Source organism: Halomonas sp. E19 (genome assembly GCF_052439355.1).
GTDB lineage: Bacteria > Pseudomonadota > Gammaproteobacteria > Pseudomonadales > Halomonadaceae > Halomonas.
Map to the genome: position 1 here is coordinate 1 of NZ_JBNFWU010000002.1, position 53,125 is coordinate 53,125.

The 53,125-nt window shown below is 64.3% G+C and carries 60 protein-coding genes and 6 pseudogenes (1 of these 66 cut by a window edge); 45 read left to right on the forward strand and 21 right to left on the reverse strand.

The window, feature by feature from the left end; genetic code table 11:
• Positions 1 to 204: 204 nt before the first annotated feature.
• Positions 205 to 729 carry a porin family protein gene (locus ACUDAL_RS19160; RefSeq protein WP_444679457.1) on the reverse strand — a complete coding sequence of 175 codons (525 nt, stop codon included), beginning with the start codon at positions 727 to 729 and terminating at the stop codon, positions 205 to 207.
• 282 nt (positions 730 to 1,011) lie between these two features.
• Between ACUDAL_RS19160 and ACUDAL_RS19165 the strand changes: the two genes are divergently transcribed.
• Entirely contained in the window at positions 1,012 to 1,287 is a 276-nt protein-coding gene (locus ACUDAL_RS19165) for an HU family DNA-binding protein (protein ID WP_444679458.1), read from the forward strand.
• 596 nt (positions 1,288 to 1,883) lie between these two features.
• Here the strand turns inward: ACUDAL_RS19165 and ACUDAL_RS19170 are convergent.
• The gene (locus ACUDAL_RS19170; protein ID WP_444679459.1) at positions 1,884 to 2,951 is read right to left on the reverse strand and encodes a replication protein RepA; all 1,068 of its coding nucleotides are present in this window, start codon (positions 2,949 to 2,951) and stop codon (positions 1,884 to 1,886) included.
• A 361-nt stretch (positions 2,952 to 3,312) separates the two neighbouring features.
• Between ACUDAL_RS19170 and ssb the strand changes: the two genes are divergently transcribed.
• From ssb to ACUDAL_RS19195, 5 genes are all read left to right on the forward strand, one after another.
• Entirely contained in the window at positions 3,313 to 3,924 is a 612-nt protein-coding gene (gene ssb, locus ACUDAL_RS19175) for a single-stranded DNA-binding protein (protein WP_444679460.1), read from the forward strand.
• Between the two features lie 107 nt (positions 3,925 to 4,031).
• Positions 4,032 to 4,340 (forward strand): hypothetical protein, encoded by a 309-nt coding sequence (locus ACUDAL_RS19180; RefSeq protein WP_444679461.1) that lies wholly within the window; start codon positions 4,032 to 4,034, stop codon positions 4,338 to 4,340.
• 264 nt (positions 4,341 to 4,604) lie between these two features.
• The gene (locus ACUDAL_RS19185) at positions 4,605 to 6,512 is read left to right on the forward strand and encodes a hypothetical protein (RefSeq protein WP_444679462.1); all 1,908 of its coding nucleotides are present in this window, start codon (positions 4,605 to 4,607) and stop codon (positions 6,510 to 6,512) included.
• A gap of 49 nt (positions 6,513 to 6,561) precedes the next feature.
• Positions 6,562 to 7,446 (forward strand): hypothetical protein, encoded by an 885-nt coding sequence (locus tag ACUDAL_RS19190; RefSeq protein ID WP_444679463.1) that lies wholly within the window; start codon positions 6,562 to 6,564, stop codon positions 7,444 to 7,446.
• A gap of 16 nt (positions 7,447 to 7,462) precedes the next feature.
• The gene (locus ACUDAL_RS19195; RefSeq protein WP_444679464.1) at positions 7,463 to 7,666 is read left to right on the forward strand and encodes a hypothetical protein; all 204 of its coding nucleotides are present in this window, start codon (positions 7,463 to 7,465) and stop codon (positions 7,664 to 7,666) included.
• A gap of 553 nt (positions 7,667 to 8,219) precedes the next feature.
• Here the strand turns inward: ACUDAL_RS19195 and ACUDAL_RS19200 are convergent.
• The gene (locus tag ACUDAL_RS19200; protein ID WP_444679465.1) at positions 8,220 to 8,372 is read right to left on the reverse strand and encodes a hypothetical protein; all 153 of its coding nucleotides are present in this window, start codon (positions 8,370 to 8,372) and stop codon (positions 8,220 to 8,222) included.
• A 1,455-nt stretch (positions 8,373 to 9,827) separates the two neighbouring features.
• Between ACUDAL_RS19200 and ACUDAL_RS19205 the strand changes: the two genes are divergently transcribed.
• The 15 genes from ACUDAL_RS19205 (at position 9,828) to ACUDAL_RS19275 (ending at position 20,190) form a co-directional block, all read left to right on the forward strand.
• Positions 9,828 to 10,568 (forward strand): hypothetical protein, encoded by a 741-nt coding sequence (locus ACUDAL_RS19205; RefSeq protein WP_444679466.1) that lies wholly within the window; start codon positions 9,828 to 9,830, stop codon positions 10,566 to 10,568.
• A 173-nt stretch (positions 10,569 to 10,741) separates the two neighbouring features.
• Entirely contained in the window at positions 10,742 to 11,803 is a 1,062-nt protein-coding gene (locus ACUDAL_RS19210) for a helix-hairpin-helix domain-containing protein (RefSeq protein ID WP_444679467.1), read from the forward strand.
• Between the two features lie 102 nt (positions 11,804 to 11,905).
• Entirely contained in the window at positions 11,906 to 12,601 is a 696-nt protein-coding gene (locus tag ACUDAL_RS19215; protein ID WP_444679468.1) for a hypothetical protein, read from the forward strand.
• Positions 12,602 to 12,647: 46 nt separating this feature from the next.
• Positions 12,648 to 13,046 carry a hypothetical protein gene (locus ACUDAL_RS19220; protein WP_444679469.1) on the forward strand — a complete coding sequence of 133 codons (399 nt, stop codon included), beginning with the start codon at positions 12,648 to 12,650 and terminating at the stop codon, positions 13,044 to 13,046.
• A gap of 179 nt (positions 13,047 to 13,225) precedes the next feature.
• Entirely contained in the window at positions 13,226 to 13,708 is a 483-nt protein-coding gene (locus ACUDAL_RS19225; RefSeq protein WP_444679470.1) for a hypothetical protein, read from the forward strand.
• Positions 13,705 to 14,355, forward strand: coding sequence for a hypothetical protein (locus tag ACUDAL_RS19230; RefSeq protein WP_444679471.1), 651 nt, complete (start codon positions 13,705 to 13,707; stop codon positions 14,353 to 14,355). The genes ACUDAL_RS19225 and ACUDAL_RS19230 overlap by 4 nt, the downstream gene beginning before the upstream one ends.
• The gene (locus ACUDAL_RS19235) at positions 14,352 to 15,212 is read left to right on the forward strand and encodes a BRCT domain-containing protein (RefSeq protein ID WP_444679472.1); all 861 of its coding nucleotides are present in this window, start codon (positions 14,352 to 14,354) and stop codon (positions 15,210 to 15,212) included. Before ACUDAL_RS19230 ends, ACUDAL_RS19235 begins: the two co-directional genes overlap by 4 nt.
• Before the next feature lie 96 nt (positions 15,213 to 15,308).
• Positions 15,309 to 15,719, forward strand: coding sequence for a hypothetical protein (locus tag ACUDAL_RS19240; RefSeq protein WP_444679473.1), 411 nt, complete (start codon positions 15,309 to 15,311; stop codon positions 15,717 to 15,719).
• A gap of 4 nt (positions 15,720 to 15,723) precedes the next feature.
• On the forward strand, positions 15,724 to 16,236 hold the full coding sequence (locus tag ACUDAL_RS19245; protein WP_444679474.1) for a hypothetical protein: 513 nt from the start codon (positions 15,724 to 15,726) through the stop codon (positions 16,234 to 16,236).
• Positions 16,237 to 16,398: 162 nt separating this feature from the next.
• A complete protein-coding gene (locus ACUDAL_RS19250; protein WP_444679475.1) occupies positions 16,399 to 16,539 on the forward strand; it encodes a hypothetical protein in 141 nt (46 codons plus the stop codon).
• On the forward strand, positions 16,536 to 17,369 hold the full coding sequence (locus ACUDAL_RS19255) for a hypothetical protein (RefSeq protein ID WP_444679476.1): 834 nt from the start codon (positions 16,536 to 16,538) through the stop codon (positions 17,367 to 17,369). Before ACUDAL_RS19250 ends, ACUDAL_RS19255 begins: the two co-directional genes overlap by 4 nt.
• A gap of 105 nt (positions 17,370 to 17,474) precedes the next feature.
• On the forward strand, positions 17,475 to 17,738 hold the full coding sequence (locus tag ACUDAL_RS19260) for a hypothetical protein (RefSeq protein ID WP_421417824.1): 264 nt from the start codon (positions 17,475 to 17,477) through the stop codon (positions 17,736 to 17,738).
• A 60-nt stretch (positions 17,739 to 17,798) separates the two neighbouring features.
• Entirely contained in the window at positions 17,799 to 18,881 is a 1,083-nt protein-coding gene (gene recA, locus ACUDAL_RS19265) for a recombinase RecA (RefSeq protein ID WP_444679477.1), read from the forward strand.
• A 275-nt stretch (positions 18,882 to 19,156) separates the two neighbouring features.
• On the forward strand, positions 19,157 to 19,681 hold the full coding sequence (locus ACUDAL_RS19270; RefSeq protein ID WP_444679478.1) for a hypothetical protein: 525 nt from the start codon (positions 19,157 to 19,159) through the stop codon (positions 19,679 to 19,681).
• A complete protein-coding gene (locus tag ACUDAL_RS19275) occupies positions 19,669 to 20,190 on the forward strand; it encodes a hypothetical protein (protein WP_444679479.1) in 522 nt (173 codons plus the stop codon). The genes ACUDAL_RS19270 and ACUDAL_RS19275 overlap by 13 nt, the downstream gene beginning before the upstream one ends.
• A gap of 79 nt (positions 20,191 to 20,269) precedes the next feature.
• Here ACUDAL_RS19275 and ACUDAL_RS19280 read toward each other — a convergent pair whose 3' ends face one another.
• On the reverse strand, positions 20,270 to 22,528 hold the full coding sequence (locus ACUDAL_RS19280) for a hypothetical protein (protein WP_444679480.1): 2,259 nt from the start codon (positions 22,526 to 22,528) through the stop codon (positions 20,270 to 20,272).
• Positions 22,529 to 22,799: 271 nt separating this feature from the next.
• On the opposite strand from ACUDAL_RS19280, the gene ACUDAL_RS19285 reads away from it, so the two are divergent.
• The 6 genes from ACUDAL_RS19285 (at position 22,800) to ACUDAL_RS19310 (ending at position 28,098) form a co-directional block, all read left to right on the forward strand.
• Complete coding sequence (locus ACUDAL_RS19285; RefSeq protein ID WP_444679481.1) at positions 22,800 to 23,159, forward strand: hypothetical protein; 360 nt, start codon at positions 22,800 to 22,802, stop codon at positions 23,157 to 23,159.
• A 103-nt stretch (positions 23,160 to 23,262) separates the two neighbouring features.
• Positions 23,263 to 23,469, forward strand: coding sequence for a hypothetical protein (locus ACUDAL_RS19290; RefSeq protein WP_444679482.1), 207 nt, complete (start codon positions 23,263 to 23,265; stop codon positions 23,467 to 23,469).
• Between the two features lie 99 nt (positions 23,470 to 23,568).
• A complete protein-coding gene (locus tag ACUDAL_RS19295) occupies positions 23,569 to 24,969 on the forward strand; it encodes a PhoH family protein (RefSeq protein WP_444679483.1) in 1,401 nt (466 codons plus the stop codon).
• A gap of 365 nt (positions 24,970 to 25,334) precedes the next feature.
• Positions 25,335 to 26,627, forward strand: coding sequence for a hypothetical protein (locus tag ACUDAL_RS19300; protein WP_444679484.1), 1,293 nt, complete (start codon positions 25,335 to 25,337; stop codon positions 26,625 to 26,627).
• A gap of 133 nt (positions 26,628 to 26,760) precedes the next feature.
• Entirely contained in the window at positions 26,761 to 27,225 is a 465-nt protein-coding gene (locus tag ACUDAL_RS19305; RefSeq protein ID WP_444679485.1) for an RDD family protein, read from the forward strand.
• A gap of 324 nt (positions 27,226 to 27,549) precedes the next feature.
• Entirely contained in the window at positions 27,550 to 28,098 is a 549-nt protein-coding gene (locus ACUDAL_RS19310) for a hypothetical protein (protein WP_444679486.1), read from the forward strand.
• Positions 28,099 to 28,181: 83 nt separating this feature from the next.
• On the opposite strand, the gene ACUDAL_RS19315 is transcribed toward ACUDAL_RS19310, so the two are convergent.
• The 10 genes and pseudogenes from ACUDAL_RS19315 to ACUDAL_RS19360 all read right to left on the reverse strand — a co-directional run.
• The gene (locus ACUDAL_RS19315) at positions 28,182 to 29,027 is read right to left on the reverse strand and encodes an ATP-binding domain-containing protein (RefSeq protein WP_444679487.1); all 846 of its coding nucleotides are present in this window, start codon (positions 29,025 to 29,027) and stop codon (positions 28,182 to 28,184) included.
• A gap of 73 nt (positions 29,028 to 29,100) precedes the next feature.
• The gene (locus ACUDAL_RS19320; RefSeq protein WP_444679699.1) at positions 29,101 to 29,718 is read right to left on the reverse strand and encodes an AAA family ATPase; all 618 of its coding nucleotides are present in this window, start codon (positions 29,716 to 29,718) and stop codon (positions 29,101 to 29,103) included.
• Complete coding sequence (locus ACUDAL_RS19325; RefSeq protein WP_444679488.1) at positions 29,613 to 30,239, reverse strand: hypothetical protein; 627 nt, start codon at positions 30,237 to 30,239, stop codon at positions 29,613 to 29,615. Before ACUDAL_RS19325 ends, ACUDAL_RS19320 begins: the two co-directional genes overlap by 106 nt.
• Entirely contained in the window at positions 30,239 to 31,297 is a 1,059-nt protein-coding gene (locus ACUDAL_RS19330; protein ID WP_444679489.1) for a PD-(D/E)XK nuclease family protein, read from the reverse strand. Before ACUDAL_RS19330 ends, ACUDAL_RS19325 begins: the two co-directional genes overlap by 1 nt.
• On the reverse strand, positions 31,294 to 33,930 hold the full coding sequence (gene recB, locus ACUDAL_RS19335) for an exodeoxyribonuclease V subunit beta (RefSeq protein WP_444679490.1): 2,637 nt from the start codon (positions 33,928 to 33,930) through the stop codon (positions 31,294 to 31,296). The genes ACUDAL_RS19330 and recB overlap by 4 nt, the downstream gene beginning before the upstream one ends.
• Positions 33,914 to 35,205: pseudogene (locus ACUDAL_RS19340) on the reverse strand (hypothetical protein). The gene recB and the pseudogene ACUDAL_RS19340 overlap by 17 nt, the downstream one beginning before the upstream one ends.
• 109 nt (positions 35,206 to 35,314) lie before the next feature.
• Entirely contained in the window at positions 35,315 to 36,637 is a 1,323-nt protein-coding gene (locus ACUDAL_RS19345) for an exodeoxyribonuclease V subunit gamma (RefSeq protein ID WP_444679491.1), read from the reverse strand.
• A pseudogene (locus tag ACUDAL_RS19350) lies at positions 36,604 to 36,696 on the reverse strand (exodeoxyribonuclease V subunit gamma); the annotation flags it as partial. The pseudogene ACUDAL_RS19350 and the gene ACUDAL_RS19345, both read right to left, overlap by 34 nt.
• Before the next feature lie 98 nt (positions 36,697 to 36,794).
• A pseudogene (locus ACUDAL_RS19355) lies at positions 36,795 to 37,235 on the reverse strand (exodeoxyribonuclease V subunit gamma); the annotation flags it as partial.
• Positions 37,236 to 37,276: 41 nt separating this feature from the next.
• Positions 37,277 to 37,411: pseudogene (locus ACUDAL_RS19360) on the reverse strand (exodeoxyribonuclease V subunit gamma); the annotation flags it as partial.
• Between the two features lie 159 nt (positions 37,412 to 37,570).
• Here ACUDAL_RS19360 and ACUDAL_RS19365 point away from each other — a divergent pair.
• Both ACUDAL_RS19365 and ACUDAL_RS19370 read left to right on the forward strand, forming a co-directional pair.
• Positions 37,571 to 38,221 (forward strand): SOS response-associated peptidase, encoded by a 651-nt coding sequence (locus tag ACUDAL_RS19365; protein WP_444679492.1) that lies wholly within the window; start codon positions 37,571 to 37,573, stop codon positions 38,219 to 38,221.
• Between the two features lie 179 nt (positions 38,222 to 38,400).
• Positions 38,401 to 38,679 (forward strand): hypothetical protein, encoded by a 279-nt coding sequence (locus ACUDAL_RS19370; protein WP_444679493.1) that lies wholly within the window; start codon positions 38,401 to 38,403, stop codon positions 38,677 to 38,679.
• Here ACUDAL_RS19370 and ACUDAL_RS19375 read toward each other — a convergent pair.
• Positions 38,676 to 38,993, reverse strand: coding sequence for an ArsR/SmtB family transcription factor (locus ACUDAL_RS19375; protein ID WP_444679494.1), 318 nt, complete (start codon positions 38,991 to 38,993; stop codon positions 38,676 to 38,678). The genes ACUDAL_RS19370 and ACUDAL_RS19375 overlap by 4 nt on opposite strands.
• 218 nt (positions 38,994 to 39,211) lie before the next feature.
• Between ACUDAL_RS19375 and ACUDAL_RS19380 the strand changes: the two genes are divergently transcribed.
• The 11 genes from ACUDAL_RS19380 (at position 39,212) to ACUDAL_RS19430 (ending at position 47,305) form a co-directional block, all read left to right on the forward strand.
• A complete protein-coding gene (locus ACUDAL_RS19380; protein WP_444679495.1) occupies positions 39,212 to 40,312 on the forward strand; it encodes a hypothetical protein in 1,101 nt (366 codons plus the stop codon).
• 4 nt (positions 40,313 to 40,316) lie between these two features.
• On the forward strand, positions 40,317 to 40,442 hold the full coding sequence (locus ACUDAL_RS19385; protein ID WP_444679496.1) for a hypothetical protein: 126 nt from the start codon (positions 40,317 to 40,319) through the stop codon (positions 40,440 to 40,442).
• Positions 40,439 to 40,780: a hypothetical protein gene (locus ACUDAL_RS19390; RefSeq protein WP_444679497.1), complete on the forward strand. Its 342-nt coding sequence runs from the start codon at positions 40,439 to 40,441 to the stop codon at positions 40,778 to 40,780. Before ACUDAL_RS19385 ends, ACUDAL_RS19390 begins: the two co-directional genes overlap by 4 nt.
• A 137-nt stretch (positions 40,781 to 40,917) precedes the next feature.
• Entirely contained in the window at positions 40,918 to 41,118 is a 201-nt protein-coding gene (locus ACUDAL_RS19395; RefSeq protein WP_444679498.1) for a hypothetical protein, read from the forward strand.
• Between the two features lie 194 nt (positions 41,119 to 41,312).
• On the forward strand, positions 41,313 to 41,894 hold the full coding sequence (locus ACUDAL_RS19400) for a KorB domain-containing protein (RefSeq protein ID WP_444679499.1): 582 nt from the start codon (positions 41,313 to 41,315) through the stop codon (positions 41,892 to 41,894).
• A gap of 2 nt (positions 41,895 to 41,896) precedes the next feature.
• The gene (locus tag ACUDAL_RS19405; RefSeq protein WP_444679500.1) at positions 41,897 to 42,760 is read left to right on the forward strand and encodes a DUF4942 domain-containing protein; all 864 of its coding nucleotides are present in this window, start codon (positions 41,897 to 41,899) and stop codon (positions 42,758 to 42,760) included.
• Entirely contained in the window at positions 42,760 to 44,376 is a 1,617-nt protein-coding gene (locus ACUDAL_RS19410) for a DUF4942 domain-containing protein (protein WP_444679501.1), read from the forward strand. Before ACUDAL_RS19405 ends, ACUDAL_RS19410 begins: the two co-directional genes overlap by 1 nt.
• The gene (locus ACUDAL_RS19415) at positions 44,373 to 44,855 is read left to right on the forward strand and encodes a hypothetical protein (protein ID WP_444679502.1); all 483 of its coding nucleotides are present in this window, start codon (positions 44,373 to 44,375) and stop codon (positions 44,853 to 44,855) included. Before ACUDAL_RS19410 ends, ACUDAL_RS19415 begins: the two co-directional genes overlap by 4 nt.
• Positions 44,852 to 45,562, forward strand: coding sequence for a hypothetical protein (locus tag ACUDAL_RS19420; RefSeq protein WP_444679503.1), 711 nt, complete (start codon positions 44,852 to 44,854; stop codon positions 45,560 to 45,562). Before ACUDAL_RS19415 ends, ACUDAL_RS19420 begins: the two co-directional genes overlap by 4 nt.
• Before the next feature lie 10 nt (positions 45,563 to 45,572).
• Complete coding sequence (locus tag ACUDAL_RS19425; RefSeq protein ID WP_444679504.1) at positions 45,573 to 45,776, forward strand: hypothetical protein; 204 nt, start codon at positions 45,573 to 45,575, stop codon at positions 45,774 to 45,776.
• Positions 45,777 to 45,949: 173 nt separating this feature from the next.
• The gene (locus ACUDAL_RS19430; protein ID WP_444679505.1) at positions 45,950 to 47,305 is read left to right on the forward strand and encodes a hypothetical protein; all 1,356 of its coding nucleotides are present in this window, start codon (positions 45,950 to 45,952) and stop codon (positions 47,303 to 47,305) included.
• A 15-nt stretch (positions 47,306 to 47,320) separates the two neighbouring features.
• Here ACUDAL_RS19430 and ACUDAL_RS19435 read toward each other — a convergent pair whose 3' ends face one another.
• From ACUDAL_RS19435 to ACUDAL_RS19455, 5 genes and pseudogenes are all read right to left on the reverse strand, one after another.
• Entirely contained in the window at positions 47,321 to 47,590 is a 270-nt protein-coding gene (locus ACUDAL_RS19435) for a DUF4113 domain-containing protein (RefSeq protein WP_444679506.1), read from the reverse strand.
• Positions 47,567 to 47,778, reverse strand: a pseudogene (locus tag ACUDAL_RS19440) (DinB/UmuC family translesion DNA polymerase); the annotation flags it as partial. The gene ACUDAL_RS19435 and the pseudogene ACUDAL_RS19440, both read right to left, overlap by 24 nt.
• A gap of 5 nt (positions 47,779 to 47,783) precedes the next feature.
• Positions 47,784 to 48,374: pseudogene (locus tag ACUDAL_RS19445) on the reverse strand (Y-family DNA polymerase); the annotation flags it as partial.
• The gene (locus ACUDAL_RS19450) at positions 48,280 to 48,606 is read right to left on the reverse strand and encodes a Y-family DNA polymerase (RefSeq protein ID WP_444679507.1); all 327 of its coding nucleotides are present in this window, start codon (positions 48,604 to 48,606) and stop codon (positions 48,280 to 48,282) included. The gene ACUDAL_RS19450 and the pseudogene ACUDAL_RS19445, both read right to left, overlap by 95 nt.
• Positions 48,603 to 48,965, reverse strand: coding sequence for a LexA family protein (locus ACUDAL_RS19455; protein ID WP_444679700.1), 363 nt, complete (start codon positions 48,963 to 48,965; stop codon positions 48,603 to 48,605). Before ACUDAL_RS19455 ends, ACUDAL_RS19450 begins: the two co-directional genes overlap by 4 nt.
• A gap of 282 nt (positions 48,966 to 49,247) precedes the next feature.
• On the opposite strand from ACUDAL_RS19455, the gene ACUDAL_RS19460 reads away from it, so the two are divergent.
• The 5 genes from ACUDAL_RS19460 (at position 49,248) to ACUDAL_RS19480 (ending at position 52,893) form a co-directional block, all read left to right on the forward strand.
• A complete protein-coding gene (locus ACUDAL_RS19460; protein ID WP_444679508.1) occupies positions 49,248 to 49,952 on the forward strand; it encodes a ParA family protein in 705 nt (234 codons plus the stop codon).
• Between the two features lie 228 nt (positions 49,953 to 50,180).
• Positions 50,181 to 50,816 (forward strand): ParB/RepB/Spo0J family partition protein, encoded by a 636-nt coding sequence (locus tag ACUDAL_RS19465; RefSeq protein WP_444679701.1) that lies wholly within the window; start codon positions 50,181 to 50,183, stop codon positions 50,814 to 50,816.
• A 311-nt stretch (positions 50,817 to 51,127) separates the two neighbouring features.
• A complete protein-coding gene (locus ACUDAL_RS19470) occupies positions 51,128 to 51,265 on the forward strand; it encodes a hypothetical protein (protein ID WP_444679509.1) in 138 nt (45 codons plus the stop codon).
• A complete protein-coding gene (locus ACUDAL_RS19475) occupies positions 51,266 to 51,613 on the forward strand; it encodes a helix-turn-helix domain-containing protein (RefSeq protein WP_444679510.1) in 348 nt (115 codons plus the stop codon).
• Between the two features lie 494 nt (positions 51,614 to 52,107).
• Entirely contained in the window at positions 52,108 to 52,893 is a 786-nt protein-coding gene (locus ACUDAL_RS19480) for a hypothetical protein (protein ID WP_444679511.1), read from the forward strand.
• Between the two features lie 54 nt (positions 52,894 to 52,947).
• Here ACUDAL_RS19480 and sppA read toward each other — a convergent pair whose 3' ends face one another.
• Positions 52,948 to 53,125, reverse strand: partial view of a signal peptide peptidase SppA gene (sppA, locus tag ACUDAL_RS19485; protein ID WP_444679512.1) — the final stretch only. It continues 761 nt past the right edge of the window; the window shows 178 of its 939 coding nt (coding positions 762-939); the start codon falls outside the window, past its right edge — the gene reads right to left on this strand; its stop codon occupies positions 52,948 to 52,950.

Below are 53,125 nucleotides of genomic sequence, written 5' to 3' on the forward strand. Positions count from 1 at the left end.
ATGGCGGGAGTGACGAAGGCGCCGGCGATGGTGGCGGTCAGTGTGGTACAGAGCAGAGTCTTCTTCACGTGGTGTTCCCTTACTGTGGTTGGGGTGGTGCGAGCCTTGCCGCTCGCTTGCTTGAGTCATGCTACGGATTTCTCGAAATACGCAAGGGGCCTCTGGCGGGCCTGATGATCGCGGTGTCGGATCGTGACAGCGACCCTAGAAGCGATACACGACACCCAGGCCTGTGGCTTCGAGGGACGCATCTGGAGTGTCGAGATAGCGCATGTGATCGAGGCGTATGGCCCACTTGCCGCCGGTGTCGGCATCGAGCTCGATACCTACGCCCCAGGAGAAGCCTGACTCCTTGAGTGAGCGACCCCCTTGGCTGATCTCGACCTGGGCCGCACCAGCAAGGGCATAGGCACGAATATGGCGCGTGACGGGGTGTACGGCCTTGGCGTAAACGCCTACTGCGCTGTCTAGGGTCACGGATTGACCCTGGCGTGTATCGCTGCCCAGCCCGCCTGCACGGATCTCGCCGCCAAACCTTGAGTTGAGATGGGTGCCCAGCGATACGCGTCCGCCGACAGCCTCGGCTGAGCCGCTGGGACCTTGATCCAGAGCCCAATGGATAGCGTCGGCAGCGAGATAGCCCACCATCTGGGCATAAACGGGTGAAGCAGTAAGGCTTGCCGTGACGAGCGCGGCAATCAGCAATGAGGGGGTACGGAAACGGAGCATGCCTGAGGGTCCTTGTTTGGCACCGTGGTGACGCTGATCGGTACGATACGCGTTGACCGCCGCAACACCGGTGCCGGGAAGGACCCTTCAAGGGCACGTCGAGACATCGGTTCTTGGATTCGCCACTGGATATACTGGCCAGGCGCTGACGCGGGGTGCGTTCATCAGCGGCAACAACCAGGGAGGCCTGCGTGCGTAATGGAATAGCTATCTTCGCCATTGCAGGTTCTCGTCGGATGACGTAAAAGCAACATTGCACATTGTTGATATAGAGGTAATACCATGAAGCGTAAGAGTGACCTTGTTACAGCACTTGCCGATAAGACGGGCCTTAGCAAGACGGATGTCGCATCCGTCATTGACACACTTCCCGAGATCGTAGTTGACGGTTTGAAAGATGAGGAAGAGTGTATTCTTCCGGGCCTTGGCAAGTTCAAGATTGGTCATCGATCTGAGAGAGAAGGTCGTAATCCTCAAACGGGTGACAAGGTCACTATCCCCGCACAGAACACGGTCAAGTTCGCCGCTGGGAAAACCCTTAAAGACGCAATCAAGTAAGTCGTACGACAAACACCACTCTATATTCTGTCGCTTAAACCTCGGGTAACCCCGGGGTTTTTTAATGCTTGGGGGCCACCCCGTAACCCGGCACACAACACACCGCTTCACAGGTCCTTGACGAGATCGGCTCGTGGCCCGCGCAGCGGGGCAGAGGCGATTGAGGCATGGGCCCGTCAACGAGCGAAGCGAGGCGACAGTCGCCGGCTGAGCCCAGGTTTCTTCCCTGCCTCCCTCGTCTGGTTATTCCCAGATGGGTGTCATGCCCTACAGGAAAACCCCTTTTGATTTACAGGTCATGGATGTAAAGGGCCGCTAGAGGAAAGCCTAGAGGGTGCTACAGGTTTAGGGGGGTGGTGATTCTTCGTGGTGGTGATCGTGATTCTTCGTGCCTGGTGATCGTGATTCTTCGTGGTGGTGATCGTGATTCTTCGTGCCTGGTGATCGTGATTCTTCGTGATAGTGATCGTGATTCTTCGTGACTAAGTGTCTGTATCAACAGGGATATCCACAGAATGCGCCACGTTGCATGCGCTCATGAAAAAGGCCACCCCCGTTGGGGATGGCCTTAGGTCCAGCGGACGTGGTCGGGCCTGCTAGCCGCGGTAGGGTATCGGTGGTGGGGATGACCGCAGGGCGACACCGGTTTTGACGACGCTCACCCGGGCTTTGGGATACACCGCCAGCACCTTCTTCAGCGCCACCTTGAAGTCACGCTTGAAGTTCCTGGCGCCATGCTCGCCATGATAGTCATGCCCGAACTGCGCTCGCAGAGAGGCCCAGTGCAATAGCACGCTCTTGCCACTCACCCGGTGCAGGCGCTCGGCCAGCATGGCGTAGAGGTCCAGCGCGAGAGCCGATCCCTTCAACGCGTGCAGGGCCCGCAGGTCCAGGGGGACGGCGTGTTGCGTAAGGCTGTCATAGTAGCGCTGGGTGAAGGCGATCTTTTCCGGCCACAGGTCTCGGCCGGCCCCCTTGCCACTCGGGCGCGTCCAGGCCTCGAACTCATCGATCAGGTCGCCTTTCACGGTGTAGGCCGTATCCCCCACGCTGTATCCCATGGTGATGCGGCATGCGGCCAGCGCCTGCACCTGACGCTTGAACATCGTGTAGGGGCCCCGGTCACCGCCGGCCGGCTCGAATCCCAGCGTCCTCAGGAAAGCCGATGCACTCGGGCCGACATCCACGATGGGAGAGCGTTGTCGCAGGGCCTGGGTGTTCAGGTGTGCCAACACGAGACGTGGCATCGCCCCGTAGGGTACGGGGTGTTCGACCCACCCCTCCCCGTCGAAGAGCGACCCTGCCTGGATATGAATCCCGACGCCGTCGCAGACACGTTGGAACGACGTGCCCTCGATCGCCCGGCGGGGCAGCCCTACCTGGCAGAGGATCGTGTGCATGAAGGCCAGGTCGTTCCCTTGTGGACCATGCATCGCGATGCGCTCGCTGGCCGCTAGCAACGCTTGGTGTGACGGCCTGGGGGGCTCGCCCTCCATGACGTCAGAGGAGGGAGTGGTGCGGTCAGAAGCCGCATCTTCCCGTAGCTGTCCGGCCTCCACGAGCTGGTTCACCACCTCCTGGGCCATCACTGGGTCAAGCCCCTTGTCGATCAGCTGCTGGAGGTAGGCCTCCCTGGTTGGCTTGTCGCGATTGTCTTGTGCCACCTGCTACCCCTGTTCTCGTGTATCGGCTCTCACAGTCCCGCGCATGCTATGCCCATTGCCGGGGCGTGGCGGTGTGCCGAGATGCCCTTGATGGGCACGTCGAGAGGGGGCATGCCATGCCGCTGTTGTTATTCTGCTTCGCAGTGGGGAAGGACGGCAGTGGTCCAATGGGGACTACCGCCCAGCGGAAACTCCGGGCATTGTCACATGGGAACACCATGTGATTATGGCGACCCAAATACCGTTTCCCAGGGCATTGCGTCTTCCTTGTTTGGTTATACAGTGAACTCACGTCAACAGCGACGCCAACGCCAAGCACTCATTACGTCAAGCCAAGCAGATACGCCAAGAGGAAGAAACAATGAGCAGATCCAAGAATCTTGTAATCCTGATCGGCAACCTGGGCAATGACCCCGAGTCCCGCAATCTGCCAAGTGGGGGAATGGTAACCAACGTTCGACTTGCCACCACTGATACTTGGAAGGATCGCCAAACGGGTCAAATGCAAGAACGCACTGAGTGGCATACTCTGGTGTTCTTCAACAAGCTTGCTGAAATCGCGGGCAATTACCTTTCGAAAGGCTCGAAGATTTATGTCGAGGGCCGACTTCAAACTCGCAAGTGGCAAGGTCAAGACGGCCAGGATCGCTATTCCACCGAAATCGTCTGTAGTGACCTGCAGATGCTCGACGGTAACCCCAACCGTACTCACCCTAACGCACCGTCGCCCAGTGCCGGCCAGCATGCTGGGCATGGCCAACCGCAGCAGGGGCAGGGCGGCGGGCACCAAGGGTATGGCGCCCCGTCGCCGCGCCAGGGCTACGGACAGGGTCCCCACCAGCCGCCCATGGGCCACCAGGGTGGCGGCTATGGGCACGCACAACCCGGGCATCAGCCCACCATCTCGGATGGTTTCGGGGCTCCCGATGATGAGATCCCGTTCGCGCCCATTCACCCCATGATGGGTGGCTGATCAGTTGCCACTGACCGCCACCATGTTTCCGGGTGGCGGTCGCCTCATCGCCAAGGACTACCGTAATACCGTATACAGTAACTACATGATCCCCTCGGGAGGCTCAGATGGAGATTAGCTATCAGGCAACGGATCACGACCTCACGGTCCTGAGGGGTCAGATACCCATCCGTGAGTTGCCATCCCTGATGAAACGCCATGGCAAGGACGCCATCGTCGATACCTGGTTGGCTCGGGCGCTGAAGGCCACCATGGTGATTGGCTCGCCGGAAGCCTGCGCCAGGAAGCGTGAAGCGCTCGGCCTGAGTCAGCTCCCTAGGGGGATGTCGCCGCCATGTCTCTGGATCAGCAGGTTGACGCCTGGCGTCGGCGTGGTGATGTGGGCGCATCATCGGAAGCCCTGGCCAATGTGCTGATGGGCATGGCTCACGCCCCCGAGGAACCGGCATACCCCCGTGACGCCGGTGATTTTCAGCGCTGCGCCTTGTTGCTGGTCTGGGCCCTGGGCTCCGTGAGCGCCTTCCGTCGATCGCTACCCGTTCCACCCCTGGCGTGCCATCGTTGAGCACTGGGATGAGCTCGAGATGCTTCTCGCCCTCGGCGATAGCGGGCACCGAAAGATCAACGAGCGCCTGTCGGAGCTGCTGTCCTAGACCGTTGGGGTTGGCCGAGGAGGTCATGTGAAACTCACGCCCGAGCAGGCTCGCATCATTGAAATGGCGACCGAGGCCATGTCCGAGGAACAGGCGGAGTTGGAAGGCGGCCGGTTGATCAACGCCCCGGGTGTCGCCGGGGCCGGCAAGTCGATCATCATAGTCGAGCTTGCCCGTCGCGATGCCCGCCGGCGCATCCTGTTTCTGTCCCAATCCCGCAATCTGCGCGATCGGGCGAGGGCCACCCTGCCTCCCAACGTCATGGCGATGACCGTCCAGGAGGCGGCGCACCGCTATCTGCAGCGTCTCTACGCCACCAAACTCAAGACCCTGCCCGTCCAGGGCAGCCTGACCGAGCAGCAAATGCTTTCTGCCGGAGGAGCCGGCACCACTCAACGCGAAGTCCAGCGAGCACGGCAGGTGCTTTACCGGTTCTATCGCAGTGCCGACCGCCATCCCGAACCGTCACATCTCCCATCCGGCAACCGCCCAGGTGAGGAGTGGGTTCTCGCTCCCGGCGAGAGCCGCCGGGTACTCAGGGTGGCAAGAGATGTCTGGTTCTCCCAGATCAGTCGCGATCCAGGCTCGGCACCGCTGACCTATGCCGCCGAGGTCAAGCTGTGGAGCCAGTCGGCGACGGAACAGATCCACCTGGAGGGGCTGGAGCGATCCATCTCGGTATCTCCGCTGCACGGCGCGGAGCTCGTGATCCTGGAGGAGTCTCAGGACGCGGATGAAGCTCAGCTAGGCCTGCTGTCACGACAGAACATCGCCGTGGTCATGTTCGGCGACGCCTTCCAGTCGCTGCGGCAAGGCAACCGCAGAATACAGGCTCAGCGTCACCCTCTGCAGGAGAGGGCTGACACGGTATACCTGCGCGACTCATTCCGCTTTGGCCCATCGATCGCTTCACTGCTCAACGCCCTGGCCCACAGAGCCGGTAGTTCCCGCGTTGATCGCTGTGTGGGACGAGGTGAGTCGAACGTCTACCCGTCAGCGCATCGCTATCACTGGGAGGCCCAGCAGATCCCCTACACGGTCATCACGAGTTCCGCGGTCGGCTTGTTCCAGGAGGCGCTGGAGGCCACTCAACGTGGCAAACGCATTGCCTGGGTCGATGGACTGGAATCCTATCCGATCGGCCTGGCACGTGACCTCGCAGTGCTCCGTCGTGACGGGAGTGACCGCGAACCGCGGGCCGATGGTTCCGCCCGGTCGGAGTCCTCTCTGGCAGATGTGAACAACCTCGAGGAGGCGCGAGCACGATTCCGCAAGCGGTGGGATAGCACCGGCCTTGAGCTGTGTGACTGGGTCGAAAAGGCAGGACGGTCGACCCTGGAGCTGCCCGATATCATTGATCGGTGGCGTGACCAGGACCAACAGCGTCAGGAGGCGATGAAAGATGCGTCGCAACCACCGCCAGAGCGGGATGTGACGCTGACCACGGTGGCCCGGGCGAAGGGGCATGAGTGGGGGCGTGTGGCGATCAGCGACGACTGTTTCCCGTCGGCGCTCCTGCAGGGCCGTTGGCAGTTGGCGAAGCGTGACCGGCAGGTTGCCAATCGCGCCTACACGGCGATCTCGCGTGCCCAGGTTGCCGTGGCGGTGTCCGAGGCCTTCCTGAGGTACCTTGAGGATCAAGGGGTCGTTCTGGCGCCAAACAGCTTCCCGGCCGGGGAGGAGGGGGTGTCGGACGAGCGGGTCCATTCCCACTTCGGGTGCCAGCGGCAGACTCAACTGGAGATGTCACCTTCTCTTCGGCGCCGGCGGATGGCCCTCAAGCCGCCCAGACGTGTATCCAACATGGCCTCAGGCCATCTCCGGCTGAAAGAACAGCTCGAGGAGCAAGCTGAGTCGCTGAAGGGGCATTCGGTGGACGAGCTTCGCGCCATGCTCAGGGGGCCTGCTCGCAATGACCGGCGTCATGGTCGTTGATGTCGATGAGACCTTGAGGGGCTAGGCTCAAGGAGGTGCCGTTCCGTCGGTGCCGGGTGTGTTCGAGAGACGGGATGTCGAGGAGCAAGCATGGAGTTCTGTCCACGTTGCCGTGGGGGAGGTGAACGCCCCGAATTGTCCAGAATGTGGTGGGAGCGGATTCGTCGACGAGGTGGAAGCGGAGCCGGCACCGTCGAAGATCCTGTCCGTTTCGCCGGTGGCACGGCGCCAGCAGATCGAGACGGCCAGGAAAGCTCGGGAGGCGGAGAAGCGGCGAAAGGTCCGGGTGGGGTCACGGCCCGCCACCGGTACCGAGATGGCGTTGGCGGCATTGACGCCTCAGGAGCGTCGTGATCGCGAGAAGTGGTTGCGCAAGTACCAAGCCCGCCAGGCCAGGCGCCTGAAGGACGAAGCCCGGCGACGCAAGATGACGCCGGAACAGCTGGCAGCTGAGGATCAGCGGCGTCGCGAGCGTGCCTACGTGAAGCGACTGAACCGCCTTCAGGTGGCGAAGAAAGGGTCCGATGCGACACGGTCTGGGCGAGGTGCTGCCCGCCAGAAGGTACCCACGCCGCCGCCTCGAGAACGGCTCAGTCGCGAAGAGCAATCGGCCAAGGCCGCGACCAATGACCAGCTGAGGGCTCAGCTGGCTGCCCTGCTGCCGGAGGCATCGGCCTCCGACCCCGCACATGCCAAGGCTGACAAACAGCCGGCGGCCAAAAAGCGGTCGGGCAAACACAACCGGCGTCGAGCGCAAGACCAAGGGCTGCGCGAGCTTCCTCCAATTGATCCCCTCCATGCGTACCGCGGGGAGTTCCAGACGGTGGTCTCAGGACATGAGCGCGACGAAGATGCGGGGCGGCATTATGGCCACAGCTTCCGTGACCAGGGAGGCCAGTTCGGCTCGATGCCTCAATACGACGATCACGACTGAACAACAGGAGATGGGCATGAGACATGATAAGCGCCAGCCACTGCCGAAGGGCACGATCATTGAGTTCTGTGGCGAAGAAGCCGAGGTCATCCGTGACAAAGGCGGTGATCGCCTCACGGTACGGGTGGATACGTTCGAAATGGACTGGCGCTGGGAGTTCGAGGGGGTGTGCTGTTCCGTCGTGTCAGAGCCTCTACCCCTCGCGGCCAAGGATTTATAAGGAAAAGGAGACTCAAGGAGGCATCTTGCAAGTCATTGTATCGAAAGAACAGAGAGCTGCGGTCGGGGAGTTGGGGCAACCACTTGGGGGAGTTGGCACCACCAGTCCTGCTTCAATCGGTGAGTCGACGCTACCGGTTACCCTCTTTCGAAGGGCGTTGGCTCGTCATTATGCGAGTCTGAACCACCGGTAGGCGCACGTTCTGCGAGTCTCCGCTACCACCTGGGCCCCATTGGGCCTGTGGATAACCGCTCCTGACAGGGCCGGCGATGCCCCTTCCCGCCATTGTGCGAGCCACCACCACCACCTTTCTCGAGCCTGCACTACCAGGCGTCCCCTGCGGAGCGTAGGCGTTCGACGGCCTTGGGCACACCTCATCAGGGGGGCATTTTGCGAGCGTGGACTACCACGCCGGGAGCTGGGACCGTTGTGATATTGCATCCTACTGCTACCGGCTGGCCCTATCCATGCGGGTTTCACGAGCGCCAGCTACCACTGCAAGATGCCATGAAGGCCTGCCATGAGGGGGTTTTGCGACCAGCAGCACCCGCTCTCACCGCTTCGCGTTGCAGGCGCGTTCCGGCTCCTGGGGCATGCGCCTCTGGCGTGCTTGATGAGCGTTCCGTTCGATCTGGACATAGGCGAACAGGCACACGCAGGCCATGAACACGGCGAAGGCGGCGATCATCCAGCTGACGGGGGACAAGGGGGCTCTCCTCTGATGGAACACCTGTTGCCATTCTAGCACCCGAGGCTGGCGCCTCGCGGACGACAGAGGGTCCTGCCCCATGTGAGAGGCCCACTGGTCAGGCAAGAGGGTTTTGCGAGCGCCAGCACCCAGTCAAGCGATGGCCCCGCTCATTCTGCGAGTTCCAGCTACCACTGCTCAGCGCTGTGAATCCCATCAGAGGGGTTTTGCGACCAGCAGCACCCGGTCAGAGGCCTGGCGCGGGGATTCTGCGAGTTCCCGCTACCACTGCAAGCCCAAAGGGCTCGGCGGGGCATTCTGCGAGCGCCAGCCACCACTCCCGCATGACAGAGGGATCGGCAAGGGGGTTCTGCGAGTGTCAGCACCCAGTCCTTCAACAAGCCAGCGGCATTCTTGCGAGCGCCAGCCACCACTCCCGCATGACAGAGGGATCGGCAAGGGGGATTCTGCGAGTGCCAGCACCCAGTCCTTCCACAAGGCAGCGGCATTCTGCGAGCTTCCGCTACCACTGCTCAGCGCCGAGAATCGCGGCAGACGGGGGTTTTGCGACCACCAGCACCCGGTCAGACGCCAGGCTCGGGGGTTCTGCGAGTGTCCGCTACCACCCGACCAATGTCGGGGGTATCCCCCGGGTATTTTGCGACCACCAGCACCCAGTCTCTGTCGCAGCCGATGAATCGCCGTGAATCTACGGTGACGTAGGGAGCCTGGCACCCCTTTTGAATCCGAGTTATGCGAGCGCCAGCACCCAGTCCCGATCGGCTGAAACGCCCTCAGTAGGGGTTTTGCGACTTGCAGCTACCGGCTGGGCGGGCACCATCGTAGCGGAGGTTGTGCGAGCTTGAGCTACCACCTCGAGGGTAGGGTAGAGGTCGCTTGCGGGGAGTTATGCGAGTCTCAGCTACCAGTGAAAGCCCGGCAGGCGAGGGTTATGCGAGTCAGGGCTACCAGTTTACATGGGACGGGAGGCTGCTAGGCTCCGTCTAAGCCATTGCCACCACTCGCCGGGATACCACTCATGACACGACGCGCTACCAATGCCCGCACCGTCGACAGTCCCCGCCAAGTCCCCCTCTTTGGTCCCGACGAGACACCATTGGCAGAGCAGGATACTGCCCTGGATCGCCCCCTAGCCGTCTTCAAATCGTTCGTCTACAACACCAGCGACGAGCGCACCTCCCTGTCCAACAGCATTATGGTCTGGGACCTGCTGCCCAAGTACGCCAGCGAGCACCTCAACAGCGCCGAAGATGGCCCGCCCAAGGCCTCCGTGATCGAGTTCGGCTACTTCGGCCAGGACCTCAAGTTCACGCAGTTCCCCGGGACGACTAAGGATATCCGCGCCAGCAAGAGCCAGGAGGATGACCAGGACGCCTGGGTTAACCGCTTCCCGGGCATCCGTGAGCAGGCCGTCGAGATCGCCTTGATGAAGCTGGCCAGTGAGGAGGGGGCATGTGCGAGCGCCCCGACGGTCGCAAGGAGGCCAAGTACGGCGTGTCCTTCTCGATCCGCCAGCTGCGCGAGATTCTGCGTTCGCTCGGGCACACCTACAACCACTACCAGGTGGTTGAGGCCCTGGACATCCTGACCTCCAGCACCTTCACTCTGGAGTCGGCCCAGGGCGAATCGATCATCCGTGGCCACATCCTCGAGGACTACCGGGCCTCGACGGCGAAGGGCAACGCGAGGTTTGCCCCAGAGGCTCGCTGGCACGTGTTCTTCAACCGCGCCGTCGCCAAGGCTATCCAATCGGCCCAATACCGTCAGTACGACCTGCGCCGGCTGTACTCACGCCGCTCCTATGGCATCAACGTCATCAAGCGCATGGTGCTGCTGGCCACCAACATGTCCGAGCAGCACCCGGTGCGCCTTCGCTACAGCGAGCTCCAGAAGACCACCAGCGGGCTGAACTACTCGCGCATCTCCGATGGCATCAGCTACCTCGAGCGGGAGCTGAAACGGGTCATGAAGGACGGGACGATCTCGCGCTACGAGAAGGAGCTGGTCAAGAAGCGCAAGAAGGGCGTCTCAGGGCGCCCAACAATCGTGGACGCCGTGTTCATCCTCTATCCCGGCGCGGAGATGATCGCCGAGGTCAAGGCCTCCAATACCCGGCAGATGCGGGCCGAGCAGGAGTTGGGGCTCTCCCCGCGACAGCGCCAGGAGCGCCATCAGTCCCTCATCGCTGGCTGAGGCGTCTTGCTGGCGCCAACCGGGAGAGACTGCGGACTATATGCCGTTGCAATCCGCTTGGCGGTCGTGAAAGCTCTTCGGGGGCACCCTGTATCGGCAGGTGTCACCCTCGAGGGCCCGCCCGGCAGCCAGCCGGGCACTGAAGGGCTACCATTCATTCCCCGGAGCCCGTCATGCGCATCACCCTCTGGCATCCGCCGCAGAACCCCCAGCGCGTCCGCGCCTATCTCAATCAGCTGGGGTGCCTACCTCAGGACGTCAAAGCCTTCGTCGTGCCGCACGGCAATGGCGTGAAGCTGTCGGTCAGTGACGCCGCGGCCGCGCCGGCGGTGCTGGAGGCCCTACACGAGGCAGGGGTGCTGTCGGAGGGGCAAACGCTCGAGGCCGTCCCCTTCGCTGTCTTTGAGGAACGCGCCCAGGCAGGTGCTGGCAAGGCAGGCCGTGCGCCCAGGGCCAAACGGCAGGGGTCCTCGGCATCGAACCGAGCGCCAGCCCGGAGCCTGACGGGTTCGCGCCTCAATGAGGCAGAGGCGCTGGACCTCGCCAGCATCCCGGTGCCTGACCCCGTGCTGATCCGCATCGACCATCGTGAGCCAGCGGCGCTGTTCGAGGCGCTGCAGGGCTTGCCCAATGTCACCCTGGAGCGCACGGATCTCTCGCTTGGCGACATCGAGATCCAGGGCCGGGAGACCCGCTACGTCATCGAGCGGAAGTGCTGCGCCGAGACGGCGGCACGAACGGACTTCGAGGCCTCGGTGGTCGGTGACGACAAGCGGCTCTTCTTCCAGAGCGAGAAAATGCGCCTGGAGGAGGGGATCACCCCGATCGTGCTCCTGGAAGGGCCGGTCCACGACAACTCACGCGGCATGCTGGTCCAGGCCATCGATGGGATGCTCAGCTTCCTGGTCACGATCCAGCGCATGAACGTCATCAACACCTACAGCCTGCGCCACACCTGCTACGTGATCCTCAAGCTCGCCGCCCATGACCGTTCGGGTCTCGGCTACGAACCACCACTGCGGGGGCGCAAGCCGACGGGGTTGCCCCAAGTGGCCCAGCTCGCCTTCGTGCTCGAAGGTATGCCCGGAGTTAGCGCCAACATTGCTCGCCTCCTGGCGGAACGCTTCGGCTCGATGGCGGGGCTGGTGGCGGCCAGCGAGGCGGACCTCGCCGCCGTCCCCGGCATGGGCCCAAAGCGCATTGCACAGATCCGCGCCATCCTGCATGGCGGGTGATGATTTGCATGTACCGTATTTGGATATACGGTAATACGGTAGTTATCGAGGCGGCCGGGTTGCCGCCACCCCAGCACGTCATAGCCCCAGGAGACCCCCACGATGCTTCCCTTTGACGCCGAGACCGTCACCCCCGAGGAGTGGCAACGTATCGCCGAGCAGGCCGAGAAGCCGCTGTGCTTCAACTTCCTACTGCTACCCAAGGTGCCCGACGACGCCGACACCTTCCTCGACCGGAATGGCCAGGGCGTGATGACTTGTTATGACGACGTGGACTGGAAGGGGCTGGCGCAGCTGCTCCAGGCGCGTCTCGAGGGGCAGGTGCCCAAGAGCATCAAGGTCTATGTGGCCGACGATGGGCCCGACATCTTCGACATGGTGAACGTGCGGCACGACCGTCTCGACACCCCTGAGACAGAGTCCGACTTCGGTTCGCGTACCGTCCAGGTGCTCCATCAGGTCGCCATGGCCGACTACCGGGCCGGGGTGCTGAGGCTGCCCGAAGAGATCAGCCTCCACCTCAACCCGCCGACGCGCTCCCAGCGTCCCCCGATCGCGGGGTTGGTGATCTCCGTGAAGTTCACCAAGATGCTCCAGGCCGTGGACTACATGTCGAGCGTCATGGAGAGACTGTTCGGCCAGTTGATGGCCCTGCCCATGGGGCCAATGTCATTGATGCATCCCATGGACGAGCCCTGCAGGCTCCCGCCCGAGGCGCACGCCTGGCTGGAGGCGCAGTTCGGCGCGGTCTACTCCGACCAGTGCGGCGTGTTGTTCCTGTCAGCCACCCACTCCTGAGCGATGCTCTCCCCGGTGACCAAGCGACGGGAGGAGGAGTGCTGACATGCGCCGCGTGCGTATTCCTCTGTCAAAGGCCGATTTCGGTCGGTTGTATTCCGCCGTCGCGAGGGCGGCACGCTTCTGTAAGCATCACATACCCACCCAGGGCGACAGCGTGGCGACAGCCGCCATGCTGCTCGCAACCTCGACGCTGGTAAAGCTTCACAAGGATCTCTGCCCGCAGATGCCAGGGTGCCGATCGGATAGATGCAGAGGCCCCCTGGCTGTTGATTTCATCGCAGGCCGCAAGCTCGCCCTGTCCGTGGAGCCGGGTGCGCATGATGTCTTGTACATCGTGATATTGGCGAACTGTCGTTCTGCTTCAGCTGGCGCTGAGGAAGTCGACACACAGACCCATAAGCTGCTCGACCGTATTCTGGAGGCGGCAAAGGCGTGCGACTGAGTGATGCGGGTTACCTCTTTAGAAGACATGCTCTCCCCTGGGGGTGGCGCCCTTCCGGGGGAGAATGTCACATCGGGACAGCGCGACACACTTGAAGGGCGCTCCCCACCTTGCGTGCTGGCGCTTTGCTGGCATCCTCCATGGCAACGGACCCGCCCCTAGCCACTGAGGAATCGCCCATGCCGGCCGCCGATCACGATCTGGACCTGTTCGCTGACGCCGAGGCTCCCGCCCAACAGCTCTCCGTCCCCAACGCCCACCTCATCGAGGGCAATGCGCAGGCCCTTGCGCTGCTCCAGCGTGCCGAGACCCTGGCCGAAGCGTGCGAGACCCTGAACGAGGCCTATCGCCTCGGCAAGCCCCTGGTCAGCGATGCCGCCTATGACCAGTGCTTCGTGCTCGGGCTTCGCCAGCAGGACCCCGATCATCCGTTCCTGCATCGCGTCGAGCCGGAGCCGCTGTCCCTGGACCTGCCGACGGTGAGGCATGCGACGCCGATGCTCTCCACCTGGAAGGGCTACGATCTCGAGGCCGTGGAACGTTACCTCCAGCAGGTGACCCGGGCCGCCGTCGAGGAGGGGTCGCCCCCGACGCCCTGCGCTTTCGCCTCACACCGAAGCTCGACGGCATCGCCGGGGTGGACGATGGAGATCGCCTGGTGACCCGAGGCGATGGACTGCAGGGCCAGGACATCACGCGCATCATCGAGCTTGGCGTGGTCATGCAGGGCGGTCGTGGTCGAGGCCGGGGCGAGCTGGTCTGCGATCGTGAGTTCTTCCATGCCAAGCTGGGCAAGGGCACCGAGCACAACCAGGAGCATCCCCGCAACTTCGTCGCCGGGTTCGTGAGCGCCGACAGCGTGAAGCCTCATCATCGGCTGGCGCTGGAGGCTGGCGCCATCCGCTTCGTGCCCTTCGCCGAGCTGCCCGAGCGCATCGTGACGGCTGACGAGCTCCGCGTGGGGTGGGAGACCCTCTACGACAGCGTCGTGGCGGACAACGCCTATGAGACCGACGGCATGGTGGTCGAGGTTACCGACGCGTCGCTACGCCATGCCATGGGGGCAACCTCGAGCCACGAGCGTGCGGTCATGGCCATCAAGCGCCAGGGCGAATCGGCCGTGTCCACGGTCCTCGCCGTGCGGCTGACGACCGGCAGGACCGGGCGGATCATCCCGACCTTGTTGATCAAGCCGGTGGTGCTCTCCGGCGCCACCGTCTCAAAGGTTACGGCCCACACCGCCAAGAACCTGCTGGCGCAGGGACTGGGGGAGGGCGCTAAGGCTCGTTTCGTGAGATCGGGGAAGTGATCCCCAAGCTCATCGAGGTCCTGGAGCCGGCCAAGACGCCATTGGTCGTGACCCACTGCCCCTCCTGCGGCACCGAGGCGGTCGAGATTGGGGAGCACCTGGAGTGTCCAAACGCATCGGGGTGTTCAGCCCAGGCCGAATCCCGGCTCCGGCACTGGTTCCACACACTGGGCAATGTCGACCTGTTCGGGCGCGAAACCGTTGCGCGACTGGTCGCGGCGGGCATCACCGAACTGCCGGCCATCTATGCCATGGCGGCCGACGATTTCGCCGCCCTCGGCTTTGGCCCCGGGCAATCCGCCAATCTGGTGGCCCAGCTGGAGCGTAGCCGCCGAGAGCCGGTCATGACGTGGCGCTGGCTGGCGGCGTTCGGCATCCGCCACCTCGGCCGCGGCGATGCCCGAAAGCTCCTGCAGGCGATCCCGCTGGACGACCTGGGGAGTGTGACAGCCGAGCAGATTGCCGCGATCGATGGTTTCGGACCCAAGACCTCACCGGAGATTGCCGCGACCCTTCGCGACATGTGGCCGCTGATCCTCCACATGCGGGTGCTGGGCTTCGCCCTCGAGGACGAGACGCCCGCCACCGAGGCGGGAGCCGACCAGCCCCTCGCCGGCCAGGTGATCTGCTTCACCGGCACCATGGTGGGCGCTTCGCGCAAGGACATGGAAGCCCAGGCCATGGCCATGGGGGCTCAGGTGCAGAGCGCCGTCAACGGCAAGACGACCCTGCTGGTGGCGGGTGACAAGGCCGGGAGCAAGGTGGCGAAGGCCGAGAAGCTCAATGACAGCGGCAAGGGAAGCATTCGCATCCTGACCGAACAGGACTACCGCCACGCCTTCGCGCCGCAGGCATGAGAAGGCGGCTTGCATGTCCTCGGACATGTGCAATAGTCCCGAGGACATGCCCCGCAACGATCAACAGGATGGGGCGAGACGACCTCGGGAGGAGACATGGGATTGTTCAGTTGGCTGTTCCAGCACGACCAGCGTGAAGAGGAGCGGGAGGTTGCCGACCGTTATGCTTCGCCGCTGGCGCACGATTGGCGCGATCTAGGACCTATCCGACGCCCTGTTGACCACAGCGCGGGGTTCCAGGACGACCTCACCCTCCATCGGACTGGGCCGACCGCGTCGAGCGGAAGCGTGATGGATCTTGGCCTCGGCGGGGATGACCATTGGGCTGCCTACCAGAGGCCGGCGATCAACCCCGCCACCGGCTTGCCGATGCTCAACGAGGTGTTTGATATCCACCACAACCATTTCGGAGTCTCGGAAGACATAGGTGGCATGGACAGCCTCACGGACATGGACGGTGGCATGGACAGCTTCGGTGACATGGGAGGATGCGATGGCCGGTGGTGATGCCGTGAGTGAGGCCCGGGGCTTTGCCCGTCAGCATCTCACTTCGCTTTCCCAGGATCTGCTGCACTGGAAATCCCGTGGGGTCCTGCCCAAGGAATGTCGCTTTCATCAGCTGGCCGAACTCGTTGCCCGCTACAGCAGCGAGGAGGACTGCTATCAAATGGCGGAGCTGCTGGTGACGCGCTGCAGCCTCGAGGCCACTGCTGGCGCCGACGTGACCCAGCCTCCCAGTACACAGGCGCCGCCCATGGACCTCGAGGTCACTCTGTTCGATGCCCCCTCGGGCTCTGTTCGCGGCACGGCCACCCTGTTCCTCGAGCTCAAGGGAAAGGCGCACAAGCTGGCGCATGCGACCCTGCTCACCGACGCTCCGGCGGACGTGACCATCACGATGCCGCGACGCATCGCAGAGGAGGACGTGCCGAGGGTCACCGGTGCTCTGATGATTTTCTCGGACCGAGTTCGCGAGGTGCAGGCTGATGATTTTCTCGGACCGAGTTCGCGAGGTGCAGGCTGATGATTTTCTCGGACCGAGTTCGCGAGGTGCAGGCATGATCAAGGATTCAGTGCGTGATCCGGCCGGGGCGCTGGCCTATCTGTGCGACTGCACCCTGGCCACGGTGTGCACGCTGGCCTGCAAGAAGAAAGCCCCCGGTACGAAACCCGCCGGCAGATCGCGATGGCGCAACAGGCCATCGACTGGATGCGGCTCTACGATGTCGACTTCTCCAAGACTCGTGCCCAGGAGGTGGTCGAGCAGTATGGCGGCAGCGTCGAGGCCTGGGCCGCCTCGTTCAAGGATGAGGGGGCGGCGTCATGACGGACGGGGGCCGCCAGCGAACCCTGGGGCAATACCCAACGCCAGCGTGGGCCGCTGCCGCCCTGGTGCGCAGCCACCTGCCCGATCTGGACCGCCAGGACTTCGTGGTCGAGCCGTCGTGTGGCCCCGGGCGCTTTCTTCAAGCGATCCCGGGGCATATCCCGGTGCTGGGGGTGGAGCTCGACACCGAGCTGGCGGAGCAGGCCCGGCTGCTGACGGGTCGCCCGGTCATCGCCGGGGACTTCCTGGAAGTGGAGCTACCCGAGACGCCCACCGTGATCGTCGGCAATCCACCGTTCAAGACAGCCCTCATCGAAGCCTTCCTCGAGCGTGCCCATGACCTGCTGGTGAATGAGGGTCGCGTCTGTTTCGTGCTGCCGGCCTTCTTCCTGCAGACCGCCCGGCGAGTCATGCGCTACAGCGAGCAGTGGTCGATGGCTCAGGAGATGCTGCCGCGTAACCTCTACGATGGCCTCAAGCATCCTCTGTGCTTCACCACGTTCCGCAAGGACCGGCGGCGCTTGATGGTGGGCTTCGGCCTCTATGCGGAGCTGGCGTACCTCCAGGGGCTCTCCAGAGACGTTCAGCAGGCCATGCGCGATGGACCGGCAACCTGGGGAGCGCTTGTCACCGAGGCCCTTGAGGCGATGGGCGGGGAGGCATCGCTGCGGGCGATCTACGAGTACGCCGCCGAGCGACGCCCGACACCGAACCCTGCCTGGCGTGAGCAGATCCGCAAGGTCTGCCAGACCAAGGCGCGTCGCACTGGACGGGGACGTTACGCGCTCCAGGAGCGCAGCCGTAACCTTTCCCTCGATCTCGCCTCCTGAATCGCGACGTCACGACGCGTCATCACCTTCTTTTGCTGCCTTGCATGATTCCGGCTCCGGGGTACCGTTGTCTCACGACTTCCAACGTGATCACGCGAGGACTCTATGGATTATATCCCCCTTATCATAGCGATGTTCTTCGTCGCGCTTATCGGCAAGGTCATCAGCGATTACCTGGCGCTAAAACGGGACTACAACGCCCTGCCGACCCTCGACGAATACCGTGAAGAGTTCCCTGAGTGCCAGACGCCCCGCGGCATCCGCTGCTGCGAGTGCAATTCCTCCAGCATCTGGCAGCGAAAGCTGAACCAATCAGGTAGAGCCATCTTCGAGTGCCGGCACTGTGGCACCGAGCTCTATCGCCGCTGACCGGCCACCCAGCCCCACCATGCCCGGGGTCACCGACCCGCCAACCGCAGGAGCCAGACCATGTCCAATCCCGAACGCAGCAAGGCCCTCGATGCCGCGCTCTCCCAGATCAACAAGCAATTCGGCAAGGGCGCCATCATGCGCCTGGGCGAAGAGCCCCGGGTTGCCATTCCCTCGGTGTCCACCGGCTCGCTCGGCCTCGACGTGGCCCTGGGGATCGGTGGCCTGCCACGGGGCAGGGTGACGGAAATCTTCGGGCCCGAGTCCTCCGGCAAAACCACCCTGACCCTGTCGCTCATCGCCCAGGCCCAGAAGCGCGGGATGACCTGTGCCTTCATCGACGCCGAGCATGCGCTCGATCCCGGCTATGCCGAGAAGCTCGGGGTCAATCTCGATGACCTCCTGGTGTCCCAGCCGGACAACGGCGAGCAGGCGCTCGAGATCACCGACACCCTGGTGCGTTCGGGCAGCGTCGACCTGATCGTGGTGGACTCGGTGGCCGCGCTGACCCCGCGAGCCGAGATCGAGGGAGAGATGGGGGATGCCCACGTCGGGCTGCAGGCTCGCCTGATGTCCCAGGCGCTGCGCAAGATCACCGGCAACATCAAGACCGCCAACTGCATGGTCGTCTTCATCAACCAGATCCGCATGAAGATAGGGGTGATGTTCGGTAGCCCCGAGACCACCACCGGCGGCAATGCGCTGAAGTTCTACTCCAGTGTCCGCCTGGACATCCGTCGCACCGGAGCGGTGAAGCAGGGCGAGGAGTCGATTGGCAACGAGACCCGGGTGAAGGTGGTCAAGAACAAGGTGTCGCCGCCGTTCCGTCAGGCCGAGTTCCAGATCCTCTACGGCAAGGGCATCAACCTCGCCGGCGAGATCGTCGACCTGGGCGTGAAGTGCGGCCTCGTGGACAAGGCCGGTGCCTGGTACAGCTACCAGGGCAACAAGATCGGTCAGGGCAAGGCCAACGCCTGCCAGTTCCTCGAGGAGAACCCGGCGATCATGGAGGAGATCGAGGCGGGCATCCGTGAGCAACTGATGGCCGCCCCCGTGACGTCACGTGAGGACACCGAGCAAGCCCCCGATCCGCTGCCGGAAGAGGCGCCGCCGATGCAGCGAGACATCGTCGAGGAGTTCTAATAGTCCCGCGCACTCCGGCCACGCGGGCGACACCAGACGGTGCGCCCGCGTTCTTGTCTCACACCCCGGAGGTTGACATTAGATTCCGTCTATGTAAGATAAAATGCTGAATTTAGCGCCTTTGAGCGCACTTTTTAGTTGAAGAGAAGCATCGCTGCCCGTTCCCATCCCCCCACCATCGCGCAACCCGGGGTAGCGATCAGAGCTAGACCAAGTCGTCCTACATCAACCCACACACCCCGTAGGAACGATCGAGCAACCGAGAGGAGATGCTCATGTCTAGCCCGTGCGCGAACACCGCCCGTACCCCCGTCCATGGTCGCCCCCGTCTGGGAGAGCCCACCAAGAGCCGATATCGCGCCGCACGTGCGCTGCGTCTGCTGCAACTGGTGGAGGAAGAGTGCGACAACACCTTTCTGATGGTCACCCGTGACGATGCGATGCCTGCCGTGGAGGAGGCCCAGCGGCATACTCACCGGCGCTACCTGCTGGCCGTCCTGGAAGAGGAGGCCCGTTGTCTCGCTACAGCGGCGCGTAAGGCCGGGGAGGGCCTTCTGTCGCGCTATGCCACCCAGCAGAAGCAGGCGCTTCACGAGGCTATCGATCTGCTCCCGCCGATCGGTCACACCGAGGCCGAATGGGAAGCGATCCGGGGTCATCTCAAGAGCCCTGTAGGCCGCCCCGCGGTGTCGCTGGAAAGTCGTTTGGCCAAGCAACGGATGGCCTATCGTGACCAGCTGGCGATCGCCAGGCACCATGAAGCCGAGCAGGGGAGCCGCCGGCGGAGATGGCCGACCTGATCGCCGTGGCGTACAACCCCAAGCTGGGCAAGCCCGCCCACCCCGTCTGGGTGCGCCGCACCAAGGCATTGCTCAACCGGGTGAAGGAGCGAATCGCCGCGATCGAGTCCGGTGACGCCCCCAGGGAGCAACGGGAGCATCTGCAGGCAAGGATGGCGGCCGAGGGGGTCGATGATCCGTCGCTACTGAAGGGCCGACCCGCCAGCGACCTGGAGGAGCGCCTGCCCATCCTGCGCAAGCGCCGTGATGCCCTGGAGAAGAAGCTGCGGCGGCCGGCTGCCGCCGACCATGCCGAGGCCAGTGACGCGGTGCCCGAGGCGCAGTTGTTGCCCAAGGGCTGTCCGCGACTCAGGGAGCACCTGGATAAACTGCTGAGGGAGGTGGGAGCCAGTCATCTGGCCATCGAGACGGTGCCGGCCGTGGCGGTGCCCGAGCTCGAGGCTCGCTACCAGGCGTTGTCCCGAGCGACCCGACTCCTGCTGGGGGATAGGGTCGCCGGCTACCCCTAAGCCACGGCGACGTGACGGCCGATCCGCCGCCCCGGGACACGGTGGCGGCGGCATCGAGGCTGAGGTCAGTGGATGCGGATCAGGACGCGGTGGCGATGCTCAGGTGACGCCCCGCATGACCGACCACGAACTGCTGGGCATCGGCGTCCCAGGTGAAGTAGAGGCGGTGGCGCTCATCGAGGGTGAGGTGGCTCTGCATGTCCCAGCGGCGGGAGCCCTCCGCCGTCTTCTCGGTGAAGATCCGCTCATCGCGCAGCTTGGGGTGCTGGTTGACACGGTCGGATTCGACGCACGCCAGGTGCCCCGGCACCACCTCCTTGAGGCTGTAGAGGGGCTTGCCTGCCGCCATGGCTTCCCAGCCTTGTTCGGCCATGGCCAGGAGCTTGCGCAGCAGGCCGGCGCCGCTCAGGGTGCTGGCCGCCTCGCTTGCCGACGTAAAGGCCGAGTCGAGGATGCGCAGGCGATCGGGATAGGTGGCCCGTGCCAGACGCAGCGCCTCCGGAGCCTGGCTCGACTGACCAAAGGCCTTTACCGCATCCACGAGGTCATCGTGGCCGATTGCGGATGCCTGCTCAGGCTCATGGGCTTGCAGCGTGGCCATGCTGGCACGCAACGCCCGGGCTTCGTCCTCAGATCGCTGGAGGGCCTCTTCAAGCTCCTGCACGCGCTGTTGCTGGCGCTCCTTTTCTGCCCGAGCGTTCACCGCGGCCTCGTGGTGCTCGTCGGCGCCTTCCTGACTTTCTTGCGGCTGCTCACCGGACACCGGCATCGAGAAGGGGACCAGCGACAGCTTTTCCCACGGTAGCTCGTCGAGGACAAGCAGCAGGGGCTCGACGTTCTCGGTCAGCATCTTGTCGCACGTGGCGGCCATGGTCTGTTGGGTTTCGCTGATGCGTTTCAGACGTTCGGCCAGGGTGAGCTGGGTATCGGCCTGGATCTCGCCGAGCGCCTCAGTGAAGCGCTGAAGGTCTCGTGCCACCAGCTCCGAGGCGAGCGGCACCAAGGGCAGGGGAGAGCACAGGGAGGGCGGCAACAGGTCGGCGTCCAGGTCGAAATGTTCGGGCGCAATGCTGTCCGGCGGGCCCTCGACATCGTCGGCCTGCTCATAGAGACAGACCTCGCCCTGTTGAAGTTGGCAGATCCAGCCGCCCAGGAGGTCGGCGTAGTAGAACAGCCGATCGACGGCACTCACCAAGCGCTCGGGGGATGATCCGTCGTTGAAGGCGGCGAGGTCCTGAGCCAGCAGCTCCAGCCACAGCGGCGGTATGCCACGCGCCCCCAGCGCTTCCTGCGACCAGGGCGCACCGTCCGGGGTGACGCTGGCGCAGACATAGCCCATCAGGGTATCGCGCTGTAGCCGGGGGATGGCACGCCTCTGTGCCTCGCTGAGGGCGTCGAGGGCCTCCTGCATCCTGGTCACGCGTGTCGCGGCGGAGCGCCAGTCGGCAAGCACATTGGCAGCGCTGGAGAGCCATTGCCCCTCGGCCAGCAGGGTTCGGATCGGCGCCAGGTCGGTGCCGGGCATCCAGGGTACCGCCAGCGGATTGCCGAACAGCAACTGACCGCCCGGTCCCGTCATGTCGCTGATCGTCATCATCAGGTTGAACCCCGCCGGCCAGAAGTGGCGGAAATCCGAGACCAGGTGAGGATCGTTGGCCAGGCTGCCAAGCGCCCACCAGGCATTGAAGGCCAGCCAGGCAGCCTCGGCATCTGCGTCCTCGCCGGCGGCATTGAGCCGTCCCAGGTGTTCAGCGAGGGGCACGATCAGGCGCAGGTATCCCTCGAAGGCGATGGTGCGCTGCGCATCGGCGCCCATGGCGATACGTGATCGGGTGAGGGTTATCAGTTCCTGCGGGTCGGTCTGGATGCCGACATGTGTTTTCCAGCGCTCGAGGATGTCGATCTCGATGACCGGGATCTTCTGTCCGTCGAGCCAGGCCATGACCGCTTCCTGGCGCTTGTGGTGTGCGGACAGGAACGTGGTGAGCAGCACGAAGTCATCGACATCGCCGTAGTGGCGCAGGAACTGCTTGCGATAGGCCTTGAAGGAGGTCTGCCGGCAGGCGCCGTAGGCGGTGATGTAGTCCTTGAGGGTGCGCCCTGTCAGTGCCTTGAAGGCAGCAGCCATGGCGGTGCGGCACCGCCCTTCGTCGTGGTCGGGCAGCAGTGTGACGAGGCTGAAGACGGGTAGGCTGACGGGCGGGTAGGTGGCCGTCGCCTCATCCCCCGTGACGCGCAGCTCGTCCTGGGCGTCCTGCACCACGGCCAGATTGTTCTGGAACACCTGGGCATAGTCCCCTGGATTGCCAAGCGCCTTCATGAATACCTTGTGGATCATCCTGATACTCCCGCGGTGGTGATGGACGACTGGTGCCCGATGTCGCCGAGGGTATCGCAGACCGGTCCTTTGGCAACGGTGCGAGATGCCCTTGGAGGGCACCTAGACGCATTGCGTCTTGATCGACCTGGGGTAGGGTTGGCGTCGACTCCGGTGCCTGGCGGCACAGCACCCGCCTGGTGCAGGCCCGGACAGGGGGCGTCAGTGACAGGTCGCTGAAAGACGGTCGGCGCCCATACCCATTCGTGATCAGGAAGACGAGACCACCACTATGCCCATCAGCCGCTTTAACGGTGTCGCCATCAATCATGCTGCGCTCGACGCGGGGGAGTCGGCCATTGTGTCCCGCTCAAGGACTCAAGGTATCGACGTGACACTGAGCATCGTGCGAGTGCGCGGGAAGGATGCCCCGACCGAAATGGAGGCGCTGATTCATCGTCACCGGGATAACCAGACCGCCTCCGTCGCTCTCGACCCTCGGGAAGTGAAGGTCCTTCACGAACAGACGGTGAGGCGGAAGGTCGTCGGCCTCATGGTGCCGCACATGGCGGAGACGCTTGCCTTGTGGGTACGCGACGAGCTCTATAACCCCTTCGCCGATAGGCAGATCAACCAGAAGAAGAGCGCCTAGGCGCTGGTCGGTACCGGCGGGCAGCCTTGGCTGCCCTGTATCGCAACGCCACCGAGGCTCGGCGGCGTATGACGACATCTCAACCTGCAGAGGAGGGCAGCCCATGGCAGGGCCGATCACGATCCAACGGCTGGCGCGTGGCCAGTACCAGGTGCTCAAGCACGGGCAGCATGTGGCCGATATCCAACGATCAACGCCTGATGAGTTCGGATACTGTGCCGAGATGCCGTGGATGCTGCGCCATGCCACGGGCCGCATCGATCGCCAGGCGACCTATGAGGACGCCGTGGATGAGGCGCACAAGATTTGAACAGCAGGCTGTGAAAAGGCCCTCAAGGGAACGTCGACGCAGAGTGTCCTCTGGCAAGGCCTGAGATGCTGTCGACGTCACCCGAGAGGAGCTGTGCCCATGGTACGCATCGACAAGAAGTCCACCCGCCTGTACGTCCTGGACACCAACGTCCTGCTTCACGACCCCGCCGCCCTTTACCAGTTCGACGAGCATGAGGTGGTCATCCCCATGACCGTCCTCGAGGAGCTCGACAAGCACAAGAACGGCATCCGCGAGATTGCCCGCACCGCCCGCCAAGTCAGCCGGACCCTTTCCGACCTCACCAGCAACGTCGACCTCGAACAGATCCACCAGGGCATCCCCATCACCCGGCAAAGTGGCACCGACGGGCGCCTGCGGCTGCTGTGCTACCAGGATCTGCAGGATCAACACGCACTGGCCGACAGCCCCGACAACCGCATCCTGGCCGAAACCTGCCGTCTGCAGAAGGAGCGTGACGATGCCTCGGTGATCCTGGTCACCAAGGACATCAATCTGCGGGTTAAGGCGGCGGCCCTGGGCGTGCCCGTCGAGGACTACCTGACCGATCGCGCCTTCGATGACAGCGATGCGATGCTGGAAGGGGTGAAGGTCTACCCGGATGCCGGCAGTGAGCTGTGGAATGGCCTCGCTCTCGATGTTCAGGTGGAGCGGGATGCCGGGCGAGTGCTGTACCAGCTGTCCGGTGAGATCCCCGCGGAGTGGCACCCCGGGATGCTGGTGGCCGACGGTGACACCGAGGCCGGGTTCGAGGCGGTGGTCCGTACGGTCACCCGCCAACGCGCCACCCTGGAGCTGCTCCGGAACTACCGGCACGGCACCGACGTGTGGGGCGTACATGCCCACGACTGTCGCCAGAACTTTGCGCTCAACTTGCTGATGGATGATGACGTCGATCTGGTGACCATTGCCGGCAGCGCCGGTACCGGCAAGACCTTCATGACCCTCGCCGCGGCTTTCGAGCAGACCCTGGACAGCAAGCGCTTCGAGCGTATCGTGTTCACCCGGGCCCCCATCACCATGAGCGAGGACATCGGCTTTCTCCCCGGCACCGAGGAGGAGAAGATGTCGCCCTGGATGGGGGCCTTCCACGACAACATGGACAACCTGCTGCGCAACGAGGATGGCGAGAGCAGCTGGGAGAACGGCGCCACCCGCCAGCTGCTCGGTTCCCGGGTGCAGATCCGTGCCCCGGGCTTCATGCGTGGCCGCACCCTCAACGACACCTTCCTGATCATCGACGAGGTCCAGAACTTCACGCCGAAGCAGATCAAGTCGCTGATCACCCGCGCCGGCCGCAACACCAAGATCGTGTGCCTGGGCAATGTGGGCCAGATCGACACGCCCTACCTCACGGCCAACACCAGCGGCATGGCCGCAGTGGTAGAGAGCTTCCGCGACTGGCCCCATGCCGGCCACGTCACGCTGAAGAGCGTCGAGCGATCCCGGCTGGCGCTGGCGGGCGAGGAGATGCTGTAGGGCAGGGGGCGAGCAAGCCAACCATCTCCCCGTCACACCGTCACGACGAGACTGCAGCCCGCCCCTTCGGCGGGCTGCATCACGTTGGCAGCGCGTTAACCCCGAAGAATTCGCAAAAGCTCCCTCAAGGGCACGAGCTGCCTGAGTAGATGGCGCAAACACTGCGATCCTATTGGATTTGTCGGCCGGGTCATGACCTTTCGTAGGGTACGCCCATGATCGGAAAAGTTTCCTCATCGAGCGCTAAGATCCCGTTTGGCCTGCGTGACGGGCGAGTGGTTCACATCGACGAGCTCTCACCCAGTGAGCGCGGGTTGCGATGCGGCTGTGTCTGCCCCGACTGCCAGACGTCCCTGGAAGCGAGGATGGGGGAGAAGGTGCGGCACTACTTCGCCCACTCGAACAGCGACCGCCCCTGCAGTACCGGAGCCGAAACCGGCATCCACCTTGCCGCCAAGCAGCTCATCGCTGATCGCCTCGCCATCCCGGTGCCGTCCCTGACCGCCAGCGTGGAAGCCGCCGATAGCCGCGGCCACAAGCTCTCCGTATCGAAGAAGATCTATCCGGGGACCGATCGCCACCCGGTCACCCATGCCGCGCTGGAAGTCGGCCTTGGCGATGTTCGGCCCGATCTGGTCGTGACGCTGGGTGGCGTGCAGATCCTGATCGAGGTCGCGGTGACCCACTACATCGACGAGGAGAAGCGCCGTCGTCTCGATGAGCGTGGCCTGCGCTGCATCGAGATATCGCTTGGCCATGTACAGCGCACCCTGACGCTCAATGTGCTCGAGGACGAGATCTACAACCAGTTCAACGCGATGTGGATCGTCAACCCTCGGCTGGCAGAGGCGCGGCCCGAGTTGGAAGCGACGCTGGCCGAGAAGATTGCCCACGCCAATGAACGCAATCGACGGGCGGATGAGAGGGACGCCCGTAAACGCCAGCTCCAGCGAGAGGGCGCCATCCGCGCAAAAGAATTGAGGTTGGCTGACGACAAGAAGCGCGTCTATGAAACGTTCGAGTCTGCGCAGCGGCGCTGCGAAGAAGAGCGGCGCCTCATGGAGCGTGACACCCAGTCCTTGAACAACATGGAAGCAGAGGCCCGTCGGCTCTTCACTGCTTGCCAGGAGCTGGCGACGAAGCTGGCGGCCACGGAGTACACCGATTGGCAGGAGCTGGTGGCCGCGGAGTCGCTAACGCAGCTGGATCGCCATATACACAACGGGATCGCACGTATGCACATCGAGACGCCTCCGTCAGCCTTGATGAGCTCGACTCCCGGGGACTGGGTCTTCGGCATCGCGCCCATGGCGTGGAAGCTCGGAATGTTTCTGGACGTGATCTTCACACCACAGATGTTGTCGGGCATCAAAGAAAAGTGGCTATCCATGGCAGACATGATGGAAAGTGCTCGCTTCCTGGGGCTCAAGGAAGTCGCTCTGCTTGTCGAGGCCCGGCAACTGCACGACAAGGCTCGCGAATTACAGCTCCTGGAGGTCCTTCCTGATGTGAATCGGCTCGCCACTCTACCCGATGACCGCCAGGCGATCATGGGTTTCGTCGGGGATCTGGCGAACTTTAATATGATTGAGCTCGTTCCTGGCATCACGATTGAATTCACCTTCCGGGGGCTGCCTCCCAACCGATGGGCCGATTGAGGCATCATACATGCCGGCCCTGAGAGCCTTATGGTCTTGCCGGCCGACAACTATCCTGGGAGTTAAATATCCGCCACGAAATATTTGATCCGACCCTAACCCTTGATAACCTAGATGCATAAGAGGAATTGATATGAAGACCGATGAAATTGAGTATGTGGGTTTTTGGCCCCGTGTTGGAGCCACGTTGATTGACACTGTGCTGTTGTTCGCTGTCATGTGGCCGCTGCTTACATATATATATGGCTGGGAATATTGGACTAGCACCGAATGGGTTTTCAGAAGAGCGGAGCTATTCATTAATTGGGTATTGCCAGCCATATTGGCTATTGGATTCTGGAGAATCAAACAGGCGACGCCAGGTAAGATGGCTGTTTCAGCTCGAATCGTCGATGCGCGGACAGGGTGTCCAGTAAGTACGCAAAGACTGGTTGTTAGATATGTCGCCTATTACGTGTCCTTTATACCATTAGGTCTTGGCATTATTTGGGTTGCCTTTGATTCGAGGAAACAAGGGTGGCACGATAAAATTGCCGGGACGGTCGTTGTTAGAAGAAAGAGCCATGGACCAGCCCCGGTGGCTTTTGAGGGACACTAACCCCAGTCGATAAATGGTCAGTGCGCCATCTCATTGCTAGGAGAGTGTAGACCACTTCAGCGAAGTGGTCTCTTGCAGAACCTTTATCTAACGCCTGGGTTTGCCTGGGGAGATCTATATTCCGTATTTATAATGGAGCTGTTCTATGCGGTACTTAAAATACGCGGCGTTCCTATCTGTCTACTTTATCCCCTTGATGGCTGGATTGGGAGCAGCAATAGTTGTCGTTCCCTACTTTATTGACGCTGTTCTGGGGGAGGCGTCAGCACCTTTCCCAGCACGATCTTTTTCCAGGCCACCTCGCTCGGAGTGGCAGGGGGTGTCATGACATGTGCTTGGCTGGTCGGGGTTGAAATGATAGCCGGTATACACAGCAAGCGCTTTGATAGTGATTATCCCAGCGAGGGCCGCGTTATTCAAGACATGGATAACACGATGTTGTTTCTGAGCGATGATGGTGAAATACTTACACCGTTCCATGCTTATCATCTAAAAGTGCCAGTAGGGAAAAGGAAAACCCTGCCAGCTACGATGGAAAATGCAATGATAGTCCCGCTAGAAGGCCCCATAAGGACCCTTCATAATACAAAAATCATTGGTCCCTGGGGCGGTACTAAGCGGCAGCGATTCCTTTCACGATTATGTTCGGCGTGGATCATTGATGTTGAGATGCGTGATGCACGGATCACATTTGATAGTGTTAAAGAGGAAGTGGTGAGGAGGCTGGAGAAAAACGAAAATTATATCTACAATTTTGGCATCTCTAAGAAAGACCTAGAGCACAAGGTTAATTTGATTTGGCGATCTGGATCAATGGAGCAATTATTTTCAGTATTTGGCCTTGTTGAGAATGATACATTTAATAAGCGCTGATTCTGCATTGATGGTATCCACCTCTCCTCCGCCCGGATTTACCCATCGGCGCGGCCAGCCCAAGCCAGCCGCGCTGTTGTCTCCTACTCCACGCTGAATAGCCTGCTCGCCCGTTGCGTCCGGCTGCGCACCACCTGCTGGGTGATATCCGCCCGCGTCTCCACCAGAGTGAAGAGCTGCTTGGCCCGGGTCACCGCGGTATAGAAGAGCTCCCGCGTGGCGATCGGATTCGGCGCATCCGGCATGACCAGCGCGGCATGCGCGAACTCCGAGCCCTGTGACTTGTGCACCGTCATGGCGAAGACTGTCTCAATCCTCTGCAGACGGCTCGGCAGGACCCAGCGAATCCCTCCTGACCCATCACCCGCCGGAAAGGCCACGCGCAGCCCCATGTCGCCCGTCGCCACGTTGACCGGCACCCGCAGGGTGATCCCGATATCCCCGTTCATCAGCTTCAGGCTGTAGTCGTTGCCGGTCACCAGTACGGGCCGGCCCTCATACCAGTGAGCCCCGCCTGCATCCTGGGGCAGGTGGCCAGAGGCGACCAGCTGGGCCTCGATGCGAGGCGTCAGCCCCTCGACCCCAGCCGGCCCACGTCGCAGCGAACACAGCAGCTGGAACTGGCTGTGCGCGGCGATCACCTGGGCGGCCCAGGCATCGAAGGCTTCCTTGCCGGCCATGTTGTCCGGCCGGTTCTTCTCCAGCACCTCGAGGTAGTGGGCATAGCCATGCCCACGCCCCGGCACGCCGTTCACCACCAGTGTCTCGAGGGCAGCATCCCCGATCTCACCCAGCGAAAGCCGGTGAAGGCCCTGTCGTGACGTGTCAGCGAGGATCTTGCTGACCTCCCCGGGCTGGTTGGTGTTGATTGCCCGCGCCAGCCGCCCAATGCCGCTGTCGGCGCCGAAGCGGTAGCTGTGCCGAAGCATGGCGATCGACTGGTCCAGCGGCCTCGCCGGCCGGCAGACCAGGTCCGGCTCCGGGCCGATCCCGCCACCCGGGTCAGCCAGTCCCGGGTTTCGGGGTGTAGTGGCCCTCCGCGGCCTGGGCGCACAGGCTACCGAGGATGGCGCCGGCTTCCACCGAGGCCAGCTGGTCCTTGTCCCCCAGCAGGATCAACGCCGCATGGGCGGGAAGGGCATCCAGCAGGCTGACCATCATCTCGACGTCGATCATCGAGCCCTCATCGACAACCACGATCTCCGCCGGCAGCGGGTTGAGTCGGTGATGACGGAACTTGCGGGTGTCAGGTCGGGCCCCCAGCAGTCGATGCAGCGTCGTGACGTCGGTGGGAACCGCGGCGCGAACGGCATCGGCATTGGGAATGCCCTCCAGCGCCAGCGACGATACCTGAGCGGCGATCGACTCATTGAGGCGTGCTGCTGCCTTGCCGGTGGGCGCGGCCAGACGAATCCGCAGGGGCGAGGTGTCACCCGGCGCCAGGGCCAAGGCCTGGAGCAGCGCCAGCAGCTTCACGACCGTGGTGGTCTTGCCGGTACCGGGCCCGCCGGTGATCACGCTGAAGTGCGTGCGTGCCGCGATGGCGCAGGCCAACTTCTGCCAGTCCGGGGACGGCCCCTCGGGGTTGGCCGGGAACAACGCCTCGAGGAGCTCCGCCATTCTGGCCTCATCGATGTCCCGGGCCTGGGCGAGCTTGTCCTCGATGGCGCGGGTGATATCGCGCTCATAGCGCCAGTAGCGGTGCAGGTAGAGCCGGTTGTCCTGCAGCACCAGGGGCGGCGCTCGGCGCCATCGGTGCTGACCAGTTCGCTGTGCGCCAGTGCCGCCTGCCAAGCCGCCAGATCGATCCAGCCCATCAGGTCTTCCGGCGTCGTTGCCGGCTGGGTGTCGCTCGGCGCGAGGTCCACCTGGGCCACGGCACCGCCGGGGTTGCGCAGCACCTCCTCCAGGTCGAGCAGCAGGTGGCCACGGCCACTCTGATGACTGGCCAGCGTTCCAGCCAGCAGCACCATGGGGTTGACGTCCGGCCGCTGACGGGCCAGGAACTCGGCGAACGCGGTATCCAGAGCGCGTACCCAGCCGGCGTCACGCCACTGACGGAGCAGCGTGACCATGGCCTGGGTGCCTTGCAGTGGGGCGTCGGCCCCGGTGGGCATCAGCGGCAGGGTATCCGTTGCCATCAGGCAATCTCCTCAGCAGTGGCGGTGGCATCAGCGAACAGGGCGTCCAGGGCCTCGATCAGCTCGCGTGACGGTTTCTCGTGGTAGACCCCGCACCCGGGCTCCCCGGTACCCCGTAGGTAGACGTACAGGGCGCCGCCTACGTGGGTGTCGTAGTCGTAGTCCGGCAGGCGCTGCCGCAGGTGGCGATGGAGCGCCAGCAGGTACAGGGCCAGCTGGACGTCATGGCGTTTCTCCGCCATGGACTGGCGCATCGCGGCGGGGTGATAGTGCCCGGCGTCAGGCCCCAGCCAGTTCGATTTCCAGTCGAGGACGTAGTAGCGCCCCTCGTGCTCCACGGTCAGGTCGATGAACCCCTTGAGCATCCCATTGAGCCGGTTATACGCAAGGGCCGGCCGGCGGATGCCGCCGAGGGTGTGAGCCTGCAGGAGCTGGTCCAGCGCCGGGGTCGCCACCTGGTGCACGCCGAACCAGAAGTCCTGCTCGACGAGGTAGCGCGACAGCCCCACCGGGGCCATGCCCGGGGCCTCTGCCAGCAGCGGGGTCTGCAGAAGCGTCGTGAGCCACTCATCCAGCCCCTCTGCCTCCTGCTCCCAGCCGCGCACCCGGCACCGACGCTCGATCATCTGGCGGCGTTCGGTGGTCTCCTCGAGGGCCTGAGTGAAGCCCTTCTGACCGGCCCACTCCAGGACGCCATGGAGGAAGTTGCCGGCCTCGGGGCCGCGGGCAAAGGCGTGGATCGTGCCCGGGGCAGGCGTGCCCGAGGCTTGGCCCAGGTAAACACTGGCCTCATCCGCCTGGGTGGCCTGCGCCGGCGTGTCGGGGGCTAGGTCACTGGAGGTAGCGCCACCGCGCTCCACGATCGCGGTGTAGCTGCTGATCCACCACGGGGCAAAGGCCGCGTGGGTCGGGCGACGGGCCGGCTGGTAGATGGCGGCATCGACGCTCGGCGGCACGACGGTACAGGACACGTCCTCATCGACCACTGACCAGGCTACCTCTCCGCACCCGGCCAGGGCCTCCTGCGCCTTGTCTTCGAGCTCAGCGGCTGACTTCATCGGCTGCCCCCGGCCAGCAGGTAGCCCAGGCTGCCCTTGTGCAGTTGGGGGAGCTTGGCGTTGCCCGGGGCCAGCGGGGCGATACCCAGGAAGGCGGCGTGCCGGGCCCGGGTCAGAGCAACGTAGAGCAGGCGCATGTCCTCGGAGAGACGCTCGTCGTCGGCCTCGCTGAACGCGAAGGGTGCATCCTTCTTCTTGCCCAGCTCGATCACCAGGCCGTCCTTGTCGTAGGTGGGTCGGCCGCGGCGACCATCGACCTCGTTCCAGTGGCTGATGAAGGGCAGCAGCACCAGGGGGTACTCGAGCCCCTTGGACTTGTGGATGGTCACCACCTTGATCAGCTCCGCGTCGCTCTCCAGGCGCAGCACCTGCTCTTCACCGGTGGGGTTGTTGATGTGCTCGGCGAGCTCGCGGATCAGCGCCTGCTCGCCGTCGAGCAGCTCGCTGGCCTGCTGAGCCCACTCGGCGAGGTGCAGGACATTGGTCAGGCGCCGTTCGCCCCCGGTCTCGGCCAGCAGCCGGCGTGCCAGGTCGAACTCGTGGACCATGAGGCGCAGCATCGGCAGCACGCCGACGGCCTGCCAGCGCTGACGATAGCGGTGGAACCGGTCCTGGTAGGCTTCCCACTCCAGCTCATCCGAGGTCAGGTGGTCCAGCCAGGCGAGATCGAGCCCCAGGGTAGGGGTCGCCAGCGCGGTACGGACATGGCCGTCGTGATCGGGGCTGGCGCAGGCCTGCAGCCAGTACAGGAGATCCCGGGCTTCCTCGCTGGCGAAGACGCTGTCCCGATCGGACAGGAAGGCGCTGGCCAGCTGGCGCCGGCTCAGGGCCTCACGCATGACCGCTGCCTCGTTCTTGTCGCGCACGAGGATCGCCACATCGGACTGCTTGAGCGGCGTGAGCGTATCCCCCGCCCTGAATCCTGCCTGCCCCTCACGGGCCTGCTGGAGCCACTGGGCGAGCTGCTCGGCGGCGTGCTCGGCCATGGCTTTCTGGTAGACCTTGGGACGCACTTTGTCATCCGGTGCCAGCCACCAGGCATTCAGCGCCGGGGCCGGCTGGCCCTGCAGCACCAGCACCTCCTCACGCCCCTTGGCCTTGACCGGGTGGAAGGGGAGCGGGTCATGGCCCTCGGCCCGGAAGCGAAAGGCACCGGCCGGGTGCTGTTCGGCGTGGGCGAACAGCGCGTTGACGGCCTTGACCATGCCGTCGCTCGAGCGGAAGTTGCGGTCCAGGGTGTACAGCCGCTCTGCGGTGTCCTGCTTGGCCTGAAGGTAGGTGCGAATATCGGCACCACGGAACGAGTAGATGGCCTGCTTGGGGTCACCGATCAGGATGATCCCGGTCTGCTCGTCGTTGGCGCTGACGCGATAGACCTGCTCGAAGATGCGGTACTGCAGGGGGTCGGTGTCCTGGAACTCGTCGATCATGGCGACCGGGAACTGCTCTCTGATCCGTTGTGCCAGCGCCGGCCCATTCTCGCCGGCGAGCGCCGCGTCCAGTCGCTTGAGCAGATCATCGAAGCCCATCTCGGCCCGACTCTGCAGCTGGCGCTGGATCGCCTCGAGGACCCAGTCACGAGCGTCGGCCAGCAGGTGCGGACGCAGGTTCGGGATCAACGCAGCAGCGCTTTGCCACGCATCCACGAGCGCGTAGAAGGGGTGATCCGGTACCGCATGCCCCTTCTTGAGCTTCATGGTCTGGGCGCCCAGCTTGGGCAGGAAGTCATTGGCGGGCCCGCCATGGGCCCACGCCTCGACGCCCTCGACCCACTCGGCGAAGGTGTCGTCATCGTCCTTGCCCCTGAAGGAGTTGCCGTTCATGCCGGCACGCAGCTCCCACAGCTGGGCTCGCAAGGCCTCCTGGTCGCCCAGCCAGGCGTCACGGGCCTGCTGTTCGGCGTCGCGTGCGCTCTGGGTGCGACTGCCCATCTCAGCGAGCTTCACGTCCAGGGGCGGGGGTCTACAGGGCCTCGTTGAACTCCAGGCGTGCCTCTTCGCGCTTGAGCAGGTCCTTGACCGCCTTGCGCAGCTCATCCGGCGACTTGAACTCCTCATAGACCATGGCGGCAAGCGCGGGAGAGAGGGGTAGAAGCGCGTGCGCCAGTAGTCCTGCACCGCCTCGGCGATCACCTCGGTCTGATCGGACAGCAGGGTCTGGGCGAACAGGTTGCCGCTGTCGAAGGCATGCTCGACCAGCATCTTGTAGCACCAGCTGTGGATCGTGGAGACCGCGGCGTCATCCATCCACTCCGCCGCCATCTGCAGCCGGCGAGCACAGGTCTTCCAGGCGGCCGGGGGATACTCGTTGCGCAGCGCCAGCAACGGGTCGCCGCTGGCAAGGTCTGCTGTCTCCGGGTCTTCGCGGAAGGCGTCGGCCGCTTCCACCAGGCGCTGCCGGATGCGTCCCTTGAGCTCCTGGGTCGCGGCATCGGTGAAGGTCACCACCAGGATCTCCGGCGGGGTCAGCAGCCGGCCGAAGCCGTTGTCACGAGGCTGCTCGTCGTCCTCCGGCATGCCATGGCCCAGCACCAGGCGAACGTAGAGCAGGGCGATGGTGAAGGTCTTGCCGGTACCGGCACTGGCTTCGATCAGCTGGCTGCCACGCAGGGGCAGATCAAGAACGAGTGACATCAGTTCGTCTCCTGGTAGACCTGCTGGCGCAGGGGGCGTAGAGCGTGGTGGCGAGCTCACGGAACCGCCCGTCGGGGTCCAGCGAAGCGAAGTCCGGGTAGTGGCGGGCGATGGTCAGGCTCTGCTCGAGCTCCTCCTCGAACGCGGTCTCGACCTTCAGCCGGTCGGCGCTGTCGTCCTCCCACAGGTTGAGGTCCAGCGCCAGGAAGGCGGCCTTGCAGGTCACCGGCAGCGGGGCGTGCATGCCAGCCAACCAGGTGTCGAGCAGCTGCCCGAGGGTGTCACGGGCTGCCTCGGCGCTCATGCCATCGAGCATGAGATCACCGGTCTGGCCGACGATGATGCTCGGGGTGTTCTCGGTGACCAGCTGCAGCGCCAGGTGGTAGGGCCAGTGCTTGATCAGCGAGGTCCACTTCACGCGGTCACCCTCGTGGAGCTTCGACGTCTCGAGGACCACCCGGGACGTCATGCCGGCGGCGTTTTCCACCACCTGATCCAGGCTGTCCTCCAGCAGCAGCTCGCCATGTGCGAAGTGCACTTCCGGGGCTGGGTCGCGCCGGACGGGGAGTCCTGCAAGTAGGCCCGGTACCGAGCCAGCTGAGAGAGCAGTGGGGCGGTGAGCCCCTCGGCGACGGTGCCGGCGAACGGCTCATGGGGCATTTCGCCTTCGCGCATGCGACGATCCACTGCCGCCTCCAGCAGCGTCTCGGGGTCGAGGGAAGGGTCGAGCGCCAGCTGCAAGCCGACGGGCTGGAGGAGCGCGTCCTGCTGCTTCCACACCTCCAGGTTGTCGTAACCGAACGGCTCGGCATCCTGGCTGACCAGTTGCTGATCGGGGAAGAAGATCCCCAGGCGCTGGCGGTAGAGTTGGTCGATGGGGCGACGGAGGAAGCTGGCCAGCTCTCGCAGGGTCACCGGGGTTTCCGGCCGCCACTCGCTCAGCACGTTCCCGCCCGGGGCATGGCTTGCCGCATCCTGAGGCGCGTGGTGCAGGTGCTCCCATTCGTCGGCGTAGGTGATCAGGCCCGCTGCCGCCGCGCCGTCACGGTAGTACGCCGCGCTGAACGGCTGCAGCGGGTGCTCGGTGGTGAGCGCCTCCACCAGCCGGGCGCCGCTGTGCTCGGTGTCGTCGCCCGCCAGCCGCCAGGCCGCGGCGAGATGGTCACGCAGCTGCCCGACCAGCACCGAGGCGGCCCGTTCCGAGTTGTCGCGGATGCTGCGCCCCACCCAGCTGATCGAGAGGTGCTTGCGAGCCGACAGCAGGGCCTCGAGCATCAGGTACCGGTCGTCCTCACGGCGTGAGCGATCCCCGGGCGGTACTGGCCCGGGCGCGACATGATGTCGAAGTCCATCTGCTGCTGGGCCCGCGGGTAGTCTCCGTCATTCATGCCCAGCAGGTAGACGTGCTGGAAGGGATCGCCCGCATCGGCATCAGGGTCGCGAAGGTCACGGCGCCGCCTAGGAAGCGTTGTGACAGCGGGTTCTCGTCGACTCGTGCAAGCCAGGTCTCCCTGACGATGTTCAGCGGCAGCGGTTCACCGAACTCGGCGCCATCGGCCTCATCCAGCCAGCTCTCCAGCCCGGCCTCGAGCGCCAGCAGCAAACGCTCCTCCTGGCGACTGTCGGCCTGGAAGACGTCCTCGAGCAGCCGGGACAGCAGCGGCACCCAGTCACGCACGCTGCGGGTCGTAGAGAGCTCGCGCCAGTAGTGGTCCAGGGTGTCCGCCAGCTGGTAAAGCGGGCCGACCAGGGCGGCATCGAGGCCGCTGACCTCACCGTAAGGGGCGATGTCTTCCCAGTCGGCCTCATCGACGTCGTCGGCATCGCCGAACGCGAAGCCGGCCAGCATCCGGTCGAGTCCGAAGCGCCAGCTATTGCGCTCATCGTCGCCCGGCAGCGAGAGGGCATCCCGGTGTTCGCCATGCAGGCCCCAGCGGATATTGGCCCCGCCGATCCAGCGCCGCAGCATCGCCAGGTCCGCCTCGGAGATGCCGAAGCGCCGGCGTAGCGCCGGAACATCGAGCAGGTCCAGCACATCGCTGGCGGTGACCCGCAGCTGCGGAAGGTTGAGCAGGGTCTCCAGGGCCACCAGCAGCGGCGCATGGTGACGCTGGCGCTGATCGGCCAGCTCGTAGGGGATATAGCGGGGGTGGCTGTAACCGAACTGGCCGAACACGGCATGGACATAGGGCGCGAAGGTGTCCGCATCCGGCACCATCACGATGATGTCGCGGGGCTGCAGTGCCGGGTCGGCGGCGAAGGCCGCCAGCAGCTGGTCATGGAGGATCTCGACCTCTCGCTGTGGGCTGTGGGCGATGGTGAACTGGATCGAGGTGTCGTTGGCGGGGTCGACCGCCGGCCACTCGTTCAGCGACTCGTGCGCCGGCCGCAGCTGGAGGATGTCGTCCTGGAGCTGGCCCAGCAGGGTATGGGTTGCTCCGGGTTCGAACAGGTCGATGCGCAGGCCGTGCCGATCGAACAGCCCAGCGTAGGCGTCCTTCTCGTCACGCTCATCCAGCAGGTGGAGGTAGTCGCGTCCCTGCTTGCCCCAGGCGGCCAGGAGGGGTGGGCATGCAGGTGCAGGTCGGCCATGTCGATATCGGCGGGGGTACCCTCGCGGTGGCGCTGGCGCCGGTACTCGGCCCGCAGGAGGGCCTTGCCTTCGACGATGTCGCCCCAGTAGTGCTGGCACGGGTTCATGGTACACAACAGGATCTGGCAGGCCCCCGAGAGGGCTTCCAGGGCCTCGAGTGACTGGTAGGGCATGGCGGAGATACCGAACACCACCACGCGGCGGGGAGCCCCTCGGGAAGGGTCTCGGGGGTCAGATGCCTGGCGGCCTCGATGAACCGACGATGCACAGCGGCGCGGTGGGTTTCGCGGGCCGCCGTCGGCACATCCTCATGGATGTCGCGCCACAGGAGGGCCTGCCAGCGATCCTCGTCGGCAAGGGGCTGAGCCACGCCCTGCGGGCTGATCGTGTGGTCGCGGCCGGCGAGCCATTCGTCGAGCCAGTCGGCCCGATAGACCTGATACTGGTCGTAGAGGTCAGCGAGCCGCTCGGCCAGCTGGAAGTGCTTGCGCTGCTCCTGGTCATCGCCGAGGAACTTGGCCAGCGGCTCATACCCGGGCTCGCCCAGCCTGGCGGGCAGAAGGCGCAGCAGGCGCCAGCGCAGCTGGGGCTTGTCGAACGGGGAAGCGGTGGGCACCGCGCCCGCGCCCTCGACGGCCTCGATGACGCGGCGGTACGAGAGCCACTGGAAGCGAGCGGGGAGCATGATGTCGGTGGCCATGGCGATCCCCATGCCGCCGCCGGCGCCCCCGGGCCCGGGTCGGCGCCCAGGGCCATCTGCATCCACTGGGCGATGCCATTGGACTGCACGAGGACCACCTCGGGCTCCAGAGGGCGAAGCGGGTTGCTGCGGGACCACTGGATCACCAGCTCCTGCAGGTCTTCCATGCGGTTGCCGTGGATCACCATGAACCCTGGCGTAAGCTGCTCTGACACGATGCATCCTCCTGTTGCCGTCAGGGCATCGTGTCATGGGTCGTCGATTACACAAGGGGGCGGGCGGGGCCCACCACACAGCTGCACAGTGGGCATATAGTGTTCGGAGAGGATGATCTCGCAGGAGGCAAGATGTGCAGTCACTACGAAGCCCCGAGTCGTCAAGCGATGTTGGAGGCCTACGGCTTAGCAACCGATGAAACGTGGTCGACGGATCTATGGCCCGGCTACAGCGGGCCGCTCGTGCGGCTGGCGCCGGCCACGGACCCACACGATGAGGCGGCTCCAGCCCTCGAGGCGTTGGCGGGCACCTTTGGCCTGCTACCGGCATGGGCCAAGGACGACAAGCTGGCCCGACGCACCTACAACGCCCGGTCGGAAACGGTGGCCACCAAACCCTCCTTCCGCACCGCCTGGCGCCAGGCTCGCCATTGCATCATCCCCGCTGCAGCGATCTACGAGCCTGACTGGCGCAGCGGCAAGGCAGTGGCGACGCGGATCTGGCGACGTGACGGGAAGCCGCTGAGCATCGCCGGCCTCTGGGAGCGCTGGCGCTCGCCCGCCGGAGACGTCGTGCACAGCTATACGATGCTGACGATCAATGCCGACGACCATCCGCTGATGAGCAACTTCCACCGGCCAGGGGCGGAGAAGCGCATGGTAGTGCTACTCCCCCAGGCACGGATCAAGGATTGGCTGACGGCCTCTGCCGACGAAAGTGCCGAGTTCATGCGCCCCTATCCCGCTGACCGCCTGGTAGCCGAGCATCGACCAAGCAGGTAAAGAGGGTCCTGCCCTTGCATAAGCGTCGAATGGTGGGAAAGTAGGGCTGCTGAAGGCGGTGGACGGGAATCCGGGTCCTCCTCCCGCCCACCTTACACGCGTTGCGACCTGATGGCCCCACGCTGGCGGGATGCTCGCTGTGAGTAGTATAGGCACCAACAGGCCGGAAGAAGCCGGAATTGATCGAGGACGACACAGTGGTCATGACTGCCAAGAAGTTTCGCCGACTCCGCGTTCAGGCACGTATCCAGCAGCTGCACGGGATCGCCGCCTTCGATGACGAGGTGGACCCGATCGCTCTCGAATGGTTTAAGCGCGATGGCCAGACCGCCGATACGCTGGCATTGCGGCTTTCTCCCTTCACACCGGATGCCAGGAGCCGTCTGGCGCTCTACCCTTTACGGCGATCTGATGGGAGGCCACACCTCGTTTCCCGGCGTCGCTTCCCCACCTATTAGGCCAGTATCCGCAGGATCTCTCGCACGCGTTCGTCGCTCAGCGAGTAGTAGATGGACTGTCTGTCCCGTCGTGTCGTCACGATACCAGCCTTCCGCAAGATCCGCAGGTGCTGGGACACGGCGGACTGGGAGAGCCCCAGGATCTGTTCGATTTCCCCCACCGAGTGCTCGATGCCGTTCTCAGATGCGAGGAGCCTCAGCAGCGAAGCCCTGGGGCGGCTGCCCAGCGCCTTGAGGACCAACACGGCGTTGTCGAAAGCTTCCGGTGACATCGTGACCGGAGCGCCTGGGGGAAACTCTGTGGCCTTGCGCATGGTGCGACCTGGTTGGGAATGCTGTTGCATTAGGAAAGCATCACACCCGCGTCGCAAGCGCTCTGCTTGGCCGGTGACACAACGCGTCAATGCATCTAGTCACCGCCAGCTGGTGACCTTTCTGGCGAAAGTGCCCCTCAAGGGCACGTTGAGCCCCGAGTGCCTCCGGCGAGGCATGGCAATCTCGTGGCATACCAACCACGCCCACGAGGACCACCATGCAGCTGAAACCCGTAGCCAGTGTTGGCGCCCTGTTCAGCGCTGAGCCGCCCCGAACCACCATCTCTGCCGAGAGCAACGCCTATTTCGAAGCGACGTGGCAGCTGTCAGGCGACGGCGCGCACACCCATGCCGAGCTTCGCCTGCGCCTGTTCCATTTCAGCGATCTGGGAGGCCTTGTGGCGTCATGTCAGCTGATCGGGATCACTCCACGCCGGCTGCGGCATGGCAAGCAGAGCGACCATGACCCCGGGCACTATGCCTGGTACGTCAAGGAGGCAGCGTCCCTGGTCCTGCGCCATCTGAAGGACAGTGGCGTGTCGCCGAGCCAGTGGCATGGGATGACGGTGGATATCGTGGATGCGAACTATTTCCGGTGGGCTCATGGAGAGGTTCGCCAGCCAGACGCGGGGCATGCCAGCGATGCGCTGCAGAATGCTGTCGACCATTACCTGGAAGGGGTTGCCAGCCCCCGGGTGATCGTGTGCCCCGAAGATGACGATCCAGCCCTGACCGGGCTGCTGGTCCACGCCGCGATGGCCATCGATGGCCTCTACAAGGAGCGCATCGACACCATGCGCCAGCTCTACGAAGCCGGCGGCGTGGCGCCGGTTCATACCCCTGGCATCCGGAAGGGAAGAACGTTCAGCCGCAAGCTTGCTTCGGCGGGTGATGAACTCCACAAGGCAGGGGATAGGGAGCTTGGGAAGGTCGCGGGCAAGGTGGGCGGGCTCAACCGCCGGGGTCGCACTGCAATCGTCCTGGCGCATCTGGACCGTCGGCAGGCCGAACATGCTGACGTCGATGCGCATAGTGCGGAGGTGATCACCAAGGCCTTAACGGGGAAGGGGCTAGGGCGTGCCAACGGGAAGCGCTACCACGCCGCTAATAAGCTCCCCTCCAATGTCCGCTGCCAGCTCATGCGCAGCATTCAGCCGTCCATCGAGTGCTTCTCCGATGTCTCGTATTTCGCGTCGCGCATCACCCGGTTGCGCTGGCAACGGCACTGGAGGCGCATGGCCTATGAGATGGCCGATGAGATGGGATATATCCCCGACACGGCGGCTCGGGTCGAAACCCAACCGGCGGTCGAGGTATGACATCATGGAGTCATGGATGCTGGAGGAGCGCCCCGTGGACGACGATCCGTTTTACGATGATTCCCTCGACGACGAGGAAGAGGGCTGGGGGAGGAACCCTTCGGCCAGGACTACCGCCTCCGCGAGGTGATTGAGCATGAGCTGGCGCACGGCCGGCTCGACCCTGTCCTGGAGGAGGCCGTTCGCCACGGCGCTACCCAGACGGCGGCCGGAACCGAGCGTACGGGTGTTGCCGCCGGGCGGCTCTATGCGCAGTGGTTTCTCTCTTCCAATCCGGTGCCGATCCCGGTGCGGGAACGCGCCGAGCACTGCGGCCGGCAGGCGGCGGTGCAGGGGTTCCACTATTCGTGGTTCGCCCCGCTCCTGCAGGAGCATGCCCAGCGCCACGATGCCATCGCGGGATTCGCCCTGGGCTATGCGATCGAGCGGCTATCAACCCAAGGCGATGCCAGCCAACGCACCGCATAGGTACCGGACGGACTCATGAAATCGACCCGCGCCAGCGCATTCTTCCAGTTCGCCACCATCGGTCTGGCGATCGCCTTCCTGTTCACCGGCTCCTGGGCCATGGCCTGAATCCGGGCTGGCTCTTCGCCGCGGCCGCCATGCTGACGGCCCTGCTGAGCCTCTATGCCCGGTACCCGGGCATGAGGGGCTGGCACGTGGCCCTCGCCTTCGCCGTCGTCCTGGCCGCGGGGCTGCTGCTGCTCACGGCCGACCCCGTGCTGCCCAGGGTCCTTTCCGGCGTGGCGATCGCGCTGGTGCTCCCTGTCACCGCGGGAATCGCCTGGCGTCGCTGGGCATAGCCACTGCTTCCGGCGGTAGCGTGGGCCTCGCCATGAGGCCTGGATGATCCTTCCCTCCTGAACCCTCCTCGCTGACGCGTCGGTACGCCGCGTGTCGGCGGTCTCTTTGCGCCCCGGCCCCTCCGTTTTATGGTGCTTGCATAATCATAAATTGGTTATAGCTTGGCCCCATCACTCACCACGGGGAACGCACCATGAGCGATGACCGCAACGAAGACAGCGTCGAAGAGGCGTTGAGCCTGCTGACCGGCTCGCATGCCGAAGCGCTGGCGCCGCTGCATCGGGCCGAGCTTTACGGGCGCCTGACCGCGTCGGGGTGGACCGAGGCACAGATCGCCAAGCGGGTCGGCCGTTCCCAGCCCCACGTGCACAAGACGCTGTCCTTTCTCCAGCTGGGCGATCGGCTACGGGCGCTGGTTGAGGCCGGTGCGCTGTCGGCCACCCTCGCGGTATCCCTGCAGCGCGATCACGGCGACAACGCGGCCGGCATCGTCCGTCAGGCCCAGGCCATGGCCCAGGGCAAGCGCCGTGTCACGGCCCGCGACATCGCCGCGGCGCTGTCGGCCTCACCGAAATCGCTGAGCGATGAGGAGCAGCTGACGATCAATGCCCGGCTGCTGCCGCTGCTGTGGCACCTGGATCACGCCACGCCGACCCCGGGTAGGCCCGGCTTCCTGACCATCACCCTCCCCAGAGAGGAGGTCGAGGCGCTGCAGGCGCTGCGCGGCATGCTGGCGCTCCGGCCCGCCGGCGGCGAACAAGGACGGGAGGAATGATCATGCACGGTATTACCGTAATACCGTATACGGTAGAAGATAGCGATTCCGACTCCCGCGAGCTCTCCCCGCCCACCGGCGCGATGGATGACCTGCTGGAACGTCGGGAGAGGGCGCTGGCCCTGGTGGGCTCCGCGATGGAGCAGCTGGCCGAGGCCACGGCGCTGATGCCGCTCAATGGCTTCGGGTTCACCTCCGGCCTGCGTAAACAGTCCTGGGCATCGCTGGCCTGCCGTCCCGACGAGGTGCGCACCCGTGCCGTGGCTGAGGCAGCCAGTGCCTTCGATGCCGAGGGCTGGCGCTGGTTGATGGACCACTCCGGGATGTCGGCGGTGATGACCGCCGACGACAAGCGCGAGATTCAGCAGGACCTGGCGACCAACCCCTTACCCCTGACCCGGGAGAACGTCCACGCCACGTTCATCCAGCTGTTCGGCCAGCGCCACGAGGTGTTCCGTCGGGGCGTCGTCGAGCTCTTCCGCTCCTTGGCACGGGCGTACCGCAGCCATAGCGCGTTCAAGGTCGGCACGCGGCTGGTGCTGCCCCAGGCCTTCCGGGAAGCCGGCTGGAACGGGTTCAGCTCGGCTCGGGAGCGCGTCGATGACTTGGAGCGGGTGCTGTATCTGCTCGAGGGGCAGGACCCGACCCACCTGACCCATGCCGAGCGGCTATCGACCGAGCTCGAGGCCTGCCGCCGCCGCGGCGAACGCGAACACGAGACCGACTGGCTGACCTGTCGCTGGTTTGCCAACGGCAACCTTCACCTGTGGCTCAAGCAGCCCCAGCACGTGGAGCGCATCAATGCCCTGATCGCCGAGGAGTGCGGCGCCAGCATCCCCCACGAACACCCCAGGAGGACCGCCTGATGAACCAGCAGACTAACGATCACGCCCCGACCGTTGAGGTGCTCGGCGAAGAGCTCGGCGAGTTCTTTGCGCCGGTCTCGTCAGACATGATCGACCAGCTCATTGGCCAGTATCAGGCGATGCGTCGCAAGATTCAGGAGACGGTGGACCTGGTGATGGGGGAGGGCCGTCAGGATGCCATCGGCTACTGCCTCGAGGGCAACATGCCGGACCTGTCCCGCTATGGGGGCAAGAGCCTCGAGCGACTGCTCAACCCCGAGGGGGCCTACAAGGCGCTGGACGCCGATTTCTGGCAGCGGGCCTTGAACCTGACCGACATCCTCGAGGTCATGCCGGCCAAGCGCCGCAATGACTGGGCCGAGCAGATCCGCCGCTTCGATACGCCGGCCTTCGAGGAGAGCACCGTCAGGGCTACCCTGGAAAGCCTGCTGGCGCAGCGCCCGGCCTTCTTCGCGGAACGGGTGGACGGCGTGTTCCGCGTGCTGTCCGGTGTGCACAAGACCAACAAGACCGTCGGTTTCTCGAAGCGCATGATCGTCGGCTGCATGCTCGATGACATGCAGCATCCCAGCAGCCGCATGGCGAACTACCTGAACGACCTGCGGGCGGTGGTGGCTCGCTTCATGCACCGTGACGAGCCGTCGCACAACACCACCTACTGCGATCTCTACCGGCTGCGTGAGCGGCTGGGAGTGTGGCATAGCCTCGATGGCAATGCCCTGCGGGTCAGGCTCTACAAGAAAGGCACCTGCCATATCGAGGTGGCGCCCGACATCGCCTGGCGGCTCAACCGGGTGCTCGCCAGCCTGTTCCCGGAGGCGATCCCCAGCGAGTTCCGGACACAGCCGGCGCCCGGTCCCAAGCCGAAGCACTTCGACCTGATGACCCGCCCGCTGCCGTTTGCTGTTCTCAGCGCCCTGCGCGACTGCCGGCCCCACGACGACTGGACCGAGTTGACCGTGTGCGCCACCGACAAGCACACCTGCCAGGAGGTGGAGCGAGTCCTCGAGTCACTGGGCGGGGTGCGCACGCAGACGCGACGCTACGCCTTCGACTACAACGTCCAGGAGGCCATCAATCACGTGATCCTGTCGGGAGTGATCCCGGATCAACGCAGCCACCAGTATTATCCGACGCCTGAGCACATTGCCGAGGCGGCCGTCGCCGCGGCCGAGATTGCACCGGGTGAGGACGTGCTGGAGCCCAGCGCCGGTCAGGGTCACCTGGCCCGCCTGCTGCCCCAGGAGCGCACCACCTGCGTGGAGGTGGCTGCTCTGCACTGCCAGGTGCTCAGGGCCCAGGGGTTCGAGGTGGTCGAGGGTGACTTCCTGGCGTGGGCGAAGTCGGCCCCGCGCTTCGACAAGGTGGTGATGAACCCTCCCTACCAGGGCGGTCGACATCAGGCTCACCTGGATGCCGCGGCCAAGCTGGTCGCCCCGGGAGGCAGACTGGTGGCGATCCTGCCGGCCACTGTTTCGTCGCACCCCTCAAGGGCACTGAGCGACTGGGAGGTGGAGATCTCGACTCCCTACACTGGCGACTTCAAGGGGACCAGCATTTCGGTGGTCATCCTGACGGCCACCAAGCCCGCTGAAACCTCAAGGAAAGCCGCATGAACAAGGTTCACTACCATTTCCTGCTGATCCTGATGCTCACCGGGCTCTGCGCCGGGCTGCTCTATCACCTGCGCTCGGAAGCGCTGATCGCTCCGGGGGTGTTCGCCGGAGCGCTGGGGATCGTCGCATTCGTCATGCTGCTGGCGCTGCTGGGGTCGCGTGGCTCCTGGCGCCAGCCTCGCGATACCGGGGTGCCCGACCACGTCCAGGAAGAGCGCGATGCGCAGTCGCGTCGCTACCTCGAGAAGCACCATGCCCAGGAGGCCTCTCCCCAGGTGATCAAGGCGGCGAGAGAGCTGGCGCAGCGCGAGGGGCACCTCGACTCCTATGAGCGACGGCTTGCGGGCATCGATCACCAGCCCCTGAGGCTGGGTGATGTGTGGCTGGCGCTGGAAGGCAGCCGCGTCGAGGCAGGGGTGAAGACCGCCATGGACGACAACGCGCTGACGCGCCTGACGCAGGGACGCCTCGACGCATGAACACTCGTCTCTACCACGCCACCACACCGGTGGCGGCCTATGAGATTCTGGTCTCGAGGCGCTATACGCCGGCCACCACCGACCCGAGCCACCCCTCGGCCGCCATGCCGATGCTCTGCTGCGACTTCGTCGGTGAGCCTGTCGCCTCTGTCCCTGGCAAGCCACGCGAGGCGATGGGCGCCTGCCTGGTGCCGGCTGGGAGCCAGGACCACCTCCGCGTGATTGGTCTGCGCATCGATCTCGGCGTTCTCAAGGAACACTGGCTCGCCGGCCGGCTGCCAAGCCAGCTGAAGGGCGCCTCACGGGGCCAGCCGGGCTCTCTGAGGCGCCTGGGCGTGAGCCGTGCCGTCAGACAGGCCGAAAGACACCTGCTGGCGCTGGTGCCCAGTGATGGCGTGCCCCTCCGGGTGGAGGGACCTACCCAGCGGGACCGTGAGCTGCATGCTGAGTACGACCGGGCGGCCACTCGGCCCGAAGTGCTCGCGGTACTGCATGGCGCCGCCCTGGCGCGGAAGTGGGGGTTAGGCCTGACCGACCAGCTCGCGCAGCGAACTCCCAGCCAGCAGCTGCGGGATGCAGCGCTCTATCTGTTGATGGCGCCGGGCTTGTTGTCCGAGGACGCCATCCCGGGCGATCTGCACCTCATCCCCGATTCCCGACTGTACCGGGACAGCTGCCACCTGCTGGCGCATGTCTCGGCGGCCTGATGCATCCGCCATGCCGGCATATCGCGATGTGCAGACACTACGCCGCGACGCCGCCCAGGTCCGGCGTGAGACAGGGGCGTTCGCCCCGTCGCCCTATCCGGCCTGGAGCGCCGAGGATATGGCCTGGCTGGCAGGCATGGACGATGCCTCGGGCGACTATCCGGCTCAGGCGCCACCGACACGGTCGGGTGAGGCGCAGCTGGCGCTGTTCTGAGACCATGTGGCCATGATCAGGAACGTCTCATCTTCGACCGCAAAGATCCCGTTTGGCCTGCGTGACGGGCGAGTGGTTCACATCGACGAGCTCTCGCCCAGTGAGCGCGGGTTGCGATGCGGCTGTGTCTGCCCCGAGTGCCAGACGTCCCTGGAAGCGAGGATGGGGAGAAGGTGCGGCACTACTTCGCCCACTCGAACAGCGACCGCCCCTGCAGTACCGGAGCCGAAACCGGCATCCACCTTGCCGCCAAGCAGCTCATCGCTGATCGCCTCGCCATCCCGGTGCCGTCCCTGACCGCCAGCGTGGAAGCCGCCGATAGCCGCGGCCACAAGCTCTCCGTATCGAAGAAGATCTATCCGGGGACCGATCGCCACCCGGTCACCCATGCCGCGCTGGAAGTCGGCCTTGGCGATGTTCGGCCCGATCTGGTCGTGACGCTGGGTGGCGTGCAGATCCTGATCGAGGTCGCGGTGACCCACTACATCGACGAGGAGAAGCGCCGTCGTCTCGAGGAGCGTGGCCTGCGCTGCATCGAGATATCGCTTGGCCATGTACAGCGCACCCTGACGCTCAATGTGCTCGAGGACGAGATCTACAACCAGTTTAACGCGATGTGGATCGTCAACCCGCGGCTGGAAGAGGCGCGGCCCGAGCTGGAAGCGAAGCTGGCCGAGCAGATTGCCCAGGCCAATGAACGCAACCGGCGGGCGGACGAGGAGGTGGCCCTGGAGCGTCAGCGCCAGCGAGAGGCCGCCATTCGGGCTGAAGAGAGATGGCTGGCTGACGCCAAGCGTCGCGCCGATGAGCAGGCGAGGCTGGATGAGCAGGCCCGGCTCGATCGCGAGAAGCGAGCCGAAGAGACGAAGGCCAGGTGGGAGGCGCAACGCAAGGCCGATCTCGAAGCGGAGCAGCGGCGTCGAGAAGAAGCGAGGCGCAACTGGGAGCGGGAGCGCGAGGCTCAGAGCCTGACTGGCATGGAGGCGGAGGCCAGGCGGCTCCACACTGCTTGTCGAGAGCTTGCGATGACGCTGCCGGCCACGGCATCGCTACCACAGCGCTTTTCGCTTCCCCAGCTGGAGCGCCATACACGCAAGGCGATGGCGCGAATGGACATTGAGGCGCCCCCGCCGGCCTTGACGCGTTCAATCCCTGGGGACTGGGTGTTTGGCATCGCGCCCGTGGAGTGGAAGCTCGGGCTGTTCCTTGACGTGATCTTCACGCCTCGGGTGTTGTCGGGCACCGAGCACTGGCTCTCGATGGCGGACATGATGGAAAGTGCTCGCTTCCTGGGGCTCCAGGAAGTCGCTCCGCTCGCCGAGGCGCGGGAACTGCACGACAAGGCTCGCTACTACCAGCTGCTGGAAGCCCTACCCGAGGTGAGTCGTCTCGCCACCCTGCCCGATGCCCGTCAGGCGATCATGGATTTCGTCGGGGACCTGGCGAGCTTCAATATGCTCGAGCTCGTTCCTGGTGCTACGGTTGAGTTCACCTTCCGAGGGTTGCCGCCCAACAAGTGGGCTACGTGAGGCACCGCCGCCAGACTAATGCGCCTCCGGCAGCTCATCCCAGCGGGTGGTATAGGCAGGTGACAAGAACTGCCGGCGCATCTCCCACCCTGACGCGACCTCCTCCTGAGCGATCCGTACGGTCCCGCGTCCCATCCTGGCATTGATTCGGTCCATGACGGACATCAGCTGCTCACTGCCGGGCCGGCGCCCTGGGGCAAAGAGATCGTCGGTGCGGTGCCGGGCCGGGACGAACTGCGAGAGCATGACACCGCCCTTGGCATAGGCCGGACCCTCCCGGTACATCTGCTGGAGAGCGCCCATCGCCGCGCCGATCAGCTCGCGGCTGTCATCGGTGGGGGCGGGAAAGGGCACGATCTGGCGTGCGCTGTAGGGCTCCCCCGGCGATCGAACGGTGAGGTGTGGATGAAGACCTGCAGGCAGTGGGTCAGCGACCCCTGGCCACGGAGCTTCGCCGCGGCGCGGGCTGTCAGGCTGGCTAGCGCGGCGGCGAGCCCTCGCGGTCGTGCACCCGCCTGCCGAAGGACTGGCTGGCGATGATCTGCTGCTTGGGTACCGGGTCCTCGTCAAAGGGGAAGCAGCGCTCCCCGTTGAGCTCCCGGGCCGTGCGCTCCACGGTGACGCCGTAGTGGCGTCGCAGCAGTCGCGGGTTGGCCCGCGCCAGCTGCCAGGCGGTAGAGATACCCAGATCAGCCTCCAGCCGGCGGGTCAGTCGCGAGCCTATGCCCCAGACCTCATGGACCGACGCCAGCTTCAAGAGCTTCTCGCGGCGCACCGGGTCGCGCAGGTCGACCACGTTGCCTGTCTGCTTGGCCCACTTCTTGGCGCCCCAGTTGGCGAGCTTGGCCAGGGTCTTGTTCACGCTGATGCCGATCCCCACCGGCATGCCGATCTGTTGTAGCAGGGTGGCACGGGTCTCGTGGCCCCAGGTTTCCAGGTCGTCTCCGAGTCCGCTGAGATCCACCCACGCTTCGTCAATTGAGTACGGCGCCATGGCCGCCACCTGCCGGGCGAGCAGGGCCATCACGCGATCTGAGATGTCCTGGTAGAGCGCGAAGTTGGAGCTGAAAACCGCGACTTCCCCCGTCGATAGAGCGGGGCGATCTCATGCCAGGGGCGCCCATCGGAATGCCGAGGGCCTTGGCCGCCGCGTTTCGGGCAATAGCATTACCGTCGTTACTGGATAAAACAACAGTAGGGAAATCGCGAAGCCATGGGCGAAAGATGATCTCCGCCGAGGCGTACATCGAGTTGCAGTCGACCAAGCCGATGGCATGGTGAGGCGCGGGCAGGGCGCTCATGGCGAGCTCCCCAGGTGATGTAGGTTCCAGGTGGCGACGCCCCAGACCTCGAGCTCCTCGCCATCGCCCAGCACGATCGGGTGGTGGTTCCGGTTCGCCGGGACCAGCGAAACCCGTTCGCCCTCGATCACGAGCGTCTTGACCAGGAACTCGCTTCCCACCCGGGCGACCACGACATCCCCGCTTCGTGCCTGGCGGGCCCGATCGATGATGAGCACGTCATTTGGGTATATGCCAACCTCGATCATCGAGTCACCCCGCGCTCGCACCAAAAAGGTGGAAGGCTCCCGCACTCGCACCAGGTCGTCCAGGGACAGGGAGGCTCGCTCCAGGCTTCCGCCGGTGATGGAAAGCCGCAGCTAGCCTCAGGGTAGAGGGGGAGCATGGCGGGCTCCCCGGACAAGGCAAGGGGGCCCAGAACATCAGCCGACATGAGGGATGGCTCCAGAAAGCTGTATCAATGTACAGGATAAGGAGGGGTGTTGGTTCCAGCAAGGGAGAGGCGGGGTCATGGTCGAGGTTCTAACCCGATCGGACACCAAGTATCGAACGAGCAACGAGCATGATATGGGTATCGCAACGCCAAAATATGGTGCTATGCTGGGGCCAGTATGACCCAATCTCTCAGGCAGGAGCCAGTGATGAGTAGAATCCTCTCCGTGGCGTCCCACAAGGGCGGGGTCGGGAAGTCCAGTACCACGATCTTCCTGGCGCAGCACCTGGCGAACAAGGGGCGACGGGTGCTGGTCATCGACAACGATGCCCAAGGCAACACCACGACCCGGTTGATCCTCGGGGACGATGGAGAACCCGTGCCCCTGGCGTCGACCACGGCGGCCGATCTCTATACCCCGCACCTTGAGCAGCTCGAGGTGACCCACTGTCCTCGCGGCATTGACCTCATCCCGACACCCAAGAACTGCGCTCGCCTGTATGCAATCCAGAGCTCGGAGCTGGATGACTGCCTGGTCTTTCGCAACAACTGCTGGGCACTGCTCGATGACTACGACGTGGTGATCATCGACTGCCCACCGAACTTCGGCGTCACGCTGGTGGCGGCCTTGGCCATGAGCACCCACGTGATCAGCCCCGTCAAGCTATCCGGCTTTGCGATCGATGGCATCGAAGGCATCCTCGGTACCATTGCCAGCGTCAAGGCCCAGTACAACGAGGGGCTCAAGTTCGCCGGCACCTTCATCAACATGCTCGAACCGGGTGCCAAGCGCCAGAACCGCAATGCCCTGGAGTTTCGTAGGGTGCTGGGGGAGCTGGTGCTCAACAATCATCTGGCTCGCCGGCCGCCGATTGATACCGCGATCGACGAGGGGTGCCGATCACCTCACTGACCTATGCCCATGTCGCGGCCAAGGAAGTCGCCGCCCTGATGGATGAAATTGAGGAGCGCCTGCAATGAGCTCAAGCATGCGAGGCCTGGACAGCATCGTCCAGGCCGCCAGCCTGGTGGAAGAAACGGGCCAGAATGTTCTGTCGCTGAATACCGATGACGTGGTGTCTCGCGCCCAATCGCGCAAGAAGTTCAAGCGGATCGAGGAACTGGCGGCGTCCATCAAGGAATCTGGTCAACAGCAGCCGATCGTCGTCTCGCCCAAGAACAGCAAGGGGAAGTACACGATCCAGAAGGGGAGCGACGCTGGCGAGCCTGCAAGCTGCTGGGCTGCAAGGTGGCCGCCATCGTCAACAACCGCCACGAGAAGCCCCTCGAGGCGCTCAGTGGTGAGCTGGCCGAGAATATCCAGCGTGAAGACCTCGAGCCCATGGAGCTGGCTGAGGCGCTAGCCCGTTTCGTCGACGAAGGGAACATGTCCCAGCGCCAGATTGGCGAGATGCTGGGGAAACCCACAACCTACGTGTCGGTATACCTCTCGCTGCTCAAGCTGCAGGACGGCATCAGGGAGCGCCTCTATGACACCGGGCTGGTGACCGATCCCGAGACCCTGAACAACCTGCGCCAGCTGCACAAGCTCGATCCTGAGTGGGTTGAGGAGATCTGCGCTCAGGCAGAGGCCGAGGAAGGCCTCTCGCGTCGCGACACTCGGGAATGGCTGCGTGTGGCGAAGAAGGTCAAGGATCAAGGCGTCCGTCCCAAGGACGCCTTCTTGGCGGAAGGGGCTGCCCCGAAGGAGCCCGAGGCATCGAAGGAGCGCCCGGGGAAGGGGTCGGCAAAGGCACACTACTGGAAGAGCCGGTAGGCCACGAGGACGAACAGGGGGCGGGCGAGGGCGCTTCAGCGCCGCAGCGATCTTCCGAAGGCCAGTCGAGCCAATCAAGCCCGGCGGCCAAGCAAGGGGCGCCCGGTGAACCCGGTGCCGGACCCCAAGGTGGTGCGTCGGAACCGGCAAGCGAGCCTGAGGCTGGCGGTCAAGGTGCCGAGCCCGAACCGTCGGCCCCGCCCGCCGCCACGAAGTCCGAGGCGAAGCAACAAGGCTGGAAGGACATTCCTCCTGAGGCGATCCGGGTCTATTGCGCCTGCGAGATCGATGATGAGGCAGGTGAGGTGCAGATGGGCTGGATCATGACCTCTCGTGTCGATGTAGAAGACGGTTACGTGTGGGTCATGCTGAACAACGACGGCAACGAGGAGCCTGTCCGGCTGCCCGCTGAGGCGATCACGATCACCTCAGTGAGGGCGGTGGACTGAATGACCATGAGCGAAGGACTCAGCAATCCGTGCCGGCGCCGCTACGCCCTGGTCAATGCCCTTGCTGAACTCAAGGAGCCGACGATGTCCGATCTGCATCGGCAGACGGGCATCCCTGAAACCACGATTCGTCGCCTGATGACGACCCTGCGCCAGGAGCTTGCGATCGATCTCCGGTACATCCATCCAGTCAGCACGACGCCATCAGGATCGGGCTATTACGAGCTGCGCAGCTGGGGCATTCTGGATGCCAAGGCGTTCCGACGCACCTTCGGCCACATCCGACGAGGGGACGAGGTGGTGGAAGAGCTCTCACCGCGCAGAGGGGCATCCACTCAGACACGCTGAATCGATGGTACACTGAGGATGCACACAGCTCTCCTCAGGTTGTGCTGCCCCGAGGCTGCTGGCCGCTCTCACACTGCCAGCAGCCTCTCTTTTGCACCTCCGGCTCCCCCGCCCCTCGCTGTACCATCGGAACCGCGTGTCTATAACGCCCACTATTCGGCGCTTGCCTGACCATAAAATGGTGATAGCTTTGACCCTGAAGATCGACCTTTGTGATGCCCACCCTCGACGGAATCGGGCCCACGGAGTCTTTCGAAGAGTGTCGAGCAAGCCCACCACGGGGTGTAAGAGATGGCTTACACGACTAAGGCTGAAGTCGTACGAAGAACGGCCGATAGCGTGATGCAAGGCCTAATCACATTCCCTTACAATGGCTGAGTCTAGGACCTATGACGAATCTCAGCCCGCGTGGCAGGTCACTGCGACCCGAGGGTCTCAGAAGGTGGCCTACCCGACACAACACTATCCAGACATACGAGAGCTGAGGAGGGACGGTGAGCAACTGCCATCCGGGCCCCAGGACAGAACAAACCCTGCTGGAGCTATCGACAGCAAGCCAGCGCATCGAGGCACTCGCCGAGTGGCGCTACACTGGCTTTTGTCAGGACTACGAGGGTCCGATTGCCTACTGTGAGCTGTGCAAGGCCAGTCACCAGCGTTTTCGGTTCCGCCTCGACAATGCCCACAACCGTCGTCGCATCTGGGTGGGGTCCGGATGCGTCCTGGGTCATGCCTTCCGTGTCGAGAAAGACGGCGTGGCTCTCAACCAGCGAGCAGCAGAGCGACACATCCACGATACGATTCAGGGCTTCCTGCGTGACGAGATTGTCGCACGCTTGCTCGTCGTGGCCATGCGCGACACCAATGAGCTGCTCGCCGAGGCCTTGGTGCACTACCAGCAGACTGGTCACCTGACTCCCCGCCATGCGGCCATCTTCTTCGATGCCATCGAGCGCGATCGTATCGACACCACACAGGCCAAGTTCCATATCTACCTGCGCCGCCGGACAGACCAAGCAGAAATGCGCAGCTTGGCCACCTGGCGCGTCTGGCGGTTCTGGCATGCCCTGACGCCGGCGCAGCAGCAGCAAGCTCGTGAACTCGGCCACCGCCCCCGCCGAACAGCCACGTGGCAGTACGCCAGCACCACTCAAAGGGCACGTGTTCGCGGCCATAGCGGTCCCCGATATGATCTCCAGGCGACCCAACAGCAAAGGGCGAGGCTCCGCAGAGTCTCGCCCTTTGTGCGGCTGGAAAGTGTCGGTTACGGCATCTCGTAGCGAACCCCGCGTTCCGGTGCGACTCCAGCCCGAGCATGCTCTGCACCATGGGGCCTAGCCCCTGGTGAGGCGCTCCAGGGTCGACAGACGCGGTGTGTAGTTACGCAGCTCGACACCGCCGATGAGCTTGCGGGACAGCTGCTCAAGCGTCAGGACCTCATCGATCAGCCCCAAGCCCTTGGCCTGCTCGCCGGTCCACACCAGGCCGGAGAAGACATCATCGCCCGCCTTG

Excerpts from the sequence above, each read along its gene's own strand:
- ACUDAL_RS19160 (WP_444679457.1), bottom strand. The coding sequence starts at position 729 with ATGCTCCGTTTCCGTACCCCCTCATTGCTGATTGCCGCGCTCGTCACG.
- ACUDAL_RS19165 (WP_444679458.1), top strand. The coding sequence starts at position 1,012 with ATGAAGCGTAAGAGTGACCTTGTTACAGCACTTGCCGATAAGACGGGC.
- ssb (WP_444679460.1), top strand. The coding sequence starts at position 3,313 with ATGAGCAGATCCAAGAATCTTGTAATCCTGATCGGCAACCTGGGCAAT.
- ACUDAL_RS19180 (WP_444679461.1), top strand. The coding sequence starts at position 4,032 with ATGGAGATTAGCTATCAGGCAACGGATCACGACCTCACGGTCCTGAGG.
- ACUDAL_RS19195 (WP_444679464.1), top strand. The coding sequence starts at position 7,463 with ATGAGACATGATAAGCGCCAGCCACTGCCGAAGGGCACGATCATTGAG.
- ACUDAL_RS19205 (WP_444679466.1), top strand. The coding sequence starts at position 9,828 with ATGTGCGAGCGCCCCGACGGTCGCAAGGAGGCCAAGTACGGCGTGTCC.
- ACUDAL_RS19210 (WP_444679467.1), top strand. The coding sequence starts at position 10,742 with ATGCGCATCACCCTCTGGCATCCGCCGCAGAACCCCCAGCGCGTCCGC.
- ACUDAL_RS19215 (WP_444679468.1), top strand. The coding sequence starts at position 11,906 with ATGCTTCCCTTTGACGCCGAGACCGTCACCCCCGAGGAGTGGCAACGT.
- ACUDAL_RS19220 (WP_444679469.1), top strand. The coding sequence starts at position 12,648 with ATGCGCCGCGTGCGTATTCCTCTGTCAAAGGCCGATTTCGGTCGGTTG.
- ACUDAL_RS19225 (WP_444679470.1), top strand. The coding sequence starts at position 13,226 with ATGCCGGCCGCCGATCACGATCTGGACCTGTTCGCTGACGCCGAGGCT.
- ACUDAL_RS19240 (WP_444679473.1), top strand. The coding sequence starts at position 15,309 with ATGGGATTGTTCAGTTGGCTGTTCCAGCACGACCAGCGTGAAGAGGAG.
- ACUDAL_RS19250 (WP_444679475.1), top strand. The coding sequence starts at position 16,399 with ATGGCGCAACAGGCCATCGACTGGATGCGGCTCTACGATGTCGACTTC.
- ACUDAL_RS19255 (WP_444679476.1), top strand. The coding sequence starts at position 16,536 with ATGACGGACGGGGGCCGCCAGCGAACCCTGGGGCAATACCCAACGCCA.
- ACUDAL_RS19260 (WP_421417824.1), top strand. The coding sequence starts at position 17,475 with ATGGATTATATCCCCCTTATCATAGCGATGTTCTTCGTCGCGCTTATC.
- recA (WP_444679477.1), top strand. The coding sequence starts at position 17,799 with ATGTCCAATCCCGAACGCAGCAAGGCCCTCGATGCCGCGCTCTCCCAG.
- ACUDAL_RS19270 (WP_444679478.1), top strand. The coding sequence starts at position 19,157 with ATGTCTAGCCCGTGCGCGAACACCGCCCGTACCCCCGTCCATGGTCGC.
- ACUDAL_RS19275 (WP_444679479.1), top strand. The coding sequence starts at position 19,669 with ATGGCCGACCTGATCGCCGTGGCGTACAACCCCAAGCTGGGCAAGCCC.
- ACUDAL_RS19280 (WP_444679480.1), bottom strand. The coding sequence starts at position 22,528 with ATGATCCACAAGGTATTCATGAAGGCGCTTGGCAATCCAGGGGACTAT.
- ACUDAL_RS19285 (WP_444679481.1), top strand. The coding sequence starts at position 22,800 with ATGCCCATCAGCCGCTTTAACGGTGTCGCCATCAATCATGCTGCGCTC.
- ACUDAL_RS19290 (WP_444679482.1), top strand. The coding sequence starts at position 23,263 with ATGGCAGGGCCGATCACGATCCAACGGCTGGCGCGTGGCCAGTACCAG.
- ACUDAL_RS19295 (WP_444679483.1), top strand. The coding sequence starts at position 23,569 with ATGGTACGCATCGACAAGAAGTCCACCCGCCTGTACGTCCTGGACACC.
- ACUDAL_RS19300 (WP_444679484.1), top strand. The coding sequence starts at position 25,335 with ATGGGGGAGAAGGTGCGGCACTACTTCGCCCACTCGAACAGCGACCGC.
- ACUDAL_RS19305 (WP_444679485.1), top strand. The coding sequence starts at position 26,761 with ATGAAGACCGATGAAATTGAGTATGTGGGTTTTTGGCCCCGTGTTGGA.
- ACUDAL_RS19310 (WP_444679486.1), top strand. The coding sequence starts at position 27,550 with ATGACATGTGCTTGGCTGGTCGGGGTTGAAATGATAGCCGGTATACAC.
- ACUDAL_RS19315 (WP_444679487.1), bottom strand. The coding sequence starts at position 29,027 with ATGCTTCGGCACAGCTACCGCTTCGGCGCCGACAGCGGCATTGGGCGG.
- ACUDAL_RS19320 (WP_444679699.1), bottom strand. The coding sequence starts at position 29,718 with ATGGCGGAGCTCCTCGAGGCGTTGTTCCCGGCCAACCCCGAGGGGCCG.
- ACUDAL_RS19325 (WP_444679488.1), bottom strand. The coding sequence starts at position 30,239 with ATGGCAACGGATACCCTGCCGCTGATGCCCACCGGGGCCGACGCCCCA.
- ACUDAL_RS19330 (WP_444679489.1), bottom strand. The coding sequence starts at position 31,297 with ATGAAGTCAGCCGCTGAGCTCGAAGACAAGGCGCAGGAGGCCCTGGCC.
- recB (WP_444679490.1), bottom strand. The coding sequence starts at position 33,930 with ATGTCACTCGTTCTTGATCTGCCCCTGCGTGGCAGCCAGCTGATCGAA.
- ACUDAL_RS19365 (WP_444679492.1), top strand. The coding sequence starts at position 37,571 with ATGTGCAGTCACTACGAAGCCCCGAGTCGTCAAGCGATGTTGGAGGCC.
- ACUDAL_RS19375 (WP_444679494.1), bottom strand. The coding sequence starts at position 38,993 with ATGCGCAAGGCCACAGAGTTTCCCCCAGGCGCTCCGGTCACGATGTCA.
- ACUDAL_RS19380 (WP_444679495.1), top strand. The coding sequence starts at position 39,212 with ATGCAGCTGAAACCCGTAGCCAGTGTTGGCGCCCTGTTCAGCGCTGAG.
- ACUDAL_RS19385 (WP_444679496.1), top strand. The coding sequence starts at position 40,317 with ATGGAGTCATGGATGCTGGAGGAGCGCCCCGTGGACGACGATCCGTTT.
- ACUDAL_RS19395 (WP_444679498.1), top strand. The coding sequence starts at position 40,918 with ATGCTGACGGCCCTGCTGAGCCTCTATGCCCGGTACCCGGGCATGAGG.
- ACUDAL_RS19400 (WP_444679499.1), top strand. The coding sequence starts at position 41,313 with ATGAGCGATGACCGCAACGAAGACAGCGTCGAAGAGGCGTTGAGCCTG.
- ACUDAL_RS19405 (WP_444679500.1), top strand. The coding sequence starts at position 41,897 with ATGCACGGTATTACCGTAATACCGTATACGGTAGAAGATAGCGATTCC.
- ACUDAL_RS19410 (WP_444679501.1), top strand. The coding sequence starts at position 42,760 with ATGAACCAGCAGACTAACGATCACGCCCCGACCGTTGAGGTGCTCGGC.
- ACUDAL_RS19415 (WP_444679502.1), top strand. The coding sequence starts at position 44,373 with ATGAACAAGGTTCACTACCATTTCCTGCTGATCCTGATGCTCACCGGG.
- ACUDAL_RS19420 (WP_444679503.1), top strand. The coding sequence starts at position 44,852 with ATGAACACTCGTCTCTACCACGCCACCACACCGGTGGCGGCCTATGAG.
- ACUDAL_RS19425 (WP_444679504.1), top strand. The coding sequence starts at position 45,573 with ATGCCGGCATATCGCGATGTGCAGACACTACGCCGCGACGCCGCCCAG.
- ACUDAL_RS19435 (WP_444679506.1), bottom strand. The coding sequence starts at position 47,590 with ATGTACCGGGAGGGTCCGGCCTATGCCAAGGGCGGTGTCATGCTCTCG.
- ACUDAL_RS19450 (WP_444679507.1), bottom strand. The coding sequence starts at position 48,606 with ATGAGCGCCCTGCCCGCGCCTCACCATGCCATCGGCTTGGTCGACTGC.
- ACUDAL_RS19460 (WP_444679508.1), top strand. The coding sequence starts at position 49,248 with ATGAGTAGAATCCTCTCCGTGGCGTCCCACAAGGGCGGGGTCGGGAAG.
- ACUDAL_RS19470 (WP_444679509.1), top strand. The coding sequence starts at position 51,128 with ATGGGCTGGATCATGACCTCTCGTGTCGATGTAGAAGACGGTTACGTG.
- ACUDAL_RS19475 (WP_444679510.1), top strand. The coding sequence starts at position 51,266 with ATGACCATGAGCGAAGGACTCAGCAATCCGTGCCGGCGCCGCTACGCC.